Annotated in this window: 50 protein-coding genes and 1 tRNA gene (1 of these 51 running past the window's edge); 30 read left to right on the top strand and 21 right to left on the bottom strand. The window is 63.3% G+C overall.

Annotation, left to right across the window (positions count from 1 at the left end; genetic code table 11):
- The 10 genes from AC1RJW_RS20550 to AC1RJW_RS20505 form a co-directional block, all read left to right on the top strand.
- On the top strand, positions 1-922 hold the 3' portion of the coding sequence (locus tag AC1RJW_RS20550) for an MFS transporter (protein WP_493046619.1). The gene continues 272 nt to the left of window position 1, outside the view; only the last 922 of its 1,194 coding nucleotides appear in the window; its start codon lies off the left edge, out of view; the stop codon is at positions 920-922.
- 72 nt (positions 923-994) lie between these two features.
- Positions 995-1,522, top strand: a complete 528-nt coding sequence (locus tag AC1RJW_RS20545; protein WP_493046618.1) for a hypothetical protein — start codon at positions 995-997, stop codon at positions 1,520-1,522.
- Positions 1,523-1,529: 7 nt separating this feature from the next.
- Complete coding sequence (locus AC1RJW_RS20540; RefSeq protein ID WP_493046617.1) at positions 1,530-3,164, top strand: GMC family oxidoreductase N-terminal domain-containing protein; 1,635 nt, start codon at positions 1,530-1,532, stop codon at positions 3,162-3,164.
- Entirely contained in the window at positions 3,161-4,117 is a 957-nt protein-coding gene (locus tag AC1RJW_RS20535) for an esterase/lipase family protein (protein WP_493046616.1), read from the top strand. Before AC1RJW_RS20540 ends, AC1RJW_RS20535 begins: the two co-directional genes overlap by 4 nt.
- Before the next feature lie 301 nt (positions 4,118-4,418).
- Positions 4,419-8,057 (top strand): EAL domain-containing protein, encoded by a 3,639-nt coding sequence (locus AC1RJW_RS20530; protein WP_493046615.1) that lies wholly within the window; start codon positions 4,419-4,421, stop codon positions 8,055-8,057.
- A gap of 150 nt (positions 8,058-8,207) precedes the next feature.
- Positions 8,208-8,825: a phasin family protein gene (locus tag AC1RJW_RS20525; RefSeq protein WP_493046614.1), complete on the top strand. Its 618-nt coding sequence runs from the start codon at positions 8,208-8,210 to the stop codon at positions 8,823-8,825.
- Positions 8,826-8,963: 138 nt separating this feature from the next.
- On the top strand, positions 8,964-9,635 hold the full coding sequence (locus AC1RJW_RS20520) for a TetR/AcrR family transcriptional regulator (RefSeq protein WP_034758777.1): 672 nt from the start codon (positions 8,964-8,966) through the stop codon (positions 9,633-9,635).
- Positions 9,636-9,676: 41 nt separating this feature from the next.
- On the top strand, positions 9,677-10,450 hold the full coding sequence (locus AC1RJW_RS20515) for a hypothetical protein (RefSeq protein ID WP_493046613.1): 774 nt from the start codon (positions 9,677-9,679) through the stop codon (positions 10,448-10,450).
- Between the two features lie 10 nt (positions 10,451-10,460).
- Positions 10,461-11,006, top strand: a complete 546-nt coding sequence (locus AC1RJW_RS20510) for an LOG family protein (RefSeq protein WP_046682536.1) — start codon at positions 10,461-10,463, stop codon at positions 11,004-11,006.
- A 349-nt stretch (positions 11,007-11,355) separates the two neighbouring features.
- Positions 11,356-11,952 (top strand): PEP-CTERM sorting domain-containing protein, encoded by a 597-nt coding sequence (locus tag AC1RJW_RS20505; protein WP_493046612.1) that lies wholly within the window; start codon positions 11,356-11,358, stop codon positions 11,950-11,952.
- A gap of 95 nt (positions 11,953-12,047) precedes the next feature.
- Here the strand turns inward: AC1RJW_RS20505 and AC1RJW_RS20500 are convergent, their stop codons facing one another.
- The 3 genes from AC1RJW_RS20500 to AC1RJW_RS20490 form a co-directional block, all read right to left on the bottom strand.
- Positions 12,048-12,560 (bottom strand): YgjP-like metallopeptidase domain-containing protein, encoded by a 513-nt coding sequence (locus AC1RJW_RS20500; protein WP_070304061.1) that lies wholly within the window; start codon positions 12,558-12,560, stop codon positions 12,048-12,050.
- 136 nt (positions 12,561-12,696) lie between these two features.
- The gene (locus tag AC1RJW_RS20495) at positions 12,697-13,095 is read right to left on the bottom strand and encodes a KGG domain-containing protein (protein WP_493046611.1); all 399 of its coding nucleotides are present in this window, start codon (positions 13,093-13,095) and stop codon (positions 12,697-12,699) included.
- A gap of 48 nt (positions 13,096-13,143) precedes the next feature.
- Positions 13,144-13,656 (bottom strand): phasin family protein, encoded by a 513-nt coding sequence (locus AC1RJW_RS20490; RefSeq protein WP_493046610.1) that lies wholly within the window; start codon positions 13,654-13,656, stop codon positions 13,144-13,146.
- Positions 13,657-14,001: 345 nt separating this feature from the next.
- On the opposite strand from AC1RJW_RS20490, the gene purU reads away from it, so the two are divergent.
- Both purU and AC1RJW_RS20480 read left to right on the top strand, forming a co-directional pair.
- Positions 14,002-14,883, top strand: coding sequence for a formyltetrahydrofolate deformylase (gene purU / locus AC1RJW_RS20485; protein ID WP_493046609.1), 882 nt, complete (start codon positions 14,002-14,004; stop codon positions 14,881-14,883).
- A gap of 39 nt (positions 14,884-14,922) precedes the next feature.
- Positions 14,923-15,465: a YaeQ family protein gene (locus AC1RJW_RS20480; RefSeq protein ID WP_070291303.1), complete on the top strand. Its 543-nt coding sequence runs from the start codon at positions 14,923-14,925 to the stop codon at positions 15,463-15,465.
- A 184-nt stretch (positions 15,466-15,649) separates the two neighbouring features.
- On the opposite strand, the gene AC1RJW_RS20475 is transcribed toward AC1RJW_RS20480, so the two are convergent.
- Complete coding sequence (locus AC1RJW_RS20475) at positions 15,650-16,435, bottom strand: head GIN domain-containing protein (protein ID WP_493046608.1); 786 nt, start codon at positions 16,433-16,435, stop codon at positions 15,650-15,652.
- A gap of 188 nt (positions 16,436-16,623) precedes the next feature.
- Here AC1RJW_RS20475 and AC1RJW_RS20470 point away from each other — a divergent pair, with 188 nt between their 5' ends.
- Entirely contained in the window at positions 16,624-17,259 is a 636-nt protein-coding gene (locus tag AC1RJW_RS20470; RefSeq protein ID WP_436500667.1) for a class I SAM-dependent rRNA methyltransferase, read from the top strand.
- A 50-nt stretch (positions 17,260-17,309) separates the two neighbouring features.
- On the opposite strand, the gene AC1RJW_RS20465 is transcribed toward AC1RJW_RS20470, so the two are convergent.
- From AC1RJW_RS20465 to AC1RJW_RS20450, 4 genes are all read right to left on the bottom strand, one after another.
- Positions 17,310-17,735 (bottom strand): helix-turn-helix domain-containing protein, encoded by a 426-nt coding sequence (locus tag AC1RJW_RS20465; RefSeq protein ID WP_493046607.1) that lies wholly within the window; start codon positions 17,733-17,735, stop codon positions 17,310-17,312.
- Entirely contained in the window at positions 17,723-18,004 is a 282-nt protein-coding gene (locus AC1RJW_RS20460) for a type II toxin-antitoxin system HigB family toxin (protein ID WP_493046606.1), read from the bottom strand. The genes AC1RJW_RS20465 and AC1RJW_RS20460 overlap by 13 nt, the downstream gene beginning before the upstream one ends.
- Before the next feature lie 75 nt (positions 18,005-18,079).
- Positions 18,080-19,354, bottom strand: a complete 1,275-nt coding sequence (locus AC1RJW_RS20455) for a c-type cytochrome (RefSeq protein ID WP_493046605.1) — start codon at positions 19,352-19,354, stop codon at positions 18,080-18,082.
- Positions 19,351-20,076, bottom strand: a complete 726-nt coding sequence (locus AC1RJW_RS20450) for a c-type cytochrome (protein ID WP_493046604.1) — start codon at positions 20,074-20,076, stop codon at positions 19,351-19,353. The genes AC1RJW_RS20455 and AC1RJW_RS20450 overlap by 4 nt, the downstream gene beginning before the upstream one ends.
- Before the next feature lie 152 nt (positions 20,077-20,228).
- On the opposite strand from AC1RJW_RS20450, the gene AC1RJW_RS20445 reads away from it, so the two are divergent.
- Together AC1RJW_RS20445 and AC1RJW_RS20440 are read left to right on the top strand one after the other, a co-directional pair.
- Positions 20,229-21,641 carry an aminotransferase-like domain-containing protein gene (locus AC1RJW_RS20445; RefSeq protein WP_493046603.1) on the top strand — a complete coding sequence of 471 codons (1,413 nt, stop codon included), beginning with the start codon at positions 20,229-20,231 and terminating at the stop codon, positions 21,639-21,641.
- Between the two features lie 90 nt (positions 21,642-21,731).
- Positions 21,732-22,079, top strand: coding sequence for a DUF4870 domain-containing protein (locus AC1RJW_RS20440; RefSeq protein WP_326457244.1), 348 nt, complete (start codon positions 21,732-21,734; stop codon positions 22,077-22,079).
- A 21-nt stretch (positions 22,080-22,100) separates the two neighbouring features.
- Here AC1RJW_RS20440 and AC1RJW_RS20435 read toward each other — a convergent pair whose 3' ends face one another.
- The 3 genes from AC1RJW_RS20435 to AC1RJW_RS20425 are packed head-to-tail and all read right to left on the bottom strand — an operon-like array spanning position 22,101 to position 23,711.
- The gene (locus AC1RJW_RS20435; protein WP_493046602.1) at positions 22,101-22,529 is read right to left on the bottom strand and encodes an SMI1/KNR4 family protein; all 429 of its coding nucleotides are present in this window, start codon (positions 22,527-22,529) and stop codon (positions 22,101-22,103) included.
- Between the two features lie 21 nt (positions 22,530-22,550).
- The gene (locus AC1RJW_RS20430; RefSeq protein ID WP_493046601.1) at positions 22,551-23,198 is read right to left on the bottom strand and encodes a 3'-5' exonuclease; all 648 of its coding nucleotides are present in this window, start codon (positions 23,196-23,198) and stop codon (positions 22,551-22,553) included.
- Between the two features lie 9 nt (positions 23,199-23,207).
- Positions 23,208-23,711, bottom strand: coding sequence for a ProQ/FINO family protein (locus tag AC1RJW_RS20425; protein WP_475413645.1), 504 nt, complete (start codon positions 23,709-23,711; stop codon positions 23,208-23,210).
- Between the two features lie 570 nt (positions 23,712-24,281).
- Here AC1RJW_RS20425 and rpoD point away from each other — a divergent pair.
- On the top strand, positions 24,282-26,831 hold the full coding sequence (rpoD, locus tag AC1RJW_RS20420) for an RNA polymerase sigma factor RpoD (protein WP_493046600.1): 2,550 nt from the start codon (positions 24,282-24,284) through the stop codon (positions 26,829-26,831).
- A 65-nt stretch (positions 26,832-26,896) separates the two neighbouring features.
- On the opposite strand, the gene AC1RJW_RS20415 is transcribed toward rpoD, so the two are convergent.
- From AC1RJW_RS20415 to ppc, 3 genes are all read right to left on the bottom strand, one after another.
- Positions 26,897-28,036: an HAF repeat-containing protein gene (locus tag AC1RJW_RS20415; RefSeq protein ID WP_493046599.1), complete on the bottom strand. Its 1,140-nt coding sequence runs from the start codon at positions 28,034-28,036 to the stop codon at positions 26,897-26,899.
- A gap of 63 nt (positions 28,037-28,099) precedes the next feature.
- Entirely contained in the window at positions 28,100-29,887 is a 1,788-nt protein-coding gene (locus AC1RJW_RS20410; RefSeq protein ID WP_493046598.1) for a PAS domain-containing sensor histidine kinase, read from the bottom strand.
- Between the two features lie 177 nt (positions 29,888-30,064).
- On the bottom strand, positions 30,065-32,914 hold the full coding sequence (gene ppc / locus AC1RJW_RS20405; protein ID WP_493046597.1) for a phosphoenolpyruvate carboxylase: 2,850 nt from the start codon (positions 32,912-32,914) through the stop codon (positions 30,065-30,067).
- A 237-nt stretch (positions 32,915-33,151) separates the two neighbouring features.
- On the opposite strand from ppc, the gene hemC reads away from it, so the two are divergent.
- From hemC to AC1RJW_RS20385, 4 genes are read left to right on the top strand one after another with little or no spacing between them, the layout of a single operon-like run.
- On the top strand, positions 33,152-34,156 hold the full coding sequence (hemC, locus tag AC1RJW_RS20400) for a hydroxymethylbilane synthase (protein ID WP_493046596.1): 1,005 nt from the start codon (positions 33,152-33,154) through the stop codon (positions 34,154-34,156).
- Positions 34,149-34,931: a uroporphyrinogen-III synthase gene (locus tag AC1RJW_RS20395; protein ID WP_493046810.1), complete on the top strand. Its 783-nt coding sequence runs from the start codon at positions 34,149-34,151 to the stop codon at positions 34,929-34,931. The genes hemC and AC1RJW_RS20395 overlap by 8 nt, the downstream gene beginning before the upstream one ends.
- Positions 34,928-36,076 (top strand): uroporphyrinogen-III C-methyltransferase, encoded by a 1,149-nt coding sequence (locus AC1RJW_RS20390; protein WP_493046595.1) that lies wholly within the window; start codon positions 34,928-34,930, stop codon positions 36,074-36,076. Before AC1RJW_RS20395 ends, AC1RJW_RS20390 begins: the two co-directional genes overlap by 4 nt.
- Positions 36,077-36,080: 4 nt before the next feature.
- Positions 36,081-37,277: a heme biosynthesis protein HemY gene (locus AC1RJW_RS20385; protein WP_436500692.1), complete on the top strand. Its 1,197-nt coding sequence runs from the start codon at positions 36,081-36,083 to the stop codon at positions 37,275-37,277.
- Positions 37,278-37,364: 87 nt separating this feature from the next.
- On the opposite strand, the gene AC1RJW_RS20380 is transcribed toward AC1RJW_RS20385, so the two are convergent.
- Positions 37,365-39,791: a membrane-bound PQQ-dependent dehydrogenase, glucose/quinate/shikimate family gene (locus AC1RJW_RS20380; protein ID WP_493046594.1), complete on the bottom strand. Its 2,427-nt coding sequence runs from the start codon at positions 39,789-39,791 to the stop codon at positions 37,365-37,367.
- A gap of 636 nt (positions 39,792-40,427) precedes the next feature.
- Here AC1RJW_RS20380 and ppa point away from each other — a divergent pair.
- Positions 40,428-40,970, top strand: coding sequence for an inorganic diphosphatase (gene ppa, locus AC1RJW_RS20375; RefSeq protein WP_086139428.1), 543 nt, complete (start codon positions 40,428-40,430; stop codon positions 40,968-40,970).
- A 50-nt stretch (positions 40,971-41,020) separates the two neighbouring features.
- Here ppa and AC1RJW_RS20370 read toward each other — a convergent pair whose 3' ends face one another.
- Positions 41,021-42,166, bottom strand: coding sequence for a GNAT family N-acetyltransferase (locus tag AC1RJW_RS20370; protein ID WP_493046809.1), 1,146 nt, complete (start codon positions 42,164-42,166; stop codon positions 41,021-41,023).
- Positions 42,167-42,268: 102 nt separating this feature from the next.
- Between AC1RJW_RS20370 and AC1RJW_RS20365 the strand changes: the two genes are divergently transcribed.
- Positions 42,269-43,885, top strand: a complete 1,617-nt coding sequence (locus AC1RJW_RS20365) for an NAD+ synthase (protein WP_493046593.1) — start codon at positions 42,269-42,271, stop codon at positions 43,883-43,885.
- Between the two features lie 41 nt (positions 43,886-43,926).
- Positions 43,927-44,265, top strand: coding sequence for a P-II family nitrogen regulator (locus tag AC1RJW_RS20360; protein ID WP_034758685.1), 339 nt, complete (start codon positions 43,927-43,929; stop codon positions 44,263-44,265).
- Positions 44,266-44,290: 25 nt separating this feature from the next.
- Here AC1RJW_RS20360 and AC1RJW_RS20355 read toward each other — a convergent pair whose 3' ends face one another.
- The 3 genes from AC1RJW_RS20355 to trxB all read right to left on the bottom strand — a co-directional run bounded on the left by AC1RJW_RS20355 (position 44,291) and on the right by trxB (position 46,691).
- Positions 44,291-44,920 (bottom strand): trimeric intracellular cation channel family protein, encoded by a 630-nt coding sequence (locus tag AC1RJW_RS20355; RefSeq protein WP_034786156.1) that lies wholly within the window; start codon positions 44,918-44,920, stop codon positions 44,291-44,293.
- 135 nt (positions 44,921-45,055) lie between these two features.
- The gene (locus tag AC1RJW_RS20350) at positions 45,056-45,730 is read right to left on the bottom strand and encodes a Smr/MutS family protein (RefSeq protein WP_493046592.1); all 675 of its coding nucleotides are present in this window, start codon (positions 45,728-45,730) and stop codon (positions 45,056-45,058) included.
- A gap of 7 nt (positions 45,731-45,737) precedes the next feature.
- Positions 45,738-46,691 carry a thioredoxin-disulfide reductase gene (gene trxB, locus AC1RJW_RS20345; RefSeq protein WP_493046591.1) on the bottom strand — a complete coding sequence of 318 codons (954 nt, stop codon included), beginning with the start codon at positions 46,689-46,691 and terminating at the stop codon, positions 45,738-45,740.
- Positions 46,692-46,907: 216 nt separating this feature from the next.
- On the opposite strand from trxB, the gene AC1RJW_RS20340 reads away from it, so the two are divergent.
- The 3 genes from AC1RJW_RS20340 to AC1RJW_RS20330 all read left to right on the top strand — a co-directional run bounded on the left by AC1RJW_RS20340 (position 46,908) and on the right by AC1RJW_RS20330 (position 51,319).
- Positions 46,908-49,268, top strand: coding sequence for a DNA translocase FtsK (locus tag AC1RJW_RS20340; RefSeq protein WP_493046590.1), 2,361 nt, complete (start codon positions 46,908-46,910; stop codon positions 49,266-49,268).
- Positions 49,269-49,299: 31 nt separating this feature from the next.
- On the top strand, positions 49,300-49,929 hold the full coding sequence (lolA, locus tag AC1RJW_RS20335) for an outer membrane lipoprotein chaperone LolA (RefSeq protein WP_493046808.1): 630 nt from the start codon (positions 49,300-49,302) through the stop codon (positions 49,927-49,929).
- A 70-nt stretch (positions 49,930-49,999) separates the two neighbouring features.
- Positions 50,000-51,319 (top strand): replication-associated recombination protein A, encoded by a 1,320-nt coding sequence (locus AC1RJW_RS20330; RefSeq protein WP_493046589.1) that lies wholly within the window; start codon positions 50,000-50,002, stop codon positions 51,317-51,319.
- 2 nt (positions 51,320-51,321) lie between these two features.
- On the opposite strand, the gene AC1RJW_RS20325 is transcribed toward AC1RJW_RS20330, so the two are convergent.
- Both AC1RJW_RS20325 and AC1RJW_RS20320 read right to left on the bottom strand, forming a co-directional pair.
- Complete coding sequence (locus AC1RJW_RS20325; RefSeq protein WP_493046588.1) at positions 51,322-52,059, bottom strand: NAD-dependent epimerase/dehydratase family protein; 738 nt, start codon at positions 52,057-52,059, stop codon at positions 51,322-51,324.
- A complete protein-coding gene (locus tag AC1RJW_RS20320) occupies positions 52,056-52,346 on the bottom strand; it encodes a DUF2917 domain-containing protein (protein ID WP_493046587.1) in 291 nt (96 codons plus the stop codon). The genes AC1RJW_RS20325 and AC1RJW_RS20320 overlap by 4 nt, the downstream gene beginning before the upstream one ends.
- A 180-nt stretch (positions 52,347-52,526) precedes the next feature.
- Between AC1RJW_RS20320 and AC1RJW_RS20315 the strand changes: the two genes are divergently transcribed.
- The 4 genes from AC1RJW_RS20315 to AC1RJW_RS20300 all read left to right on the top strand — a co-directional run bounded on the left by AC1RJW_RS20315 (position 52,527) and on the right by AC1RJW_RS20300 (position 55,929).
- Positions 52,527-53,948 carry an aminotransferase-like domain-containing protein gene (locus tag AC1RJW_RS20315; RefSeq protein ID WP_493046586.1) on the top strand — a complete coding sequence of 474 codons (1,422 nt, stop codon included), beginning with the start codon at positions 52,527-52,529 and terminating at the stop codon, positions 53,946-53,948.
- A gap of 149 nt (positions 53,949-54,097) precedes the next feature.
- A complete protein-coding gene (locus tag AC1RJW_RS20310) occupies positions 54,098-54,301 on the top strand; it encodes a hypothetical protein (protein WP_493046585.1) in 204 nt (67 codons plus the stop codon).
- A gap of 135 nt (positions 54,302-54,436) precedes the next feature.
- Positions 54,437-55,726 (top strand): serine--tRNA ligase, encoded by a 1,290-nt coding sequence (serS, locus tag AC1RJW_RS20305; protein WP_493046584.1) that lies wholly within the window; start codon positions 54,437-54,439, stop codon positions 55,724-55,726.
- A gap of 113 nt (positions 55,727-55,839) precedes the next feature.
- A tRNA-Ser gene (locus AC1RJW_RS20300) sits at positions 55,840-55,929 on the top strand.
- Positions 55,930-56,277 lie beyond the last annotated feature (348 nt).

Genomic DNA, 56,277 nt, shown 5'->3' with positions numbered 1-56,277 from the left:
CAGCGTGGCCATGGCGGCGGCGCCGGTGCTGGGCGCGTTGCTGGGTGTGCGTTTTGCCGTGGGTCTCGCGCATGGCGTGTTCATGGCCGTCGCTTCGCATGCGGCCACCAGCCTGGTCGACCCATCCCGCGCGGGACGGGCGCTGTCCATCGTCTGGCTGGGCCTGACCCTGGCGCTGGCCGGCGGCGTGCCGCTGGGGACGTGGCTGGGCGCCGTCTCGTCGTGGCGCTGGGTATTTACGGCCATCGGCATGCTGGCCCTGTGCGGCGGCGCCGGCTTGCGCTGCGCCATGCCCGCCGCGCGCCAGCAGCTTGCGGCCACGCCGGCCCTGGTCAGCCTGCGCGCCATCCTGCAGCCCCCCCTGCTGCTGGCGGCCGGCGTGGCGGCGCTGGTCAGCGTGGCCACCTTCAGCTTTTTCACGTACGTCTCGCCGTTCCTGCTGCAGCTGGGCGGGCTCGATGCGGGCTGGCTCAGTGCCGCCATGCTGTGCTTTGGCGCGTGCGCCATCGGCGGCAACCTGCTGGGCGGCTGGTGCGCGGACCGCCCCCACGCGCTGCGCTTCACCGTGCTGGCCCTGGCCGCGCTGGCGCTCAACCTGCTGGGGTTTTATGCGCTGCGCACGCATCCTTTGGCCATGCTGGCCCTGTGCGGCACCCTGGGCTTGCTGTTCTTTGCCCTCGTGACCCTGTCGACCATGCGGCTGCTGCGCCTGGCGCAGCAGCATTGCCCGGGCAGCGATGCGGTGGCGGCGGGCCTGAATATCGCCGCCTTCAATGCGGGCACGGCTGCCGGCGGGGCGCTGGGCGGTGTGCTGATCGTCGCCTTCGGCTTGCCCGGCATTGCCATCGGCGGTGCGCTGGCGGCGCTGCTGGCCATGCTGCTGCTGTGGTTCCAGTCGCGCAAACTAGACGGCCCGCTCTAGTTTTTGCGCGCGGAAGCGCACTTCCTTTGGCGTACACTGGCCTGCAAAAGGCGGTACAAAACAAGGGGAGACATGGGAATGCGACGCAGATCGTTCTTGAAACTGGGCGTGTTTGGGGCCTGTGCGCTGGCCGCCGGCGGCGCCGCCTACCGCGCCGTGCGCGGGCCGGCGCCTCCTGGCCGTTTCGTGCTTGACGGCGAAGCGCGCGCGGCGCTGGCGGCCATCGTGCCGGCCATGCTGGGCAGCGCGCTGCCGCAGGAAGCCTCCGCGCGGGCCGCGGCGCTCGATGGCGCCATCGCCGGCGTGGACACCGCCATCCATGGCTTGCCCCTGGCGGCGCAGCAGGAAGTGCAGGATCTGTTCGGTTTGCTGGCGCTGGCGCCCGCGCGGCGCTTTGTTGCTGGCGTGAAAGATGGCTGGCCCGGGGCCGACCCGGCCCAGGTGGCCGCCTTTCTGCAGGCGTGGCGCACGCACCGCCTGGCCACCCTGCAGACGGCCTACCTGGCCCTGCATGACCTGATCCTCGGCGCCTGGTATGCCGATGCCGCCCACTGGGCCGCCATCGGCTATCCGGGACCGCTGCCCGAATTGAGCGCATAAGGCCACCATGAGCACATCCCCCATTCCTGATCCTATCGCCGCAGGCCTTGCCGCCGGCTGGAACGTCACCGACGCCAGCACCCTGGGCGCCGACCGCACCCTGGAGGCGGACGTCGTCGTCATCGGCAGCGGCGCCGGCGGCGGCGTGACGGCGGAAATCCTCGCGCTGGCCGGCCTGAAAGTGCTGATCGTCGAGGAGGGTGGCTTGAAGTCCTCGAAAGACTTCAAGATGCGCGAAGCGGACGCCTATCCCGCGCTGTACCAGGAATCGGCCGCGCGCAAGACGCGCGACAAGGCCATCAACATCCTGCAGGGGCGCACGGTAGGCGGGTCGACCACCGTCAACTGGACCTCGAGTTTTCGCACGCCGCCCGGCACCCTCGATTACTGGCGCCGGCATTTTGGCTTGTCCGGCTATTCGGTGGACGCCATGGCGCCGTGGTTCGCCATGATGGAAAAACGCCTGCACGTGAGCGACTGGGCCGCGCCGCCCAATGAAAACAACGATTTATTGCGCCGTGGCGCCATGGCGCTGGGCATCCCCACGGCCGCCATCCGGCGCAACGTGAACGGCTGCTGGAACCTCGGCTACTGCGGCATGGGCTGCCCGACCAACGCCAAGCAGTCGATGCTGGTGACGACGATCCCGTCGGCGCTGGCGCTGGGGGCGGGTCTGCTCGCGCATGCGCGCGCCGAGCGCTTTACCTTCAAGGGCGAGCGCATCGACAGCCTGCAGGTGACGGCGCTGGACGCGGCCGGGCAGGTGCCGACGGGCGTGCGCCTGACGCTGCGAGCGAAACACTTCGTGCTGGCCGGCGGCGCCATCAACTCGCCGGCGCTGCTGCTGCGCTCGCAGGCGCCCGACCCGCACGGCTTGCTGGGCCGGCGCACCTTTTTGCATCCGACCGTGGTGTCGGCGGGGCTGTTCCCGCAGCGCGTCGATGCCTACGCGGGCGCGCCGCAGACGATTTATTCCGACCATTTCCTGCACGTGGCGCCCATCGACGGCCCCATCGGCTACAAGCTCGAAGCGCCGCCTTTGCACCCGCTGCTGATGGCCACCACCATGGGCGGCTTCGGCGAGGAACATGCGCGCACCATGCGCGAATTTCCCCATGCGCATGCCTTGCTGGCGCTGCTGCGCGACGGTTTTCACCATGATTCGGCGGGCGGCAGCGTCTCCATCGACAGCTTCGGCGCGCCCGTGCTCGACTATCCGCTCACGCCGTTCATCTGGGATGGCGTGCGGCGCGCGCTGCTGTCGATGGCGGAAATCCAGTTCGCCGCCGGGGCGAAGAGCGTATATCCCGTGCACGAGCTGGCCAGCCATTACACGAGCTGGACGCAGGCGAAGCGGGCCATCGGCGACTTGCCGATGCAGGCGCTGCTGGCGCGCGTGGTGTCTGCCCACGTGATGGGCGGCTGCGCCATGTCCGACGATGCGCGCCTGGGCGTGACGGGCGCCGACGGCCGCTACCACGGCGTGCGCAACCTGTCCGTGCACGACGGCTCGCTGTTCCCCACGTCGATCGGCGCCAATCCGCAACTGACGATCTATGCGCTGGCCGCGTGCCTGGCCAGCGGCCTGGCGCAGCAATTAACGGGCAAGCCGGCGCCAGTTCCCCTTGCAGGCGCTGCATGATCGCGCGCATCCTCAAGTGGCTGATGCTGCTGCAGGTGCTGGCCGTGCTGGGCTTTGCGTACCTGGCCATGCAGGCGTGGGGCGTCGCCTCGCCCGCCATGGCCCTGCTGCTGGCGGGCGCCATGCTGCTGGCCGTGCGCGCGCTGATCGTGGCGCGCAATTTCCGGCAGAGCCGGCGCCTGGGCAGCCCCGTGCCAGCGCAATACCAGCTGGGCGCCATGGGCGCCGCGCGCCTGTTTTTCGGCGAGCTGCGCGCCACCCTGCGGTCCTCGTCGTGGGACATGCTGCGTCCGCGCCTGCCTGCGGCCGACAACATTGCTGGCCAGGGTCTGCCGGTGCTGCTGGTGCACGGCTATGTGTGCAACCGCGGCTACTGGGCGCAGCTGAGCCGGCAGCTGGCGCGGGCCGGCATCGCGCACGACGGCATCGACCTGGAACCGATAGGCGCCGACATCGACGACTTCGTGCCGCAGGTCGAGCAAGCCATCGGGGCGCTGTGCGCGCGCACGGGCAGCGCGCAAGTCATTCTGGTGGCCCACAGCATGGGCGGCCTGGTGGCGCGCGCCTGGCTGCGCCATTACGGCGCGGCCCGCGTGGCGCGCATCATCACCATCGGCACGCCGCACCACGGCACGGCGCTGGCCAACCTGGCGGCGGGCCGCAATGCGCGCCAGATGAGCCGTATCGATGGCGCGCCGGACGCCTGGCTGGCGCAGCTGGCCGCCAGCGAGACGCCGGAACTGCGCGCCCTGATCACCTCGATGTATTCGCATCACGATAATATTGTCGCGCCGCAAACTTCCGCCCACTTGCCCGGCGCGCGCAATCTCGCCTTCGGCGGCATCGGCCACGTGGCGCTGGCCAGCGACGCGCGCGTGCTGCGCCAGCTGCTGGCAGAAATCACTATCAAGAACGAAGTCACGCAGCCCCCTTCGGCCCCCCATTTCGCCTGAGTCCTGTTGTGTTTTGTCTGCATGGCAAGACTGTCTCTTTTGACTCTGCTGTTGCCCCTGTTTAACAACGCAAGGGGCAGATAATGCTGTTTTCCACTGGCGTACTGTATTAAGCTAACGTCGGAAGACAGGCGGAGAAATTTGTTCCTGAGGCCGCTTGCGCCGTTCCGCAGACACCCGGTTGCCAGCTATTTCTCTGAATGTATGGCAAGATGTTGTAGGATTGTTATGGTGGCCGCGCATGCGGAAAGTTGAACGCAGGCAGAAAATGAGTCCATGCCGTTTTTATTGGGGGCGCTAATTGTCCGCACGTATCCTGATTATCGAAGATAACGCCACCAATATGGAATTGATGGTGTACTTGCTGCGCGCCTTCGGGTACACGCCGCTGGCCGCCTATGACGGCGAAGAGGGCGTGCGCATGGCGCGCAGCGAATTGCCGGACTTGATCATTTGCGACGTGCATTTGCCCAAGCTCGACGGCTATGGCGTCGTGGCGGAACTGAAAAAAGACCCGCTGCTGCGCAAGATCCCGGCCCTGGCCGTGACGGCGCTGGCCATGGTGGGCGACCGCGAACGCCTGCTCGAAGCGGGTTTCAACGGCTACATCGGCAAGCCGATCGAGCCCGACCTGTTCGTCGCGGAGCTGGAGTCTTTTTTACCCGGGGCGCCGTCGACGCCAGTTAAAAACGACATAGCCACCATCCTGATCGTCGATGATCATGTGCTGAACCGCGAATTCCTGACCGCGCTGCTGGGCTACGGCGGCCACCGGCTGCTGGAGGCGGCCAATGGCGCCGACGCGCTGGAAATCCTGCGCACCGAGCGGCCGGACCTGATCATCTCCGACATCCTCATGCCGAACATGGACGGCTACGAATTCGTCACGCGCGTGCATGCCGATCCCGCGCTGACCGACGTGCCCATCATTTTTTATACGGCCACTTACCGCGAGCAGGAAGCGATCCTGCTGGCGCAGGCCTGCGGCGTGCGCTGGGTGCTGCCCAAGCCGTCCGACCCGGAAGTCATCGTGCGCACCGTCAACGAGGCGCTGGGACTGATGCCGCCGGCGGCCCAGGGGCCGGCCGCGCCGGGCGCGGGCAGCGCCGCGGCGCCTCCGGCCACGGGCAAGCTGGCCGGCATCGAGCACCAGGTCAGCGGCTATATCGACGAACTCGAATCGAGCAGCCAGCAGATTTCGCAGCTGGCCAGCCAGCGCGAGGGCCAGGCCGCCATCCCCGAAGACCTGGGCGTCATGACGGAGCGCCTGTCGCGCTCGCTGTCGAGCCTGCAGGCGGTGAGCCTGCGCCTGACGGCCCTGATCGAGCTGGGCATCGAGCTGGGCGCCGAACGCGATCCGCGCGCCCTGATCGAGGCGGGCTGCAAGGTGGCGCAGAATATCTGTGTCTCCAAGTACGCCTGCATCGGCGTGCTGGAAGAGGGCGCCGAAAAGCTCAGCTATTTTTCCTCGTGCGGCGCCGAGAAGAACCTCGAGCGCATCGCCAGCGCGCCGCGCACGGGCATCCTGAACCGCTTGCTGGAACAGCGCCAGCCCTACCGGGTCAATGGCTTGAAGGGCGACCCCGGCGCGCTGGGCCTGCCCGACACGCACCCGCCCGTGCATTCCTTCCTGGGCGTGGCCATCGCTTCGCGCGAGCGCAGCCACGGCTGGCTGTACCTGGTCGACAAGCTGGGGGCGAACGAGTTTTCCGAAGTCGACGAGCGCGTCGCCGCCACGGTGGCGGCGCAGATTGCCGTCGCCTACGACAACCTGCTGCTGTACGACGAAATCAAGCGCCACCACGAGCAGCTGACCCTGGACATGGCGGCGCGCATCCGCCTCGATGAAGACTTGCGCCGCTTCCGCCTGGCGATGGACGCCACGGCCGACGCGATTTTCCTCGTCGACCGCGCCGGCATGTGCTTTGTCGACGTCAACCAGACGGCTTGCCGCATGCTCGGTTTCGAGCGCGAGGATTTCCTGCGCGTGGGACCGGGCCGCGCACACGAGGGCGAAGCCCAGCTGGAAGAGCTGTACAACAAGCTGCTGGCCGGCGACCAGGGCGGCCCGATGACGGAATTGCAGCTGCAGCGCAAGGACGGTTCGCCCCTGTCGGTGGAAGTGCAGCGGCGCACCCTGCGCTCGGGGCAGAGCTGGATCCTGGTGGCCGTGGCGCGCGACATCACCGAGCGCAAGGATGCCGAACAGCGCCTGATGAAGCTGGCCCATTTCGATACCCTGACCGGGCTGCCGAACCGCAGCCAGTTCTACGCCTCGCTGAGCCATTCCCTGGCCCAGGCGGCCGAACACCAGTGGGCCGTGGCCGTGCTGTTCATGGATATCGACCGTTTCAAGAATATCAACGATACCCTGGGCCACACCATCGGCGACGACCTGCTGCGCCAGTTTTCCAGCCGCCTCGTCGATTGCCTGCGCGTGCGCGATACCATCGGCCGCTTTGGCGGCGATGAATTTGCCACCATCCTGCTGCTGCCCGAAGGCGCCCAGCATGCCGTGGGCGTGGTCGACAAGATCCGCGAGGCGATGCGCAAGCCCTTCGACCTGCAGGGCCACGAGGTGACGGTGACGGTCAGCATCGGCATTTCCGTGTTCCCCGAAGACGCGGCCGACGCGGACACCCTGATCCAATATGCCGACACGGCCATGTACCGCGCCAAGGAAGCGGGACGCGACGCCTTCCGCTTCTTCACGGCGGAAATGAACGCGCAATCGATGGCGCGGTTGGACATGGAAAATGCCCTGCGGCGTGCCATCGACAACGAGGAATTCGTGCTGTTCTTCCAGCCCAAGGTGAATATCATCTCGGGGCGCATCAGCGGCGCCGAGGCCCTGATACGCTGGCGCCGTCCCGGCCACGGCATGGTCTCGCCGGCCCTGTTCATCCCCCTGCTGGAAGAGACGGGGCTCATCGTGCGCGTGGGTAACTGGGTGCTCGACGAGGCCTGCAAGAAGATCAGCGAGTGGGGCGCCAGCAGCATCGGCCCCGTGCACCTGTCGGTCAACGTGTCGGGCATCCAGTTTTTCGTCGGCGGCCTGGAAGAAGAGGTGCTCAAGGCCATCCGCAAGCACGATATCGCGCCCGATCTGCTGGAGCTGGAGCTGACGGAAAGCTCGCTGATGTCGAACGCCGAGGAAACCATCGCCGTATTGCGCAATCTCAAGGCGCTGGGCATCCAGATATCGATCGACGATTTCGGCACCGGCTATTCCAGCCTGGCCTATCTGAAGCGCTTCCCCATCGACAAGCTGAAGATCGACATCGCCTTCGTGCGCGAAGTGACCAGCAACCCGGACGACGCGGCCATCGTGCTGGCCATCATCAGCATGGCCCACAGCATGAAGCTGGAAGTGATCGCCGAAGGCGTGGAAAACGATGCGCAGCTGGCCTACCTGCGGCGCCACGGCTGCGACGAGATGCAGGGCTATTATTTCAGCCGCCCCGTGCCGCAGGAAGAATTCGAGCAGATGCTGATGGGCGGCAAGCTGCTGCAGGCGCCGCAGGATGATGGCAGCGAAGAGCAGCAAACCTTGCTGATCGTCGACGACGATGTCTTCATGCTCGACGTGCTCAGCGACTTCCTGGCGCAGGACGGCTACCGCATCCTGACGGCGCAGACGGCCGCCGAGGGTTTCGACATCCTGGCGCGCCACAAGGTGCAGGTGATCCTGTGCGACCAGTGCATGCCGCTCATGAGCGGCACCGAATTCATGGAGCGGGTCAAGCACCTGTGCCCCGACACCTTCCGCATCATGCTGTCCGCCTTTGCCGACCTGACGCCCATCATGGCGGCCATCAACCGCGGCGCCGTCGACCGCTTCTATACCAAGCCGTGGAAAGGCGCCGTGCTGCGCGAGAATATCCGCGAAGGCTTCCGCCTGCACAAGCTGCTGCATGGCCCGGTGAAAGCGGCGGCCTAGGCGCTGGCGGCGCAGGCCGCTTGCCGCCGCGTGCGCTGGCGCACGCTGGGAAGCAGCTTTCCAGCGAATTAGACTCCCGTCTCTAGTTTTGCTCACTAGAATAAAAATATCCATGAAGTGGCATGGCCTTTCACATGACGGGAGCTGGCGATGGTGAAGAAATTGAAGGAGTTGACTGAAGACAAGGAATTGGCGGGCGCCGTGCGCTCGTCCGCGCAGCAGATCTGGCAAGCGGGCCTGGGCGCCTTCGCCAAGGCGCAGGAAGAGGGCGGACGCGTGTTTTCCAAGCTGGTCAAGGAGGGCACAGAATTCCAGAAGCGCGCCGAAGACAAGGTGGCCGATGTCAGCGACAGCGTCAGCAAGCTGGCCGATGGCGTGGGCAAGCAGGCCAGCGGTTCCTGGGACAAGCTGGAACAGGTGTTTGAAGAGCGCGTGGCGCGGGCGCTGGCCACCATCGGCGTGCCCATGCAACACGACATCGCCGCGCTGCACGCCAGGATCGATGCCTTGAGCGCGCAGGTGGCGGCGCTGCCGGGCAAGGCTGCGCCGGCGGCCAAGCCGAAGGCCGTGGCCAAGCCTGCCGCGAAGACGGCGCCGAAAGCCGCAGCGCAAGCCGCACCGAAGGCAGCTGTTGCCAAGGCCCCGGCCAAGCCGGCTGCCAGGACGAAAGCCAAGGCGGCGCCGCGCGCCGCCGCCAAGCCCGTGAGCAAGCCCGTGACCAAGCCAGCCGCCAGAGCGGCGGCGAAGAAAAAAGCGCCGCCGGCCTGAGCTGGCGCAGCATTCCTCCGGCCTGCTCGCGCAGGCTTTTTTTTGCCTGCCTTATTCGCTGCTGCCATGGGGCGGAGTGTTTCATTACGGCTATCTTAGGTGGTATGCTTGAGGCAGAACACAGAGAGATTGCCCGCCATGCTACAAAAAGCACCACGCCGTACCCGCGAACGCATCCTGGAGTTGTCGCTGCGCCTGTTCAATGAGTTTGGTGAGCCGAATATCACGACGACCGTGATTGCGGAAGAGATGAACATTTCGCCGGGAAACCTGTATTACCACTTCCGTAACAAGGACGACATCGTCAACTCGATCTTCGTCCAGTTCGAGGCGGAAATCGAACGCATCCTGACCGTGCCTGACGGGCGCCGCTCGAATATCGAGGACGTCTGGCTGTACCTGCACCTGATGTTCGAACTGATCTGGCGCTACCGCTTTTTCTACCGCGACCTCAATGATTTGTTGTCGCGCAACCGCAAGCTGGAATTGCACTTCAAGCTGATCCTGGCGCACAAGATCAAGGTGGCCACGCAGCTGTGCGAAGATTTGCGCAGCGAACAGTCGCTCGAAGCATCGGACATGGAAGTCGCTGCGATGGCGACGAATATGGTGGTCGTTGCCACCTACTGGCTGTCGTACGAGTACGTGCGCAACCCGCGCAAGTACAGCGAGCAGCAATCGATGTCCGATGCGCTGGCGCGCGGCTGCTACCAGGTGCTGTCCCTGATCGGACCCTATTTGCGCAATGAAACACATTTGCTGTTTCGCAAACTGTCGGAAGAGTATGTGACCAAACTCAAGAACGACTGACGCGGCTGCTGGCGCCACGTCGTCATTTACAGGAGAGAGAGATGGCCTGGAAACAATTCCCCTATCCGGACGCAGCATATGTCTACACGCCGCACACCCTGGAAGCGGCCTGGTCGCGCCTGCATGCGGGCGATGTGGAACCGTTTCCCACGCACCCGGCGCTGCTGCAAGCCTGGCTGGCCTTCCATGCGGGCGACTTCGAGCGGGCCGTGAAGCTGGGCCTGGCTGTCGGCGTGCCCGGCTATGCGGTGGCGCATAAGGCGACCTGCATCTATGCCACGCACCTGGAAGTGGACGACAGCCAGAAACTCGACATGTACGAGGAAGTGGCCGAGCGCTGCGAGCGCCAGCAGAGCGAGCAGCCGGACAATCCGGCCGGCTACTACTGGCATGCCTACAGCCTGGGCCGCTATGCGCTGGGCACGTCCGTCGTCAAGGCCCTGGCGCAAGGCATGGGGGCGCGCGTGCGCAATAGCCTGGACCGCACGATGACGATCGCGCCCATGCATGCGGAAGCGCATATCGCGTTTGGGATTTATCATACGGAAATTATCGACAAGGTCGGCGCCATGATCGGCGGCCTGACCTACGGCGCCAACAAGGAAGACGGCTACCAGCACTTCAAGACGGCGCTGGCCCTGACGCCCCATTCGGCGCTGGCGCACAGCGAATATGCGCGCGCGTTGAACATGCTCGACGGAAAGAAAAAGCTGGCGGAAGCGCTGGCATTGTATGAAAAGGCGGCCGAGTGCGTGGCATTGGACGCCAAGGAACGCCTCGAGGTCGAGGCGGCGATCGATGAATTGAAAGGATAGGAATACCGTGATCAAGGCTTTATGTGTGTACTGCGGCGCCAACGCGGGCGTCTCGCCGGACTATGCCGTGGCGGCGCGCGAACTGGCGCGCGTGCTGGTGGCGGAAAATATTTCTCTCGTGTATGGCGGCGGCAAGGTGGGCCTGATGGGCGTGATCGCCGATGAAGTGCTGCGCCTGGGCGGAGAGGTGACGGGCGTGATTCCCACCCAGCTGGTGGAGCGCGAAGTGGGGCACATGGGCTTGACGCGCCAGTTCATCGTGAAGGATATGCATGAGCGCAAGGCGATGATGGCCAGCCTGTCCGACGCCTTCATCGCCATGCCCGGCGGCTATGGCACGCTGGAAGAGCTGTTCGAGATGCTCACGTGGGCCCAGCTGGGCTTGCATGCCAAGCCCATCGGCTTGCTCAATGTCGACCGTTTCTATGATGGCTTGATCGCTTTTGTGCAAAACGGCAAGGAGCAGGGCTTCATCCGCCCGCAGCACGCGGCGTTCCTGAATGCCGACGCCGATCCTGCCGCGCTGGTGCAGCGCCTGAAGGAGTGTGCGCCGTAGCTCCATCTTTGCCTGGCCGTGCGGGTGCCGCCAGTCAACACTTTTCCTGTCGCTTGAAGAGAGCCATGCACTGTGCGCTGCATGGCTTTTTTATTTCCGCACGGGAAAATTGATCGGGCTTGGTGACTTAATTAATAAAAATATGGCTAGAATATTGCTTCTGTAGCATGTTTTTTTGAAAATGAAGATGCTTTTTAGGCATTGGTGTGGTCTACTGGCATGGTTCAAAAGTTAGGAATATCGGACACCGACGAGCGTTGTACAGACTCCCAAAAAAAGGTGCCGATCCGTTTCAAGTTGCCACAGCCACGCTACTTCATCATCTCGAAAGGATGCTATTTTGAAACCTATGACCCTCTTGCGAGCGACCGCTGTCGCCGCCATTCTCGCGGCCTCCGCCAGCGCCCAGGCACAAACCACCACCATCGGCTTCGATGCCCTGGAACAACCGGGCTACTTCGGTTCCGTCTTCAACTCCTATTCCGAAGGCGGCTACAATTTCGACAGCAGCTTTCTGGGCCTGTTGAGCTCGGCACATCAGAGCAACTTCGCCTATGCGGGTTCGGCCGGTCTCGGTGCGACGCCCCTGTCGACGACCACCCTGAGCCGTGCCGATGGCGCCGCTTTCTCGCTGAGCTCGATCAGCCTGGCCGACTTCGTGAGCTTGCCGGGTTCCTTTGACGTGACCTTCGTCGGCCATCAGGTGGGCGGCGGCACGGTGACCCAGACCTTCAGCCTCAATGGCAGCCATAACTTCAGCAATTACACGTTCACGGGTTTCGATAACCTGCTGTCGGCCTCGTGGAAAGAGGGCGCCTTGCATACCTTCCAGGTCGACAATATCGCCGCCAGCGTGAGCGCCGTGCCGGAACCGGCCACCTACGGCATGCTGCTGGGCGGACTGGGCCTGCTGGGCTTCATGCTGCGCCGCAAGAACGCCGCCTGAGCCTGATCATGGCGCCGGCCATGCCGGCGCATCAGTAAAAATGCCGCCCAGCGGATACCGGGCGGCATTTTTACGTGGACGTCATGAACAGGACTTCATGACCACAGGCGCTGGCCAGACAGGTCGAGCTGGGTCAGGTACAGGCGCACGTCGAATTCGTACTGGTGGTATTGCGGTTCCATATACGTGCACAGCTTGTAGAAAGCCTTGTCGTGCTGCTTTTCCTTGACGTGTGCCAGTTCGTGCACGGCGATCATGCGCAGGAATTCCAGCGGCACTTCCTTGAACATGGTGGCCACGCGGATTTCATGCTTGGCCTTGAGCTTGCCGCCCTGCACGCGCGAGATCGAGGTATGCAAGCCCAGCGCATGCTGGATCACGTGGATCTTGCTGTCGAACGCCACTTTGTTGATGGGCTCGGCATTGCGCAGGAATTCATTCTTCAAGTCCTGCACATACTGGTACAGCGATTTGTCGTTGCGCACGTCGTGCGCGTTCGGATAGCGTTTTAACAACACTTCGCCCAGCTTGTCTTGCGCGATCAGTTGCTGCACTTGCGCTTGCGTTTGTTCGGAATAGGCGCTCAGGTATTTCAGGGATGGCTGCATGCGGGGAAGGGCGGGGCGTGGCGCGGAGGTGTCGGTAAGGCGAGAATGTACCATACCGCCGCGCCACGCGCTGCGCCAGCCCTTGCACGGGGCGGCCAAGCCCCGTGCCTTGCTGCGTCAAGCCGCGCCTGCCCGGTCAGCCCTTGTCGTCCTCGTCCTTGCCGCCCTGCCGGCCGGTGCGGCCCTGCTCGCTGCCGCCGCTGCGCGCCGCCGTGCTGCTGCGGCTTTCATTGGCGCGCTGGGCCGATTGCCGGCTTTCGCCGCCTTTCCTGCCGATTTCCGCCATGTGTTCGCGATTGCGGCTGACGGCTTCACCGCCTTTCTGCCCGGCCCGGCGTGCTTCTTCCGAGTCGAATTCATGCGCCGTGCCCTTTTGATGGGCTGCCTGGCCGCCCTTGCTGGCAATTTCGCGTTGCTGCTGCTCATTCATGGCGGCGAAACCGCGCTTGCTCGTGCCTTTGGCGCTGCCCGATTCGCTGGCTTTCTGGCTGCTGCCAGCGCCTTTGCCCTGTTCATTACCTTGATTGCTAGCCATGTCGCTCTCCTTGCTGTCGAGTGGGGGTCAAGTGGTCCATGCAGGCGCTCAATGCGCCTGGTCGGATTGCCTGTTGGTATCGTGGCTGCGGCCAGCGCCGTCGCGGTGGCCCGTGGCGTGCATTTTTTCGATCATTTCACGCTGGCGCTGCGTGGCTTTTTCCGTTTCCTCGGCCGTCTTGCGCACCACTTCGTCAGCGAAGGCCACGGCCGTGCGGCTCGTTTCGGGCAGGTGGTTCTCTGCCGTGCGGTTCATCTCGACATTGGCGCTGGCGACGAGATTGCCGAGCTGCTGCTGGTATTGGTGCAGCTTGTTGCTGCTTGGCTGCAACTGGCCAGCGGCCAGCGACATGAACTCGCCCGTGTCGCGTGCCCCCAGCAGTTGCTGGCTGGCGTTGCTCCACTCCTGCAGCAAGTCTTGCGCCAGCCGCAGATGCAGCTCGCTCAATTGCTGCGCCGTATCGAACATCTTGCGCGATAGTTCCGTGGCGAAATTGCACTGGGCCTCGAGATGGGACTTCAGGGCGGGGCTGAGACTGGGGAAAATACTGTTTGTGAACATGTTCTACCTCAATGAAAAACTGATCCAGAAAACATCCGGTGCACCGGATGCGGCGTATGGTGAAACAAGCAAAGGGATAGACGCCGGATGGCGTGCCAGGTTCCACGCCAGGTACCGGTTTGGCGCGAGAATGGGGCCCTGCAGGCGGAAAAACGCGATGACTTTGCGCCAGATCAAACGAACGTCAATCAGCTTGGCGCCACCGGCAGCCATGTTGCTTGTGCGGAAAATGCAGGTTTACAGGCCCGGCCGTGCGACAATAGCCGGCTCGCGGCAGCGCAGCCGATGGCCGGCGCGCGTGGCTGAGCCGAGCATAGCCCTAAATTTTTGCCTTATTCCGCGACCATGACGCATCCCGAATACATCCTGACCCTGTCCTGCCTGGACCAGCGCGGCATCGTGCACCGCGTCTCCGGCTTCCTGGCCGAACACGGCTGCAACATCCTCGATTCCGCCCAGTTCGGCGACCAGGAATCCCAGCTGTTCTTCATGCGCGTGCATTTCGCGCTGGAAGACGGCGCCGTCAGCGACGCCCAGTTGCGCAGCGACTTTGCCGACTTGTCGCAAGTCATGCAGCTCAATGGCCAGTTCCATGGCCAATTGCACGATGCGCGCGTCAAGCCGCGCGTCATGCTGATGGTGTCGAAGATCGGCCATTGCCTCAACGATTTGCTGTTCCGCTACAAGAGCGGCTTGCTGAACGTGGAAATCCCCGCCATCGTGTCGAACCACATGGAGTTCTACCAGCTGGCGGCCAGCTACAATATTCCCTTCCACCACCTGCCGCTGGCCACCGGCGCGCCGGAAGCGGCCAAGCTGGCGCAGGAAGCGAAGATCATCGAGCTGATGGACACGCACAAGATCGACCTGGTGGTGCTGGCGCGCTACATGCAGATCCTGTCGCCCGGCCTGTGCCAGGCGCTCGACGGCCGCGCCATCAATATCCACCATTCCTTCCTGCCCAGCTTCAAGGGCGCCAAGCCGTATGCGCAGGCGCATCACCGCGGCGTCAAGCTGATCGGCGCGACGGCGCATTTCGTCACGGGCGACCTGGACGAAGGCCCGATCATCGAGCAGGACGTCGAGCGCGTCGACCATGCGATGGATGCGGAAACCCTGACGGCCATCGGCCGCGACGTCGAGTGCGTGGTGCTGGCGCGCGCCGTGAAATGGTTCGTCGAGCACCGCATCCTGAAAAATGGCGACAAGACGGTGGTTTTCCGCTGATACCGACTTCACTATTCACTTTACCGAGACAGAAACACGATGGCCCTCAAAGCAACAATTTTCAAAGCCGATCTGCAGATCGCCGACATGGACCGCAATTACTACCAGGATCACGCGCTGACCCTGGCGCGCCACCCGTCCGAGACGGACGAGCGCATGATGGTGCGCCTGCTGGCGTTCGCCATCCACGCCGACGAGGCGCTGACCTTCACCAAGGGCCTGTTCGATACGGAAGAGCCCGACCTGTGGCAGAAGGACTTGACGGGCGCCATCCAGCTGTGGATCGAAGTGGGCCAGCCGGACGAAAAACGCATCCTGAAGGCCTGCGGCCGTTCGGAGCAGGTCATCGTCTACAGCTATGGCGCAACCAGCCACATCTGGTGGAAGCAGATCGCCAATAAATTGGAACGGGCGAAGAACTTGACCGTGATCAACCTGCCATCCGAGGCGGCGCAAGACATGAGCAAGCTGGCGCAACGCACCATGCAGCTGCAATGCACGATCCAGGATGGCCAGATCTGGCTGACGGACAGCGTCAACACGGTCCTGATCGACCGCGAACCGGTGAAGCCGGCACGCTGATGTTGGCTGTCTGAAACGCAAAAAGCCCGGATCGTTCCGGGCTTTGTTTTTTTAATCATCACGACACCTGGCAAAAACCGTAGCGAGCGGATGTGAGTTGTGGCTGAGAAGCGGAGCTGTGCGAATGCACAGTGAGCATCGCAGGCCGCAAATCGCGACGCGCAGTAGGTTTTGACAGGTGTCCTCAGTTAGGCGCGCTGCCGAGGTGCTTGATGCTGCTCGAACGCTGCATGCTGCGGCTGATGCGCGGGTCGCCGTAGTAGCTGACTTCGCCCGAGCCGCCGATGCTGATGGTCAAGTCATCCTTGGCCCACACTTGCGCCTCGCCCGAGCCGCCGATGCTTACCTGGACCTCGCGCGCGGCCAGGCGGCCTGCCTGGATATTGCCCGAGCCGCCGATCGAGGCCGTCAGCTGCTCCGTCTTGCCGCTGGCCTTGAAGTTGCCGCTGCCGCCGATGGCGATGGACACCTGGCGGCTGTCGAGGTCGCGCGCGTTGATGGAGCCGGAGCCGCCCACGTCGAAGCGCAGATTGTCGGCGCGCAAGCCCGTTGCCGTGATGTTGCCCGAGCCGCCCACGCTGACGCGCTCCACTTGGCGCGCCTGGATGACGATGGTCAGGCTGCTCTGGCGGAAGTTGGCGTTGCGCTTGGCGGGGCGGATGCGCAGGGTGCCGTTTTCCACGGCCGTGTCGATCAGCGGCAGGATATTGTCGTCGGCTTCGATGGTGACGCTGTCCGTGTTGCCGATGCGCAATTCGACCGTGCCCGGCACGTTCAGCGCCACGGCATGGAAACTGCCCACTTCGCGCGTCTGCTTTTGCAGCTTGCCGCTGCCCTGGATGCTGTTGCCGGAAATCCAGTCGAGCGGCGAGGCCAGCGCCGGCGCGGCCGGGATGGCCAGCGCGCAGGCGGCCAGCAGCAGGGCGGCCGCGGTGCTGGCGTGGCGGCGGTGGAAAAGTGGCTGTGTCATTCTTGCTCCCTGTTTTGAATTGGACTGCATGCATGGTATGCCAGCTGGCCGCGCCTGCGTAGCGCGCTGCGACAGACTGCGCCGGCAGCGGCATGGAATGCAGGAGGATGCGACAGGATGGCATGAGGTATCATGCGGGTATTGGACATACGACGAGCGGCACGCGCCGCTCACACTACTGGAATTACATGCTGATCATCACCATCAAACAGGGCAAGGAAAAGAGCTTGCTGGGCCAATCGTGGATTTACGCGTCCGCGATTGAAAAAGTCGAAGGCAAGCCGCAGGAAAAAATGAAGCCCGGCTCGACGGCCATCGTGCAAAGCTCGTCGAAGCAGTTCATCGCCCGCGCCGCCTACAATTCGAAGTCGCAGATCCGCGCGCGCATCTGGAGCTTCAAGGAAGACGAACCGGTCGACCACGCGCTGATCAAGCGCAGGGTCAAGGCCGCCATCGAGAAAAAACTGCCAGCCATCAAGAAGGCGGGCGACAACCAGCTTTTGACCCTGATCAAGGGCGAGGACGAGGGCTTGCCCGGCCTGGTGGTGCAGCTGTTTGGCGGCGTGCAAGGCTATCTGATCTGCGAATTCAACGCCGGCGGCGTCGACGCGTGGAAAGTGGCCATCGTGCAATCGCTGATGGCTTCCACAGGCTGCGTCAACGTGTATGAGCGCTGCGACGACCTGATGCGCAAGGGCGAAGGCTTGCCCCTGATCGACGGCGCCCTGGCCGGCGAGGAGCCGCCCGATGAAGTCATGCTGACGGACAACGGCGTGCGCTATGCGCTGGACCTCAAGACGGGGCACAAGAGCAAGTTCCGCTGAGAACGGCTGTTTGACTTGAAAAACCGGCGCGAGCCGGTTTTTTTATTGGATTACGCAATAAAAACACTGGTGGGGACGTCGAATCGTTGTGCCAAGGCCTTGATTTGCCGCACATTCAGCTCCCGCTTGCCGTTGAGCACTTCAGAGACGACGCCTTGTGTACCGACTTCCGGTACGTCGGACTGTGTCAGTGCATGTTGTTCCATCAACTGGCGCAGCGTGGCCGCAGGCGAAACAGGGGCCGCTGGGAAATGCTCCTGATCGTAATCGGCTATCAACCGGCCGATGCTGTCAACCAGCCCCGCCAACGGGTGTTTTTCATCGGCCGCCCCCGCGTCCAATAGCTGATGCAATACGCTGACAGCTTGTTCATAAGCGGGCACATCAGGAATCGCCTGCAGGGGGACCAGCTTGGACAAGGCCTGATAGTGGACAGTGATTTCTGTAATCATCTCACGATGCATCAAGGATTCCATGCGTCGTACTCCTTATGCGTCAACACTTCCCGGATGAACAGCAATTGGCGATTGAAGTGAATCGCCGCAATGATCCGGTACTTGTTACCGCCAATATTAAAAACATAGTAATCGCCGACACGATCGGTGGCGTTAAATATCGACTTCAGCACGGCGAAATTGGCAAACGAACGCGATTCGATAATCTTGCGCCATGCCTGCATGGGGTCGCCCGCCAGGGGGTGTTTCCTGGCGAAATCCATCAAAGCCTTGTTGGCGACGATGCGCATATGCCGAAGCGATGCCGTGACGAAGTGATACCGTGATCACAGATTATCTCAATTTGAGATAATCGTCAAACGGCATTACTCCAGCGGCACGCTGCGGTATTTATTCACCTCTAAAGCGCTCACCGCCGGCGCATCATTGCCCCACGACGCGCGCAGATACGTGACCACGGCCGCCACTTCGGCATCATCCATGACGGGGCCGAACGGCGGCATGCCGTAGGGGCGCGGGTTGCCGGTGGTTCCGGGCGCGAAGCCGCCGTTCAGCACGAGGCGGATGGCGTTCACGGCCGAGACCGTCGTCAGCGCGCGGTTGCCGGCCAGCGGCGGGTAGCCGGGCGGCACGCCCTTGCCGTCGGCCTGGTGGCAGCTTGCGCATTGGGCCTCATACAGTTTTGCGCCCAGCGCCAGTTGCTGCCGGGCTTGCTCCGACGTGTCGCGCGGCGCCCGTTGTGCGGGCTGCGCCGGGCCGGGCAGGCTTTTCAGGTACACGGCCATCGCCTGCACGTCGGCGCCGCTCATGTGCTGCAGGCTTTGCCGCACCACCTCGGCCATGGGGCCGAAGACGGTGGCGCGCGGCGAGACGCCCGTTTGCAGCAATTCCACGATGTGCGCCGTGTCCCAGTCGCCCAGGCCCGCTTCCGCGTCCGACGTCAGCGACGGCGCATACCAGCCCAGCACGGGGATCAGGCCGCCCGACAGGCCGTCGTCGCTGCCGCCCAGGGTGGTGCGGCTGCTATGGCAGGCGCTGCAGTGGCCCAGGCCCTGCACCAGGTAGGCGCCCCGGTTCCATTCCATGCTTTTGCCCGTCAGCGGCTGGTACACGCCAGGCTTGAAATACAAGGCGCGCCAGGCGGCCAGCGCGATCTGCTGGTTGTAGGGAAAGCGCAGCGCGTGCGGCGCATTCGCCTGCCGGTGCGGCGGCACGCTCTGGAAATATGCATACAGGGCGTCGCTGTCTTCGCGCTGCACCTTGGTGTAATTGGTGTAGGGAAAGGCCGGATACAGCAGGCGGCCGTCCTTCGACTTGCCATTGTGGATGGCGCGCCAGAAATCGTCGGCCGTCCAGCTGCCGATACCCGTTTCCCTGTCCGCCGTGATGTTGGGCGAGAGCACCTTGCCGAACGGCGTCTGCAAGGCCCGTCCGCCCGCGTACGGCACGCCGCCGCGCGTCGTGTGGCAGGCCATGCAGTCGCCCGCCTTGGCCAGGTAGGCGCCGCGCGCGACCAGCTGTTCCTGGCTCAGGGTGCTGGCAACGGCGGGCGGGCCGATGTCGTCGTCCGGGTACAGCAGGAATTTGGCGCTGCCGCCGGCGATCAGTACCAGGCCGGCCGCGATCATCCATTTTTTCATGGCGCCACCTGCGCGCCGGAGCCTGGCACGCCGCCGCAATGCAGCGGCAAGGGCAGGGCGATGCCGCTGGCGGGGCGCGCGTCGGCGCTGGCCACCTGCGTGCCCAGCCAGGCCGAGACGGCGCCCACGTCCGCGTCGGACAGGCGCTGCGCCACTTGCGCCATGCAGTCGGGCGCGTGGGCGCGGCGGATGCCGTTCTTCCAGGCGCCCAGCTGGGCGTTGATATAGTCGCGCGGCAAGCCCAGCAAGCCGGGGATGGCGGGCGCCACGCCGGCCAGCTTCTCGCCATGGCAGGCGATGCAGGCGGGAATCTTCTTGCCGGCGTCGCCCTGCAGCACCAGCTGCTTGCCGCGTTCCAGGGCCGCCGTGCCGGCGCCGCTGGGCTGGGCCGGCGGCGGGGCAGGGTGCTGCGCCGCAAAATACTCGGCGATTTCGCGCAGGTAATCGTCCGGCAAATGCTCGACCATGTAATTCATCAGCGGATACTGGCGCCGTCCCTCGCGAAAGTTCAGCAGCTGGTTGTACAGATAGCCGGCCGGTTTGCCGGCGATGCGGGGAAAGAAGGCGTCGTGGCGTTCCTTCGGCGCATGACAGGCCGTGCACGCCTTGATGCGCTGCTCCAGGCTGTCGTGGCTGGCGGAAACGGTGGCCGGCGCGGCCAGCGCCATGCCGGGCCAGGCGATAGTCAGGGCCAGCAGCACGGGCGGGGAATGCAGTAGCATGGAAAGTTGCATGGGAAAGTAACCTGTCTCGACGGTCGATATGGCGTGCCGGTGTTGCTGCCCGGATGTTGTTACCCTAGCATATACCCGGTGCTGTCACTGTGACAGGATCAGTTGTGCAAAAAAACTACGGATCAGTTTGAGGAGCAGGGTTGAAACGATATGAGGAATTGGCGGAAGAAGTCGCCGCCATGATAGCCATGCAGCTGTTGCTGCCTGGCGATAAATTGCCGTCCGTGCGGCAGCAGCATGCGCGCAGGGGCGTGAGCCCGTCGACGGTGTTCCAGGCGTATTATTTGCTCGAAGCGCGCGGCATGATCGTCTCGCGCCCCCGCTCCGGCTATTACGTGGCGCCGCAGCGCGCCGCGCTGGCCCCCGAGCCGGACAGTTCCCACCCGCTCGACGCCAGCACCACCGTCGACGTCAGCGACCTCGTGTTCGAGGTGCTGGGCGCTGTCGGCGCGCGCGATATCGTGCCGTTCGGTTCGGCCTTTCCCAGCCCGCATCTGTTCCCGATGGAACGGCTGGCGCGGGCCGTCTCGGCCAGCATGCGCCGCCTCGACCCGTGGAGCACCGTCACGGATTTGTCCTTGGGCAATGCCGAGCTGCGCCGCCAGATCGCCCTGCGCTACCAGCTTGACGGCGTGCCCGTTTCCAGCGACGACATCGTCATCACGAATGGCGCGCTGGAAGCGCTGAACCTGTGCCTGCAAGCCGTCACGCGGCCCGGCGACACGGTGCTGATCGAGTCGCCCAGCTTCTATGCCTGCCTGCAGGCGCTGCAGCGGCTGGAACTCAAGGCGGTGGAAATCGCCACCAGCCCCCGTGACGGCGTCGACCTGGCCGCGCTGGAAGAGTTGCTGCAGCGCCACCAGCCCAAGGCGTGCTGGCTGATGACGAGTTTCCAGAACCCGCTGGGCAGCCTGATGCCGCCGGAAAAGAAGCGCGCGCTGGTGGACTTGCTGGCGCGCCATGGCGTGCCGCTGATCGAGGATGACGTGTATGGCGAGTTGTATTTCGGCAAGCAGCGCCCGGGCTTGACGAAAAGCCACGACAGCGCGGGCCTCGTCATGCATTGCAGTTCGTTTTCCAAGACCCTGGCGCCCGGTTTCCGGCTGGGCTGGGCCGTGGCGGGCCGCTACGCGCGCCAGGTCGAGCGCCTGAAGCTGACCACCAGCCTGTCGGCGCCGATCCCGTTGCAGATGGCCTTGGCCGACTACCTGGCGCAGGGCGGCTACGACCGCCATTTGCGCCAGCTGCGCTTGACCCTGGCAGCGCAGCAAAACACCATGCTGCAAGCGATTGCCGTGCATTTTCCGCCCGGCACGCGGGTGACGCGGCCGCAGGGCGGCTATTTCGTCTGGGTCGAGATGCCGGCGGGCATCGACGCGCTGGCCCTGCACCGCAGCGCGCTGGCGGCCGGCATCAGCATCGCGCCCGGCCCCATCTTTTCCGCCACGCGCGCGTTTCGCCACTGCATCCGCCTCAATTACGGCCACCCGTGGAGCCCGCAGCTGGAAGCGGCCATCGCCACCCTGGGGCGGCTGGCGCTGGCGGCGGCATGAAAAAAAGTCCCTTGCGGCAGCAAGTGTTTCATTCCAAAAAGAAATATTACTGTTATATTGATGTATCTATAACTAATGATGGGAATGATAATGGATAACACGCAGCCGGAAGTGGGTCGTACGCAAGATACGACGATCGCCATCCTGTCCCATATTGGCGGCCTGTTCACCAGCTGGGTGGCGCCGCTGATCATTTACTTGATCAAGAAGGACGATGCGGACAAGTTCTCGGCCGAGAATGCCCGCGAAGCGCTCAATTTCCAGATCACCCTGATCCTCTGGTACATCGTCTGCTTCATCCTGACTTTCGTCATCATCGGCATTTTCATGTTCTGGCTGGTGGCGCTGGGCAATCTGGTGTTTTCTATTATTGCCGCCGTCAAGGCCAGCAATGGCGTCGTCTACCGCTATCCGCTGACCTGGCGTCCCGTCAAATAAGCTGGCGCCGGCCGCCGGGTTTTATCCCGGGCGGCCGGGCAGTATCAGGAATGATGCAAAGTCGGGCGCCACCGCGGTGGCAGCCCCTGTTTCGTGCGACCACAGCACGACCACCGGCTCGCCCGTGGGTCCCGTTTGCGCATAATCAAAACAATAGTAATCGCCCGTGCCAAACTGGGCAAAGGGCAGCAGGGCGCTGGCATCGTTGCCGTTCGCGCCCGTATTCTCCAGCCATTCCTGCCAGCTCGTGCGGTAATGGCGTTCTATCGATTCCCACGTCTTGCGCGCATTGGCCGCGTCGTATACGGGAAACACGCTCAAGGCGCCCAGCGCGCGGCCATTGTTGATCAATAACCATTGCGCGTAGGACGCGGGCAGCGATCGCCCCAGCGCCTGTTCGGCGGCGGCGATCGCGGCGGGCGTGGTGCCGATGGACTTGTCCTTGCTCATGTGGCTGGAAGGTGTGCCGCCTCAGGCGGCGACCGGCGGCGGGACGGGCGGCGTGCTGGCGCGCGGGGCCTTTTGCGGCGCCACCTTGCCGCCGTCGGCGATCCAGCGGCGGTACACGCGCAGGGCCACTTGCGCATCGTCGGCCGCGTACAGGATCTGCTTTTCCGTCAGGCGCGAGGTGGCCCAGTTGGTGGTGGAGATCTTTTTCGATTTCTGCAGGTGCAGGCCGAAGAACTTGGCCACGGCCGTCTTCGCGCCCAGGTCGTTGCGCTGGCCGCCGCGCAGGGCGACGGACAGGTCGAGCACCTGGGCCGGCGCGATGCCGAGCTTGTTGCGCAGGCGCTTGACGTCGTCGGACAGGCCAAAACCCACCTTCAGGGTGGTGGTCGATTCGAGGATGGCTTTCAGTTCGGCCAGGGCCGGCGCCGGCGTGCTGCCTACCTGGAACAGGTAGGCGATGTCGTCGGTGGCCAGCTGGATCAGATGCGGTCCCGTGGAGGACTCGCCCTTGACGAACGTCGGCTTCGATTCCGTATCGAAGCCGATGGCGTCCGCTGCCAGCAGGGCAGCCATGGCTGCTTTTGCATCATCGCTGGTGCGTACCAGCCTGACGTGGTCGAGGGCAATGCCTTGATAGGGGGGCAGTGGCGGTGCGGCAGCTGTGTCCATGAAACCGGATCAGCCTTTGCGCGAGAATTTCGCGGTCAGCTGATTCAGTTTTTCCAGGCGCAAGCGGTTCGCTTCTTCGGCGGCGGCCGCGTCGCGCTCGGCTTTCTTGCGCTCGGCTTCCTTCTTGAAGCGCTGCTGCAAGACTTGCGTGGCGTGGTCGCGGTGCGTTTGCGTCACTTCCGCGCCGGCCGTGCCGTCGAGGTCGTAGCGGATCTTGGCTTTTTCCATCACGCGCAGGTAGCGCAGCGAACCCGTGTGGATGCCCAGCGCCGTGCGCATCAGCTTGCGGTCCAGGTCCGGCAGGCGTGCCAGGATCTGCTTGTCGATACCGATCGACAAGGGCAGGCAATCGCGGAATGGCGGGAATTGCTCCTGGAACTGCTTCAGCAGGGCGCGCGCGGTCAGGCCGGCAGGCGCCGGCGTAGTTGCCGCTGCGGCCGGTGCCGCCGCTGGGGCTGCATCGACTGGCGTGTCAGGAGTGGTGGCTTGCTGGTCTGGCGTGGAGCTGGTCATCGACATCATTGGTTGGGCTATAAAAGGGGAGCATAGCACGCGCCACAGGCAAGTGCATTGTCTTTTTTGGCAACTTGCGCTGTAACAAGCGGGTCCGCCCTACAGCGGACGCAGCGCGAAATGCGGGAAATGTGTATAATGTCGGCTTGCGCTGATGACTGGACCCCGTATTTGACGGTCTGGCTCAGGTGTGCAGGGGATAGGAGCAGTGCGGTGCAGGGCCATCATTATTGATATTTTTGATATCAGATATTTTGCTTATCAATTATCCAGATAACTGGCCTTCGTGCATAATCTTGCTCTCCGCTGTGTCTTCACTGAACAACAATAGATTCAAGCCCGTTCTGGTACGGGCTTTTTTTCATTCCGCAATGTACATCGCTTATTTATCTGACCCGGCTTCGGCCCCGCCGCCGCTGGATGCGCGGGCTTTGAACGTCCCGATAGACAGGCGCCGCTGCCCTTGACGGCAGCCGCAACAATACGCTCCATCGAGTCCGGTTTCGCAGGCTTAGGTGGAATCATTCACTTCGCGCCGACACCATCTGGTCTCGCATTAAGAGATATCTCATGAAGAATACGCCAAAAACTTTAACGTTGTCCGCCAAGGCGCCACGCCCAGCCGCGGCACCACTTGCCGTACCCAAAACGACTTTATCTTACTTCATCGATAATGCGCAAGCGAATCCGGAAGCCACCGTCACGACGGCGCCCACCGTCGTCACCGTGGTGAAGAAAAGCCGCTCGCGCCTGGCCGCCGTGCCGCCGGCCGAGCCGGCAGCCGAAGCGCCAGCGGCGGCTGTCGAAGCCGTTGCCGAAGTGGCCGAGGTGGCCGACGCCGCACCGGTCAAGACGCCGAGCGTGAAGATTGCCCCCGGCGCCAAGGCCCCGGCCGCGCCGCGCAAGGTCAGCGAAAGCGCCGCCACGAACAAAGTGGTGACGGCAGCCCGTTCGAAAGTCGTGCGCGCCAAGCCTGAAGCGGCGCCCGTGACCATCATCACCGGCGCGCAAGTGGTCAGCAAGACCACGGACGCCGATGCCCTGGCCGCCATCGATACCTCGAATTACTTCTTGCCGACCGTCAAGGTACCGGGCCGCCGCGGCCGCAAGCCGAGCGAATTCACGCCGGAAAACGATGAAGTGGCAGCACTCAACGCCGTCGAGCGCGCCGAACTGAAGGCCGTCTCGAAAGCGCGCGACCGCAAGGCCAAGGGCGGCCTGGCCGACGCACTGGGCGATCCGGAAGCCTCGGCAGCGGACCTGGAACGCCGCCGCAAGCAGATCACGGGCTTGATCAACATGGGCAAGGAACGCGGTTTCCTCACCTATGCCGAGATCAATGACCAATTGCCGGAAAACATCATCGATCCGGAAGCCATCGAAGGCATCATCGCCACCTTCAACGACATGGGCATCGCCGTCTACGAGCGCGCCCCTGACGCGGAAAGCCTGTTGTTGACTGACAACGTCGCCACCGTCACCAGCGACGATGAAGTGGAAGCGGCTGCCGCGACCGCCCTGTCGACCGTCGACTCCGACTTCGGCCGCACCACCGACCCCGTGCGCATGTACATGCGTGAAATGGGCGCCGTGGCGCTGCTGACGCGCGAAGGCGAGATCGAGATCGCCAAGCGCATCGAAGGCGGCCTGAAGGACATGATCCAGGCCATTTCCGCCTGCCCCACCACCATCGGCGAAATCGTCGCCCTGTCGCAAAAAATCGCGCGCGACGAAATCAAGGTCGATGAAGTGGTCGACGGCTTTGTCGATCTGAACGAAAGCAATGCCCCGGCGCCGGCCGCTGCCGCCGCCCCCGCCGCTGCCAGCGACGAGGACGAAGAGGAAGAGGAAGCCGAGGAAGAAGACGGCGACGCCAATGGCGGCGCGGCCGGTTTCTCCAGCGAGCAATTGGCCCAGCTGAAAAAGAATGCGTTGGAGAAATTCAACGTCATCTCGACGCAGTACGACAAGATGCGCAAGGCGCCCGAGGGTTACAACTCGAAAGCCTACATCAAGGCGCAGGAAGCCATTTCGCAGGAATTGCTGGGCATCCGCTTCACGGCCAAGGTCGTGGAAAAGCTGTGCGACACCCTGCGCGGCCAGATGGAAGAAGTGCGCCATATCGAGCGCGCCGTGCTGGAACTGTGCGTGAACAAATGCGGCATGCCGCGCGCCCACTTCATCAAGGTGTTCCCAGGCAATGAATGCGACCTGGAATGGGTCGACCGCGAAGTCGACTGCAAGTATCCGTACAGCGCCATCCTCAGCCGCAACGTGCCTGCCGTCAAGGAACTGCAAAAGAAGATGATCGACCTGCAAGCGCGCGTGGCCCTGCCGCTGGCGGACTTGCGCAAGATCAACAAGCAGATGGCGGCCGGCGAAAAGCGCGCGCGTCACGCGAAACGCGAAATGACGGTCGCCAACTTGCGTCTGGTCATTTCGATCGCCAAGAAATACATCAACCGCGGTCTGCAATTCCTCGACTTGATCCAGGAAGGCAACATCGGCTTGCTGAAGGCGGTCGATAAATTCGAATACCGCCGCGGCTACAAGTTCTCGACCTACGCCACCTGGTGGATCCGCCAGGCGATCACGCGTTCGATCGCCGACATGGCCCGCACCATCCGCGTGCCGGTGCACATGATCGAAACGATCAACAAGATGAACCGCATCTCGCGCCAGATCATGCAGGAAACGGGCAGCGAGCCGGACTTGGCGACCCTGGCCGTCAAGATGGAAATGCCGGAAAACAAGGTGCGCGAAATCATGAAGATCGCGAAAGAGCCGATTTCCATGGAAACGCCGATGGGCGAAGATGGCGATTCGCAACTGGGCGACTTCATCGAAGACAACACGACGTTGGCGCCGCTGGACGCCGCGCTGCACGCCTCGATGCGCAACGTTATCAAGGAAGTGCTCGATTCCCTGACGCCGCGCGAAGCGAAAGTGCTGCGCATGCGTTACGGCGTGGAAATGTCGAACGACCACACGCTGGAAGAAGTGGGCAAGCAGTTCGACGTGACGCGCGAGCGCATCCGCCAGATCGAAGCGAAAGCCATGAGCAAGCTGCGCCAGCCTTCGCGTTCGGACAAGCTGAAGACTTTCCTGACACAGAACTAAGCTGTCAGCAGGCAATAAAAAAAAGAGGCGCAAGCCTCTTTTTTTTCGTCCGTAGCTGTATTGATTTACAGCAAATGCCGGCGCTGTCCCAGCAGGCCGGCGCGCAAGTGCCGGCGCGCGCGGAACGCGGCCGCGCCGCAGGCGGCGGCGATGACGGTCAGGAAGAACCAGTCCAGCGGGTTGCGGCGCGGCGGCGCCGGCGACGCTTGCGACGGCACGGCGAAGGCCTGGAATTTATGCCCCGTGTAGATGGCGCCCACCACCAGGCCGGCGTCCGTGATCTTGTTGGTCAGGTACAGGCCGTCGTCGCGGCGGCGTACCGTCATCACGCCTTCCTTGTAGACAAAGGTCATCGGTTCAAAGCCGTTGATGTTGACGCTGCCGACGACGTGTCCGGCCGCGTTGACGGCCGTGGCGTAGCTGTCGCCCTGGCCGATCATGGCGCCCAGGTCGAGCATGCGCTTGCCGTCCCAGGCAAACGCGTGCCAGCGGCGCTTCTCCGTTTCCGAGGCGCCCACGATCAGGCCCGCGTCGTTGATGGCGGTGGCCGAGCTGATGCGCCCGCCGGGCAGGGTGCCGATTTCCTGCATGCCCGCGCCTGGCCGGTAGACGAAGGCGCGGCGGTAGCCATCGCCGCGCTGCGCCGTGCCCACCACCACGCCATGGCTGTTCAGGCCGCTGGCATAGCTGCTGGCCCCGCCCAGCGTGCCCAGGTCTTGCAGGCTGTGGTCGGCTTTCGTCACGAAGGCGTGGAAATCGCCGCCGCTGGTATCGGCATAGCCGGCCACCTGGCCGTCGCGCGTGATGGCCGTGGCATAGCTGCTGGTGCCGCCCAGGGTGCCCAGGTCGCGCATGCCGCCCGCCGCGTCGTAGCGGAAGGCGTGCCAGGCGCCGGCTGGCGTCTGCGCCGACCCCACCACCACGCCATGCATATTAATGGCCTTGGTAAAACCTTCATCGCCGCCCAGGGTGCCCAGCTCGCGGATGCGGCCATGCTGGTACGTCACGGCGCGGCGCCGTCCTTCCTCTTCCATGATGATGCCGGCCACCAGGCCTGCCGGGTTCAGGTCGGATGCGATGCTGCCATTGCCATCCTTTTCCCCAAAGCCCCGTTCGGCATAAATGGTGGCGCTGGCGATGGGGACGGCAGCCAGCAGGAACAGGCCGAGCAGTGGAGCGGAGAGGCGGGCGAACCGTAGCGGCATGATAGTTTCCTCAGGGAAAAAACTTACTATACTTTTGTTTGCTAAAAATGCATACCTAATTTGCTACTGTTTTTGGTAATTTTTGTGTTTTGGCATGACGGGCATGGCGTGCCTGCCGGCGTGAGGCAGGTAGATGACCAGCGCCGTGCCCCGGCCCGCCTGGCTGTCGATGCGCAGTTCGCCGCCCAGCGCGTGGACACGTTCGCGTATGCTTTTCAGGCCGAAGGCGGCTCGCTTGCCGTCGTCGCCCGGCTGCATGCCGATGCCGTTGTCGCTGATGCGCAGCACGATGGAATCCGCGTCTTGCTCCAGCGCAACTTCCACTTCGCTGGCCTGGGCATGGCGCACGATGTTCGACAGCGATTCCTGCAGCACGCGGAAGATGGCCGATGTCTGGCGCTGATCGAGGCCCAGGTCCGCTGCCTCGCTGTCGAGCGTGAGCCGGTAGCGGATGGTGCCGCGGCTCTCCATCTGGCGGATCAGCCATTCGGCGGCGGGGCCCAGTCCCAGCTCCAGGGTACTTGGATGCAAGTCATTGATGATGGTGCGCACGGAGCGGATGGTGGCGTCGATGGTGTCGAGCACGCGCTGCGCGTGGCGGTGTAGGCGCGGGTGGGCCTTGGCCGTGCGCGCGTGCAGCAGCGACACATCGATGCGCAGCACCATCAGGTTCTGGCCCAGGTCGTCGTGAATGTCGAGCGCGATGCGCCGGCGTTCCTCTTCCTTGATGGTTTGCTGGTGGTCGCTCAGTTCGCGCAGCTGGGCCAGGGTGCGCTCCAGGTTTTCCTCGTTGCGCTTGCTGTCGGTGATGTCGATGGCCATGGCGATGATCATCTGCGGCCGGCCCTGGGCGTCAAACACGGGTTTCTTGTGCGTCTGCACCAGGCGATTTTCCCGCAATTGCGCGTTCCATATCAGTTCTTCGCGTATCACCACCTTGCGGCTGGCAAACGCTTCCTGGTCCGCCGCGTGGAAGCCCACGTTCTGGTCGCTGGGAAAGTGATGCAAGTCGCGCCCTTCGGCGATGTCCTCCTGGCGCACTCCCCATTGCTGTTCGCAGGCCTGGTTCATCAGCACGATGCGCGAATCGGCGTCTTTCAGGAACAGCGACAGGGGCATCATGGAAATGATGTCCTGCAGCCGTTCTTCGCTGCGCGCCAGGGCCGCTTCCGTTTGCGCGCGCATGGCGATTTCCGCGGAGAGCTGGAGATTGACGTCGAGCAGCTGGGCCGTGCGCAGGGCCACGCGGCTTTCCAGTTCCGCATGGGCGACGCTCAACGCGTGTTCGGCACGCTTGTGTTCGGTGATGTCGCTGGCCAGCACGAGCGCGCCCGTCAGCGTGCCCTGCTGGTCGTACAGGCGGCGGCCGCTGATCATGGCCCAGCGTTCCGAGCCGTCGCTGTGCCGGTAACGCAGTTCTCCCATGCAGCTATCCGTGGCTGTCTGGCGCAGCGGACACAGGCGCAGCAAGGTTGCCTCGTCGTGGAATTCCTCCATGGAATGGTTCAGCAGCAGCTCGGAGGGGAGGCCCAGCATGTCGCACAGGCGCTGGTTGACGTGCAGGATGCGGCCGTGCGCGTCCGTTTGCCACATGCCGTCCTGCGCCGCTTCGCTCAGTTCGCGGTAGCGCATGGTGCTGGCGTCGAGCAGCTTGCGCGTGCTGGCCAGGTGGGCGCGCAGCGTGCGCAGCAGCCACATCGCCGTGCCAGCGACGGCCGCCAGCAGCAGCGACAGCCAGATATGCTCCCAGAAGTCGAGTTCCTGCCAGGCCACACCGGCCAGCCAGCCCAGCATGATCAGGGTGAGGGCGGCACATGCCGTACTCAGCGTTTCAATCGACCATTTGCTCATCCGCGTTCCTGGCGTCATGGTTGGCCGCTGCGGTGCGCATGGCGCCGGAGTGGGAAAAGTATCCGACGCTAGTGTAATACCAAATGTTGTTTTCTTGAGAATATTTTTCCATCAGGAAAGCAAAAGGGCCGGCCCTTGCGGTGCCGGCCCCTGCATGCCGATGGCGGCCGGGCCTGGTCAGCCCGTATTGCGCAGGCCGGCTGCCACGCCGTTGATCGACAGCTGGATGCCGCGGTGCACGCGTTCATCGATGCGGCTTTCCGCCGACAGGGCGCGGTTGCGCTTGATCAATTCCACTTGCAAGTGGTTCAGCGGGTCGAGGTAGGCGAAGCGGTTCTGGATCGAGCGGGCCAGCAGCGGATTGCCCGCCAGGCGCTCGGTGTTGCCGGTGATCAGCTCCAGGCAGCGCAGGGTGGTGCCATGCTCGTCCGTGATGCGCTTGTAGATGCGTTCGCGCAAATCCTGGTCCGCCACCAGTTCCGCATAGCGCGACGCAATCGCCAGGTCCGTCTTGGCCAGCACCATGTCCATGTTCGACAGCAGGGTGGCAAAGAAGGGCCATTCGGCGTACATGGCGCGCAGGGTGGGGATCCTGTCATCCTTCGACGCTGGCTCGCCAGCGTTGATCCAGGCCTCGATGGCGCTGCCGAAACCGAACCAGCCCGGCAGCAGCAAGCGGCACTGGCCCCAGGAAAAGCCCCAGGGAATGGCGCGCAAGTCTTCGATGCGCTGGTTGGCCTTGCGCGAGGCGGGACGGGAACCGAGGTTCAGCTCGGCGATTTCCGCAATCGGCGTAGCCGAGAAGAAATACTCCGTGAAGCCCGGCGTTTCATACACGAGGTGGCGGTAGGCGTGATAGGCGAGGTCCGACAGCTGCGCCATCACGGCTTCGAACTGTGCCAGCTCGCTTGCATGGGCCGGGTTGGCGGCCTGCGGCGCCAGGCTCGCTTCCAGGGTGGCGGCGACCAGCAATTCCAGGTTGCGCCGGCCGATTTCCGCATTGGAAAACTTCGAGGCGATGATTTCGCCTTGCTCCGTCAGGCGGATCTGGCCGTTGACGGTGCCCGGCGGCTGGGCCAGGATGGCTTCGTAGCTGGGTCCGCCGCCACGGCCCACCGTGCCGCCGCGGCCGTGGAACAGGCGCAGCTTGACGCCGGCCTTCTGGAAGTCGGACACCAGCGCCAGTTCCGCCTTGTACAGTTCCCAGTTGGAGGTCAGGAAACCGCCATCCTTGTTCGAATCGGAATAGCCGAGCATGACTTCCTGCAACTGTCCCTGCTTGGCGATCAATTGTTTGACCAAAGGCAAGGCCATGAGCTGGCTCATGATGCCGGCCGCGCGCTGCAGGTCGGGGATCGTCTCGAACAGGGGGATGACCATCAGCTCGCATGTGCTGTCGCCGTCGCCTCCCGCTTTCCAGTCGGTGCGCAGCAAGCCTGTTTCCTTTTGCAGCAGCAACACTTCCAGCAGGTCGGAGACGGTTTCCGTGTGCGAAATGATGTAGTTGCGGATGGCCCGCGCGCCGTAGCGCTGGCGGATGTCGCGCGCCGCGCGCAGGATGGCCAGCTCGGAATCCGTTTCCGTGGCGTAGCTGATGTAGGGCGAGTACAGCAAACGCGGCTGCGCCAGTTCGCTCAGCAGCAGCGCCTGCTTGTCTTCCTCGGACAGGCCCGCGTAATCGGCGGCCACGCCGCTTTTGGCGAACAGGTCGGCCAGCACGCGCTCGTGCACGTCGGACGTCTGGCGCATGTCCAGCGACGCGAGGTGGAAGCCGAAGATGTCGGCCGCGCGCGCCAGCGTGGCCAGGCGCGGGCGCACGAGGGCCGCGCCATGGTGCGCTTCGAGCGAGGCGACGATGGTGCGCAAGTCGGCGACAAAGGCCGCCGCGTCAGGGTACGCGGCGGCCGCGCCCACTTCCTTGCGCAGGATATTCGTGGCGCCCAGGGCGCGGGCCGTGGCGGCCAGGCGCGCATAGATGCCGATCAGGGCGCGGCGGTACGGTTCGTCGCTGCGGTGCGGCGAGGCGTCCGGCGACTGGTCGGCCAGCGCCTGCAGTTCCGCGCTCACGCCCACCATCAGGGTCGAGACGGACAGTTCCGCGCCCAAGGTGTGCACTTCATCCAGGTAAAAGTCGAGGATGGTGGTGGCGTGGCGCGCCAGCGCATGCTGCATGGTGCCTGCGTTGACGTTCGGGTTGCCGTCGCGGTCGCCGCCGATCCAGCTGCCCATCTGCACGTAGGCGGCGCTGATCGGTTCGATGGTGCCGTTGCCGTTCGGGTACTCGGCGGCGATATCGTCCTCGATATCGTCATACAGACCCGGCAGTTCGCGCAGGAAGGTGATGCGGTAGTAGGACAGGGCGTTTTCGATTTCGTCGGCCACCGTCAGCTTCGAGTAGCGCAGCATGCGCGTCTGCCACAGGGTGGCCACGCGCGAGCGCAGCAGCTGCATGTTGGCGTGCCGTTCTTTCGGCGTCTGCGGCAGGTCGCGCTCGGCCAGCAGGCGGGCGATGTCGTGCTCGGCGTCGAGGATGCTCTTGCGCTGCACTTCCGTCGGGTGGGCCGTCAGCACGGGGGCGATCAGCGCGTCCTGGAAGAAGGTGTCGACGGTCTTGCGGGGCACGCCGGCGGCGCGCAGTTTTTTCAGCGCGAAGCTGACGCTGCCCTTTTGCGCCGGCGAACCGGCCAGCAAATGGGCGCGGCGGCGGCGGATGTGGTGCTGATCTTCCGCAATGTTGGCCAGGTGCGAAAAGTAGGAAAACGCGCGCACGACGGAAATCGTCTGTTCGCGGCTCAGTTCCTTGAGCATGGCGTCGAGTTCCAGCGCGGCGCCCGCGTCCGCTTCGCGGCGGAAGCGCACGGACGTCTGGCGTATGGTTTCCACCACATTGAAGACGGCGTCGCCTTCCTGTTCGCGCAGCACGTCGCCCAGCAGGCGGCCCAGCAGGCGGATATCTTCTTTCAGCGGCGCGTCCTTGTCGGAACCGGCCGCCGGGACTATTTCTGGTGCTACTGCGTCATTGAGCATAATAAAGAACCAAAGTAAGTGTAAAAGCAAGGGAATGAGGATCGCACCGGGCGTTTGGCCGCAGAGGGGAGGGGGCGCATGATAAAATTTGTGGTCTTCAACATGGACGCTAGCCTGACTTGGCCTTCTAGGCTAAGGGATAACGATTATAGCGAGGCCGGGCGCCATTCCGATACAAATTGATATCGGACGGGCGAATTGGCAACGACAACGACAGCCACAGCGAAAGAACTTGTTTTGAAAGCATCCGAATTGACCCCGAACGAATTGAATATTCCTGCCCGCCTGGTGATCGCCACGCGCGAGAGCCGTCTTGCCATGTGGCAAGCTGAACACGTGCGTGCGCGCCTGGCCGCCCTGTATCCGCAGTGTAGCGTTGAAATTCTCGGCATGACCACACGCGGCGACCAGATTCTGGACCGCGCCCTGTCCAAGGTAGGCGGCAAGGGCCTGTTCGTCAAGGAACTGGAAGTGGCGATGGAAGAGGGCCGTGCCGACCTGGCCGTGCATTCGCTGAAAGACGTGCCGATGGAGTTGCCGGAAGGCTTTGCCCTGGCCGCCATCCTCGAGCGCGAAGACCCGCGCGACGCGTTCGTGTCCAACGATTACGCCAGCCTGGCCGAGCTGCCGCACGGCGCCGTCGTCGGCACCAGCAGCCTGCGCCGCCAGTCGCTGATCGCCGCGCGCTATCCGCACCTGACGATTCTGCCCCTGCGCGGCAACCTCGATACGCGTTTGGGCAAACTGGACCGTGGCGATTACGCCGCCATCATCCTGGCCGCCGCCGGCCTGAAGCGCCTGGGGCTCGCATCGCGCATCCGCGCCGTGCTGGCGCCGGAAGACAGCCTGCCGGCCGCCGGCCAGGGCGCCATGGCCATCGAAATCCGCAGCGGACGGCTTGACGGCGCCGACCTGGTGCGCCTGCTGGCGCCGCTGAACCATATTGATACGGCGCAAGCCGTCACGGCCGAGCGCAAGGTGTCGAAGATTTTCGGCGGCAGCTGCCAGATTCCGCTGGCCGCCTTCGCCACCGTCGATGGCGAACAGATGCGCCTGCGCGCCATGGTCGCCACGCCGGACGGCGCGCGCATGGCCAGCGCCGACGTCAGTGGCCCGGCCGGCGCGCCCGAACTGCTGGGCGAGCAGGTGGCCGAACTGCTGCGCGGCCAGGACGCCGCCGGCATCCTCGCCTCCTGCGCCGTCACCCCGGACAACCATGAAGGCCTGGCGCCGCATGCCTGACAGCGTGGTGATCACGCGGCCCGCGGCGCAAGCGGGGCCGCTGGCCGCCCGGATCGCGGCGCTGGGCTGGCCCGTGACCCTGCTGCCGCTGCTGGAAATCCACGCGCTCGATGGCGCAGATGAATGTGCGCAGCTGCGAGCCGTGCTGGCGCGCCTGGCCGAGTACGACCTGGTGGCCTTCGTCTCGCCCAACGCCATCGATTGCGTCTTTGCGCACCTGTCCGCCTGGCCGCCAGGCGTGCCGCTGGCCGTGGTGGGCGAGGGCAGCCGCCTGGCCTTGGCTGCACATGGCGTCACGGACGCCACCGCCAGCATCACCAGTCCGTTAGACACGGCGCGCAGCGATTCCGAACACCTGTTGCTGGCGCTGGACTTGCCGGCCCTGTGCGGCAAGCGCGTGCTGATCGTGCGCGGCGATGGCGGGCGCGATTACCTGGCCGACGGCTTGCGCGCGGCAGGCGCCGAAGTCGAGTTCGTTACGGCTTACCGGCGCCAGGTGCCAAGACTGACGCCGGCCTTGCGGGCGACCCTGGAAAAGCTGTTGCAGCATAATAATGACTGGATCATCACCAGCTCGGAAGCGCTGCGCGGTTTGCTGGCGCTGCTGGGCGAAATGGGCGATGAAAAGACGGCTGTTGCAAAAATGCAACAGCAGCATCTGATCGTGCCGCACGCCCGCATTGCACAAACGGCGGCGGCCCTGGGTTTTGCCCGTGTCACCCTGACAGGATCAGGCGACGCAGGAGTGCTCGCCGCGTTACAATCACGACCATGAACGAAATGCCTACACTCTCCGAACCGAATGCAACGCCTGGCAGCGCCGTGAAGACGGCGCCGCAGGCGGCCGACCAACCTGCCGGCCGCGCGCCGACCCTGCTGGAGCAGCTGCAAAAGCCCATGAGCATCGCCGTCATCGTGCTGGCCGTGCTGCTGGCGGCGCAAAGCTGGTCGACCAGCAAGCAGATCCGCAACCTGCGCGAAGAAGTGGCCAAGCGCCTGCAAAAGGGCGATGTCAGCAATGCCGAAACGGGCGTGCTGGCGCGCAACGTGCAAGAAGGCACGAAAGAGCTGCAGATCAAGGTGGGCGCGCTGGAAAACCGCCAGAGCGAAACCCAGAGCCAGCAGCTTGCGCTGGAACAACTGTACAACGACTTGTCGAAGAACCGCGACGAGTGGGCGCTGACGGAAATCGAGCAAGTGCTGTCGACGGCCAGCCAGCAGCTGCAACTGGCCGGCAACGTGCCGGGCGCGCTGATCGCGCTGCAAAACGCGGACCGCAGCCTGTCGCGCTCCGACAAGCCGCAATTCATCACCATCCGCCGCGCCATCGGGCGCGACATGGAAAAACTCAAGGCCCTGCCCAGCGTCGATTCGACGGGCGTGGCCCTGCGCCTCGACGCCGTGATCGCCCAGATCGACGCCCTGCCGATGCTGTCCGACGAAACGCCGGCCTTGCCGGCCGCGCCGGAAAAACCGGGCAAGGCCAAGGCCGTGCGCGATGCCAGCGGCAAGCTGGTGGGGCCGCCGGCGCCGGAACCGCTGCTGCAAAAAGTGCGCGACGGCTTCAATACCTGGAGCGGCGACATGTGGGCCGACGTGCGCCAGCTGATCCGTATCCGCAGAGTCGATACGCCGGAAGCGCTGATGCTGTCGCCGACGCAGTCGTATTTCTTGCGCGAAAACGTCAAGCTGCGCCTGCTGAATGCCCGCATGGCCTTGTTGTCGCGCAATGAAACGGCTTTCCGCAACGACTTGATCGCCGCCCAGGATGCGCTGGCCAAGTATTTCGACACCCGCGCGAAGGGCACGCAGACGGCGCAAGCCTTGCTGCGCCAGGTGCAGGGCAGCAACCTAGCCATCGAAATGCCAACCTTGTCCGACAGCCTGACGGCTGTGCGCAACTACAAAGCGAAGTCCTGAGCCCATGCGTCTATTTCTCTGGTTACTCGCCCTGATGGCCGCGGCGATCGGTATCGCCGTGACGGCCCGTTTCAATCCCGGCAACGTGGTGCTGTTCTATCCGCCGTACCGCATCGATTTGTCGCTGAACTTCTTCCTGCTGCTGCAGGTCGTGCTGTTCGTGCTGCTGTACCTGCTGGTGCGCGCCGTGCGCGCCACCGTGCGCATGCCGGCGCAAGTGGCGGCCTACCGCCAGCGTAAGCGTGAGCGCGACGGCAACAAGGGCTTGCGCGAAGCCTTGAAAGCCCTGTTCGAAGGCCGTTTCGGCCATGCGGAAAAAGCTGCCCTGCGCGCCGCCGAGCTGGACGAAAACGCGGGCCTGGCCGCGCTGATCGGCGCGCGCGCCGCGCACCGCATGCGCCAGTCCGAGCGCCGCGACAGCTGGCTGGCCCGCGTCGAAGGCGACGCCAGCCTGAAGACGGCGCGTTTGATGACGGTGACGGAATTGCTGGTCGACGACCACCAGCCGGAAGCGGCCCTGGCCGCCGTGCGCGAACTCAATGCCAGCGGCACGCGCCATATCCACGCGCTGCAATGGTCGCTGAAAGCCGAGCAGCAGGCGAAGAACTGGCCGGAAGTGCTGCGCCTCGTGCGTTCGCTCGACAAGCACCGCGCCCTGCATCCGGCCCTGTCGTCGCGCCTGCGCGAGCTGGCCTACGACCATTTGCTGTCCGACCCGTCGCACGATGCCGAATCGCTGATGCGCGTGTGGTCCACCGTGCCGAGCGCGGACCGGGTCAAGCCGTATATCGCCTGCCGCGCCGCCACGGCCCTGAATGCGCGCGGCCTGCATGACGAAGCTCGCCTCGTGTGCGAAGAGTCGCTGGCCGCCGACTGGGACGAGCGCGTCGTGCGCGCCTACCGCGAAGCGGCGGCGCCCGCCGGCACGCCGGCCCTGCTGCTGCAGATCGAGCATTGCGAGCAATGGATGAAGCAGCGTCCGCTGGACGCGGAACTGGCGCTGACCCTGGGTACCCTGTGCCTCAAGCAAAAACTGTGGGGCAAGGCCCAGCGCCACCTGGAGCAGGCTTTGTCCGACGCGAACGAGCCGCAGATGGTGCGCGACGCCCACCTGAAGCTGGCGCAGATGCACGATGCCTTGCAGCAGACGGAACAGGCTGCAGCCCATTACCGGCAGTGCGCGCTGGCCACCATCCTGTAATCTGTTTCTCCAGACGTAAAAAAGCCGTTCAGTGCAGACTGAACGGCTTTTTTTATGCGCGCACTCCAGGATGGAGTGCGTTGCTAATTACTTCTTCGGTACCGCCGTGCCTTCGGGCAAGGCATACGCGACCAGGGTATCGCTCATCTTCGTGCCCAGCGAACCGTGGCCGCCGGCCATGACGACGACGAACTGGCGTCCCGACTTGTTCGACACATAACTCATCGGCGTAGCCTGGCCGCCGGCTGGCAAACGGGCTTTCCAGATGACCTTGCCGTTGCTGACGTCGTAGCCGCGGATGTAGTAGTCGAGCGTGCTGCTGAGGAAGGTCACGCCGCCACCCGTGGTGACCATGCCGCCCAGGCTGGGCACGCCCAGTGGCAAGGGAATCGGCACGGGACCGCTGTCGCGCGTGGTGCCGTTCTTGTGCATCCACACTTTTTTCATGGTGCGCAGGTCGACGGCGGCCACATAGCCCCACGGCGGTGCCTGGCATGGGAAGCCCAGCGGCGACAGGAAGGCCTTGATTTCCACGGCGAACGGGACGCCCGTCTGTGGCTGCAAGCCCATTTCGCCGCCCGTGCCGCCCTTGGCCGTCGTTTCGGCGCGTGGCACGAGTTTTTCCAGGAAGCCCATGTAGTCAGGGTTGACAATCAGCAACTGGCGTACGGGGTCGATGGCCGCGCCGCCCCATTCGAAGATGCCGAGCGGGCCCGGCGAGATGACGGCGCCCTTGCCGGCCGTTTGCGGCGTGAACGGGCCTTCATAGCGGCGTTCCTTGAAGATGATGCGGCAGGCGAGCTGGTCGAATGGCGTCGTGCCCCACATGTCCGCTTCGCTGATATTGCGTTCAGGCAAGAAGGTCAGGGCCGAGAACGGCTGCGTGGGCGACAGGGTGTCGCCGGCGGCAGGATTGCTCGTCGGTACGGGTTTTTCCGGCGCCGGCACGACCAGGCTGCCGTCGCGGCGGTCGATCACGTAGATGTCGCCCCGTTTCGTCGTGGCGACCACGGAGGGGACCTTGCCTTTCGGCGTGTCGATGTCGACCAGGCTAGGCTGGCCGCCGATATCCATGTCCCAGATATCGTGGTGCACGGTCTGGTAGACCCAGCGCACTTTACCCGTTGCCAGGTCCAGCGCGACGATGGCGCTGTTGAATTTCTCGCCATTCTTGTTGCGGTTGCCGCCCCAGGTATCGGGGGTTTCATTGCCCATCGGAATGTAGACCATGCCCAGCTTTTCATCGATGCTGGCCACGCCCCACGAGTTGGGCGAGTTGTTGGTGTAGTTCTTGCCTTCAGGGAAGGGCTGCGTATCTTCCGGCGTGGCCGGGTCCCAGTTCCACATCAGCTTGCCGGTGACGGGATCGTAGCCGCGGATCACGCCCGACGGCTCTTCCGTCGAATGGTTGTCCGTCACGCTGGCGGCGATCACGGCCATTTTCTGCGAGACGGCCGGCGGCGAGGTGGGCATCAGGAAACCGCGCTTGATCATGGCCATGTTTTTATACAGGTTGACGACGCCGTTGTTGCCAAAGCTCTTGCACGATTCGCCCGTATCGGCATTGACGGCGATCATGGTGCCGTCCATGGTCGGCGCCAGGATGCGGCGCGGGCATTCCATGCCGGCCGCTTCAGGGGCCGGGTTGTTCTTGGCGCGGCCCGCGTTGACGTCCCAGTAGGCGACGCCGCGGCAGATCATGTGCTGGTAGCTGGCCGCGTCGCGGTTGATCTTCGGATCGTGGCGCCAGATTTCCTTGCCCGTGTCCGGATTCAGGGCGATGACGATATTGTGCGGCGTGCACAGGTACAGCATGTCATTGACCTTCAGCGGCGTGACTTCGTTGGCGATCTCGCCCGGGTCGTTCGGTCCCTTGAAGTCGCCCGTGTGGTAGGTCCAGGCTTCTTTCAGGCCGGAAATATTCGCCGGCGTGATCTGCGCGGCCGGGGCGTAGCGGTCGCCATAGCCGGAGCGGCCATACGCGGACCAGTCGTTGTGCTCGACGCCGGGCGCCAGGTCGCCTGTGGCGGTGGCGGCCATGTTTTCGGCCGGCACGTCGCCATGCAGGTCATGGTAGTCCTGGAACAGGGCGATGACGCCGGCGATAACGGTCAGCGCTACGGCGGCGCCGAGGGCCGTCTTGCCCAATTGCCCCTGTTTCGCTGCGGCAGGTGGCGCCAGGCGGCGGCTGACGAAGGGCAGCAGCAGCCAGACGGCGGCGGCAAACCAGATGTCGAGGCGCGGCAACAATTGCCACCAGTCAAATTTCACTTCGATCACGGACCAGATCAGGGTGGCGAGCAGCAACAGCGCCATGAATGGTTGCGCGCTGCGCTTGCCCTGGAACACCAGCACGCCGGCAACGAGCATGCCTATGCCGGCCAGCAAGTAGTACCAGGAGCCGCCGAGCGTGGCCAGCCAGATGCCGCCGCCCAGCAGGGCGAGGCCAAACAGAATGAAAATAACGCCGGTGACCTTTAATAAAGGCCCGGGCCGGAAGGAGGGAATCATCATATTCCTTTTTGCAAGGATTTATCGGTGGCGCGTTGAAAGCGCCATATTGAATTCAGGGAAGGCGTCGATTGCAGAATATACAAAGTTTGGAATCACCGGAATGTTATAGTTTATCAGAATTGATGATTGTCTTCTGGTCGCGCCATTTTTTGGCGAGGGCGCCATTTGAATCAAATCAATCCTTCAAATAAGAGCAAATATTATGCTGGATGAGGCAAGTGCGGGGCTGGCAGGGCGCCTGCAGGGCGGAGAACGGGGCATGTTGAGTCGGCTGCGTCATCATGCCGATATATTGCGGGATAAATGATTATCAAATTGTTGTCATAAGTGACTGCATAAAATGCAATGCCGGTTATCATCGCCATGTCGCTGGCATGGTGATATTGAAATGAAAATATGCAGATATTCAATGTATTAACTCCTGGCTCACCGTACTAATGCTTAAGTGTTTCTACTTATTATTTTCGGTGATCTGTTTATTCTCTCGGCACTAACAGTGGCGTGCCTGCTGGCCAGGCACGCCACTGTTGCTGGCAGGACGCGCAAAACGCCGGCGGGCCGCTGCTGCATCGCACAAGCTGCCTGTACTTCGCTATAATTGCGCGGTTAAAACACCATCCGCTAATGAGGAACCCCATGAGTTTGAATAACGTCTCTTCCGGCCGCGACCTGCCGAACGATTTCAACGTCGTCATCGAAATCCCGATGAATGCCGATCCGATCAAGTACGAAGTCGACAAGGAAAGCGGCGCGATCTTCGTCGATCGCTTCATGGGTACCGCCATGCATTACCCGTGCAACTACGGCTACGTGCCGAACACCCTGTCGCCGGACGGCGACCCGGTTGACGTGCTGGTCATCACCCCGTTCCCGCTGATCCCGGGCGTGGTCGTGCGCTGCCGTCCTATCGGCGTGCTGAAAATGACGGACGAGTCGGGCGAAGACGCGAAAGTGCTGGCCGTGCCAGTCGACAAGGTCCTGTCGATCTACAGCCACTGGCAAAAGCCGGAAGACTTGAACGAACTGCGTTTGCGCCAGATCCAGCATTTCTTTGAGCACTACAAGGATCTGGAAAAAGGCAAATGGGTCAAGATCGACGGCTGGTATGGCCCTGAAGTGGCCAAGGAAGAAATCCTGGGCGGCGTCGCCGCCTACAAGGCAGATGCCGCAAAAGCCTAACAGCATCAGTTAAAAAACGCTCCCCGCCAGTCATGGCCGGGAGCGTTTTTTTATGCGCGAAACGGGCTGTGCTCGTTCAATTCATCGAGGTAGGCGTCGATGCCGCCCCGTTCGCGCTCGAGGAAGCGCTGCACGGCGTCGGCAAAGGCCGGGTGGGCCAGCCAGTGGGCGGACCAGGTCTTTTGCGGCAGGAAGCCGCGCGCCATCTTGTGCTCGCCCTGGGCGCCCCCTTCGAAGGTGGCGATGCCGTTGGCGATGCAAAACTCCAGCGGCTGGTAGTAGGCCGTCTCGAAGTGCAGGCAGGGCACGTGCTCGAGCGCGCCCCAGTAGCGGCCATATAAAGTGTCGGCCGTGTGGATCACCAGCGAGGCGGCAATGGCCCGGCCTTCGCGCTCGGCGATCACCAATAAAATGTTTTGCGGCATGCTGGCACCGATGCGCCGGAAGAAGTCCAGGCTCAGATAGGGCGAGGAACGGTGTTCCGCATAGGTATTGCTGTAGCAGCGGTGGAACAGTATCCAGTCAGCATCTGTCGCCTCCACCCCGCGCACCTGGCGCATGGTCACGCCCGCTTCCCTTACCTTGCGCCGCTCGGCGCGGATATTCTTGCGCTTCTTGTGTTCCAGGGTGGCGAGGAATTGCTCGAAATCCGTGTAGCCGGGATTGAGCCAGTGAAACTGCACGCCGCTACGCATCAGGTAGCCAGCCTGCGCCAGCTGGCGCGCCTCGCTTTCCGGCGGGAACAGGATGTGGCAGGACGACACGTCGGCCGCTTGCTGCTGCGCCTGCAAAAAGGCCAGCAGGGCGGCGCGCGCCTCGCCATCGCGGGCCAGCAGGCGCGTGCCGCTGACGGGCGTAAAGGGAATGGCGGACAGCAGTTTCGGGTAATATTCGAGGCCATGCTGCTGATAGGCGTCGGCCCAGGCCCAGTCGAACACATATTCGCCGTACGAGTGCATTTTCAGGTACAGGGGCAGGGCGGCGGCCAGCACATCGCCTTGCCACAGCACCAGGTAATTCGGCTGCCAGCCCGTGTCCGCGCTGGCGCAGCCGGACTCGTGCAGCGCATGCAAAAAGGCGTAGGAGAGGAAGGGAGTGGCCTCCGCCTTGGCGTCCGCCTGGCTGGCCAGCAGTTCGGACCAGGCCGCTTCGCCAATTTCAGCCAGAGTAGAGACGATAGCCGTGCGATAATTCATTGTTCTAGTGTGCATTCATCACTCTCGGGGCGCCGCCGTCGGCCTGCGCGCCCCTGTCCTGTTCTTGTTTAATAAAATTAATAAAACGAAATTTCCACCATCATGACAGTCAAAGTCGCAATTGCTCAAATGAATAGTACGGTCGGCGATCTGGCCGGCAACCGTGCCAAGATCTTCGACCTTTCCCGCCGCGCCTTTGAAGCGGGCGCCGATATCGTGCTCACGCCGGAACTGTCGCTGGTCGGCTATCCACCCGAGGACCTGTTGCTGCGCAATGCATTCTACGCAAAAACGCAGGAAGCGTTTGCGGGGCTGGCGGCCGACCTGGCTCAGTTCAAGGATTTGCACGTGGTGGTGGGCGTGCCGCTGCAGGACGAGAAGGGCGTGCGCCACAATGCCGCCTCCGTGCTGGTCAATGGCGAAGTGCTGGGCACCTACCGCAAGCACGACTTGCCGAACACCACCGTGTTCGATGAAAAACGTTACTTCACGTCGTCGGACCAGGCTTTCGTGTTTGGCGTGAAGGGCGTGCGTTTCGGCATCAATATCTGCGAAGACACGTGGTTCGGGCACGCACCGATGCGCGCCCGCGCCGCCGGCGCGCAAGTGCTGCTGGTGCCGAACGGCTCGCCCTACCACATGAACAAGCAGCATCTGCGCTATGAAACCATGCGCCAGAACGTCAGCGCGCAAGGCATGGCCCTGGTCTACGCCAACCTGGTCGGCGGCCAGGATGAGCTGATTTTCGACGGCGACTCGTTCGTCATGGATGCGGCCGGTACCATTTGCGCCCAGCTGCGCCATTTCGAGGAAGACTTGCAACTGGTCGAGTTCGACGGCGCCACGCCCGTGCCGCAGCCGCTGGCCACGCCGCTGACGACCGAGGCGCAGGTGTACCAGGCGCTGGTGCTGGGCGTGCGCGACTATATCGGCAAGAATGGTTTCCCTGGCGTGCTGATCGGCATGTCGGGCGGCGTCGATTCCGCCCTGACCCTGGCCATCGCCGTCGATGCGCTGGGCGCCGACAAGGTCCGCGCCGTGATGATGCCGTCGCAATTTACGGCCGATATCTCGTGGATCGATTCACGCGACATGGTAAAACGCCTGAATGTGCGCTACGATGAAATTCCGATCAAGCAAACCTTCGATGCCTTCCGCGCCACCCTGGCGGACGAGTTCGCCAGGGTGGCGGAAGACGCGACGGAAGAAAACATCCAGGCGCGCATCCGCGGCACCCTGCTGATGGCCTTGTCGAACAAGCATGGCAGTATCGTCTTGACGACGGGCAACAAGAGCGAGATGGCGGTTGGTTATTGCACCCTGTACGGCGACATGGCGGGCGGCTTTGCCGTGATCAAGGATATCGCCAAGACGCTCGTGTACCGCCTGTGTGCCTGGCGCAACAGCGTGTCGGACGTGATTCCCGAGCGTATCCTGACGCGCGGACCGTCGGCCGAGCTGCGCGCCGACCAGCTGGACCAGGATTCCCTGCCGCCGTATGACGTACTCGACGGCATCATGCAGCTGTACATGGAAGAAAACCGGCCGATCGCCGAGATTATCGAGGCTGGCTACCCGCCGGCCGATGTGGCCCGGGTCACGCGCCTGATCAAGATCAATGAATACAAGCGGCGCCAGTCGCCGGTGGGCATCCGCGTCACGCACCGTGGCTTCGGCCGCGACTGGCGCTACCCGATTACGTCGAAATTTTACGAATAAGCAGCCATCTGTCCACAATCCAACAATTTTAAGGAGTAGCCATGAAACAGATTACCGCCATCATCAAACCATTCAAGCTCGACGAAGTACGCGAGGCCCTGGCCGATGTGAACGTGACGGGCTTGACCGTGACGGAAGTGAAGGGCTTTGGCCGCCAGAAGGGTCATACCGAGCTGTACCGTGGCGCCGAGTACGTGGTCGACTTCTTGCCGAAAGTCAAAGTCGAAGTGGTGGTGGACGACAGCGTGTCGGAACTGGTGGTCGACGCCATCATCAAGGCGGCCCGCACGGGCAAGATCGGCGACGGCAAGATCTTCGTGCGCGACGTGGAGCAAGTCATCCGCATCCGCACGGGTGAGACGGGCCCTGACGCGGTGTAAGTGTTTCAGCTGGGGCCGCTGACTTTCACCGCCCCAGCCGCATGTCGAATTTCCAGCAGATCAGGCGCAGGATCGTGATGCCGCTGGCGCTGGTCCACAGCGCAAAGTCGTGCTCGGCGCCGAAGTGCATCTGCAGCAGGTAGGCCCAGCAGCCGAAGAAGGCGCAGATCGCATACGGTTTGCCGTCGCGAAACACCATCGGTACTTCGTTGCAGACGATGTCGCGCATCACGCCGCCGAAAATCCCCGTAATCACCCCCATCATCGACGCGATGAAGATCGGCATGCCGGCGCGCATCGCTTCGGCCACGCCCGCGATGGCGAACATGCCCAGGCCGATGGCGTCGGCGATGACGATCAGGCGTTCCGAGACGATCTGGCGCAAATGCTGGATCAGGGGCGCGGCCGTCAGGGCCAGCACGAAGATCAGGATCGCGTATTCCTGGTGCGAGACCCAGAACAGGGGCCGCTTGTCGAGCAGGATGTCGCGCAAGGTCCCCCCGCCGAATGCCGTGATGAAGGCCACGACGAACACGCCGACCAGATCCATGCGCTTGCGGCGCGCTTCGATGAAGCCGGAAAACGCGCCCACCAGGATGGCGATGACCTCAATGATCTTGATCAGCGAGCCAGGCGGCAGTTGGGGTGGCATCATGGGTGGAGCGCGTGCACGAGACGCTAAGCAGGAAATAATTGTCACAGGTTAACATGACACGGCCCCGAATGGTGACAAACGGGGCCGTGCGCAGGGTGTAACTTGTTACTGAATTGTAATTTCTTGCTATCTATCCTAGCGAATGGGCTGCAGGGCTGCCGAGAGCAGCACGACGAGGGCGCCATCGCCCCCTTCCGAGCGGCGCGCCTGGCAAAAGGCGATGACTTCCTCCTTTTGCACGAGCCAGCTGTGCACCATCGATTTCAAGACCGGTTCCTGGCCTTTCGAGCCGAAACCCTTGCCGTGGATCACGCGCACGCAGCGCAGCTTGCGCCGCGTCGCCTGGTTCAAAAAGGCGCCGATGCCGTCGCGCGCCTCGTCGCGGCGCAAGCCGTGCAAGTCCAGCTCATCCTGAATGGGCCAGTGGCCCTTGCGCATCTTTTTCACGACGTCCGGTCCCACGCCGGGGCGGGCGTAGTTCAGGGCCGGATCGTTTTCCAGATAATGGTCGACCTCGAACAAGTCCGACAGCGATTCGCGCAGCACGGCCGCATCGTCCTCTTCCGGCGTGAGCTTGCGCGCCGGCTGCGGGGCACCTGCCGCGCCCGTCTTGGGCAGGCTGGGCACGTAGCGGTCCGACTCGGGCAGGCGCTTGACGCCGCCGATGCTGGCCTTGAACAGATTGCTTTCCACGGCCTGCACCTTGGCCTGCTGCGCGCGCTCAGCCGCGGCTTGCGCGCGCGCATCCGCCTGCTCCTTGAGCTGCTTGCTGACCGCTTTCAGGTCGGCAAAGTCTTTCATCGACGCCATGCGACGCTTACTCCTGGCCTTCCAGGTAGCGCTGGGCGTCCAGTGCTGCCATGCAACCCGTACCGGCGCTGGTGATGGCCTGGCGGTAGATATGGTCTTGCACGTCGCCGGCGGCGAACACGCCAGGCGCGCTGGTGGCGGTGGCCATGCCTTCCAGGCCCGTCTTGGTCTTGATGTAGCCGTTGTGCATTTCCAGCTGGCCTTCGAAGATGCCCGTGTTCGGCTTGTGGCCGATGGCGATGAACACGCCATGCACGCTCAATGCTTCGACCTTGCCGTCGATGGTCGATTTGATGTTCAGGCCCGTCACGCCGCCTTCGTTGCCCGTCACTTCGTCCAGAGTGTGGTTATATTTCAACACGATCTTGCCTTCGGCAACCTTGGCGTTCAGGCGGTCGATCAAGATCGCTTCCGCGCGGAACTTGTCGCGGCGGTGGATCAGCGTGACTTTATTGGCGATGTTCGACAGGTACAGCGCTTCCTCGACGGCCGTATTGCCGCCGCCGACGACGGCCACTTCCTGGTTGCGGTAGAAGAAACCATCGCAGGTGGCGCAGGCGGACACGCCCTTGCCCATGAATTCCGCTTCCGACGGCAGGCCCAGGTATTGCGCGGATGCGCCCGTGGCGATGATCAGCGTATCGCACGTGTATTCGTGGCTGTCGCCCTTCAGGCGGATCGGTTTTCCATTGAGGAAAGTGGTGTGGATGTGGTCAAACACGATTTCCGTATTGAAACGCTCGGCATGCTGCAGCAAGCGCTGCATCAGGTCCGGACCTTGCACGCCCATGGGGTCGCCTGGCCAGTTTTCCACGTCGGTGGTGGTCATCAGCTGGCCGCCTTGTTCCACGCCGGTGACCAGCATCGGGTTCAGGTTGGCGCGGGCGGCGTAGACGGCGGCACTGTAGCCGGCTGGGCCGGAGCCGAGGATCAAAACGCGGGCGTGTTTGGTAGTGGTCATAATGAGGCTTCTCTATGAGTGGGGTCTATCCGAATTGGGGGCATACGCGCGAAGAACAAGGGCGTATTGCGCTTGCGCAAGCAATCCACGATTATAGACCAAGCCGCCTGTAGCGACGAATCGTGGGGCCGTCCGGGGCATATATGGCTTAGAATACTTCCTTATTATGGGAAATTCCCTTTCAGAAACATTTTTCACCTTGCAGCGCTTCCCAGAATGACTAAACCAGCCCAGGCCAATCAAAATAGCTACACCCGAAAACCGGTCGAACGCCGGCCCTTGCCCAACCGGCTGGTACGGCTGCTGTCCGAGGCGCGCTGGTTCGCGCTGGCCGCGTTTGCCCTGTATTTCGTGCTGATACTGGCCAGCTTCAACAAGCTCGACCCTGGCTGGTCGCATGCCACCAATGTCGACAAGGTCGCCAACCTGGGCGGCAAGCTCGGTGCGACCTTTTCCGATCTGCTGCTGTATATCTTCGGCTTTTCCGCCTGGTGGTGGTGCGTCTGGCTGCTGCGCACCGTGTGGAATGGCTATCGCCGCCTGAGTAAGCGCTTCCTGCTGGAAGAAGAGGACGTGGAGCGCGAGCACCATGTCGAGATGCTGATCCGCATCGTCGGCTTCTCCATCATGCTGATCGGCAGCATGGGCCTGGAATACCTGCGCATGGCGAAGAGCCTGCACGTGCAGCTGCCGCGCGACCCGGGCGGCGTGCTGGGCCAGCTGGTGGGGCACTCGGCCCACGTGGCTTTCGGTTTCACGGGCGCCACCTTGTTGCTGTTGCTGCTGTTCGGCCTGGGCTTTTCCCTGTTCTTTCATGTTTCTTGGCTGCAAGTGGCTGAACGCATCGGCGGCGCCATCGAAGACGCGTTTAATTGGTTCGTGCTGCGCTACCAGGACCGCGAAGACCGCCGCCAGGGCGAAGTGGCTGCCGTGCGCCGCGACGAAGTGGTGGTCATCGAACGGGCCAAGCACGTGGAAAAGCACGTGGCCGCGCCGCCCGTCAAGATCGAGCCGCAGGTGGTGACCGTGGTGAAATCCGAGCGCGTGGAAAAGGAACGCCAGGCCCACCTGTTCGAGGGCCTCGGCGATGGCAAGCTGCCGCCGCTGTCGCTGCTCGACGAAGCGCCGCCCGTGGTGGAAACGGTGTCCGTGGAAACCCTGGAATTTACGAGCCGCCTGATCGAAAAGAAATTGTCGGACTTTGGCGTGGATGCCAAGGTAGTGGCCGCTTACCCCGGCCCCGTCGTGACGCGCTATGAAATCGAGCCGGCCACGGGCGTCAAGGGCAGCCAGATCGTGGGCCTGGCGCGCGACCTGGCCCGTTCGCTGTCGCTGACGTCGATTCGTGTCGTGGAAACCATTCCCGGCAAGAATTACATGGCCTTGGAATTGCCTAATAGTAAACGCCAGATCGTGCGCCTGACGGAAATCCTCGGCTCCAAGGTCTACAACGATGGCGTGTCCAGCCTGACGATTGCGCTGGGCAAGGATATCGCCGGCAAGCCCGTCGTGGCCGATCTCGCCAAGATGCCCCACTTGCTGGTGGCCGGCACCACCGGTTCCGGTAAATCTGTGGGCATCAATGCGACGATTTTGTCACTGCTGTACAAATCCGACCCGCTCGACGTGCGGCTGATCCTGATCGATCCGAAGATGCTGGAAATGTCCGTCTACGAAGGCATTCCGCACTTGCTGGCGCCCGTCGTGACCGACATGCGCCAGGCCGGCCACGCGCTGAATTGGGCCGTGAACGAGATGGAACGCCGCTACAAGCTGATGAGCAAGATGGGCGTGCGTAACCTGGCCGGCTACAACGCGAAGATTGCCGACGCGAAAAAGCGTGAAGAACACATCCCGAATCCGTTCAGCCTGACGCCGGATTCGCCGGAACCGCTGGAAAAACTGCCGACCATCGTCATCATCATCGACGAACTGGCCGACTTGATGATGGTGGTGGGCAAAAAAGTCGAGGAATTGATCGCGCGTATCGCGCAAAAGGCGCGCGCCGCCGGCTTGCACTTGATTCTGGCCACGCAGCGCCCATCTGTAGACGTGATCACGGGGCTGATCAAGGCGAATATTCCGACGCGTATCGCCTTCCAGGTCTCGTCGAAGATCGATTCGCGCACCATTCTGGACCAGATGGGCGCGGAAACCCTGCTGGGCATGGGCGACATGCTGTACATGCCGCCCGGCACCGGCTTGCCGATGCGCGTGCACGGCGCGTTTGTTTCCGATGAGGAAGTCCACCGCGTTGTCAGCCATCTGAAGCTGCAGGGCGAACCGAATTACATCGAGGGCATCCTCGAAGGCGGCACCCTGGAAGGCGACGGCGCCGAAGGCGGCGCGCCGGGCGAGGGCGGCGGCGAGGCCGATGCCCTGTACGACCAGGCGGTGGCGGTGGTGCTGAAAAACCGCCGCGCCTCGATTTCGCTGGTGCAGCGTCATTTGCGCATCGGCTACAACCGCGCCGCCCGTCTGCTCGAGCAGATGGAGCAGAGCGGGGTAGTCTCAACCATGCAATCCAATGGCAACCGGGAAATCCTGGTGCCGGCGGCGAGTAGTGAACAAGGGTAACGGAATGAAGAATACGACTTTCGCAGCAAAAATGATCATCGGCGCGGCCAGCGTCGCCTGCAGCCTGCTGTTCGCGGCCAGCGCCTCGGCCAGCGCCCTGGAGCAGTTCAAGAGCTTTGCCGCCGGCACCAAGTCGGCCAAGGGCGAGTTCGTGCAGCGCCAGGTCAAGAAGGCGGACGCCAGCGGCAAGGCGAAAGTGTCCACGCCAGCCAGCGGCACCTTCGAGTTCGCCCGCCCGGGCAAGTTCATCTGGACCTACCTGAAGCCGTACGAGCAGCTGCTGCAAGCGGACGGCGACAAGCTGTATATCTACGACAAGGACTTGAGCCAGGTGACGGTCAAGAAACTGGGCGACGCGCTCGGCTCCTCGCCGGCCGCCATCTTGTTTGGCAGCAACGACCTGGAAAAGAACTTCACCCTGGCCGAAGCGGGCACGCGCGATGGCCTGGAATGGCTGAAAGCGACGCCGAAGGCCAAGGACACGACCTTTGACGAAATCAGCATCGGCTTGCGCAACGGCGTGCCCGAAGCGATGGAGTTGCGCGATTCGTTCGGGCAGACCTCGGTGCTGGCGTTCAAGAATTTCCAGAAGAATCCCGCGCTGGCCGCGAACCATTTCAAATTCGTGATGCCAAAAGGCGCGGACGTCATTAATAACTGATTGTTGACGTCTTGCTGTTGACCGGCCTCGCAGCGATGCGGGGCCTTTGCATTCTTACCCGGTACATACTATGGCGGATCTTTTTTCCACCGCACCGCGCCAGCCGCTGGCCGAAGCCTTGCGGCCTGCTACCCTCAACGAAGTCATCGGCCAGACGCATCTGCTGGGCGCGGGCAAGCCGCTGCGCCTGGCGTTCGAGGCGGGCAAGGCCCATTCGATGATCCTGTGGGGGCCACCCGGCGTGGGCAAGACCACGCTGGCGCGTTTGATGGCGAACGCGTTCGACAGCGAATTCATCGCCCTGTCGGCCGTGTTTGCCGGCGTGAAAGATATCCGCGCGGCCATGGACCAGGCCCGCCACAGCCTGGACCAGTTCGGCAAGCACACTTTATTGTTCGTCGATGAGATCCACCGGTTTAATAAATCGCAACAGGATGCCTTGCTGCCCTTCGTCGAATCGGGCCTGGTGACGTTCATCGGCGCGACGACGGAAAATCCCAGTTTCGAAGTCAACTCGGCGCTGCTGTCGCGCGCGCAAGTGTATGTATTGAAATCGCTCAACGAAGACGAGATGAAGCAGCTGCTGGCCAAGGCGCAGTCGACGGCGCTGACGCACCTGAGCTTCGACGAAGCGGCGGCCGATACCCTGATCGGCTACGCGGATGGCGATGCGCGCCGCTTTTTGAACTTGCTGGAGCAGGCCGAAACGGCCGCCAGCTCGACGGGCACGACCAACATCGACGCGGCCTTCGTCGACAATGCGCTGACCCTCAATTCGCGCCGCTTCGACAAGGGCGGCGATAATTTCTATGACCAGATTTCGGCCCTGCACAAGTCCGTGCGCGGTTCCAATCCCGATGCAGCGCTGTACTGGTTTTGCCGCATGATCGACGGCGGCGCCGACCCGCGCTATCTGTCGCGGCGCATCGTGCGCATGGCCTGGGAAGATATCGGCCTGGCCGATCCCCGCGCCTTGACGATGGTCAATGATGCGGCGGAAACGTATGAACGCCTCGGTTCGCCAGAAGGCGAGCTGGCGCTGGGCCAGGCCGTGATTTACCTGGCGATTGCCGCGAAAAGCAATGCCGGCTACAACGCTTTTAATACCGCCATGGCGTTCGTCAAGAAAGACAAGTCGAAGGAAGTGCCGGTGCACTTGCGCAATGCGCCGACGAAACTGATGAAGGAACTCGGCTACGGCCACGCCTACCGCTATGCGCACGACGAGCCCGATGCCTACGCGGCCGGCGAAACGTATTTTCCGGACGGCATGGCGGAACCGGGCTGGTACCAGCCCGTGCCGCGCGGGCTGGAAAGCAAGATTGCCGACAAGCTGGCCTGGCTGCGCGAGCTGGACAGGAAAGCAGGAAAACCGGCCGGCAAGGGCTGAGGCTACAGGCCCAGCAAGCTGAAACCGTCGTCCTGCGGTACGTAGCCCACCAGCTGGCGCGTCGCGTCGATGGATAGCCGTTTATAACGGTTGTCCGACACCCCATGCACGACGTGGTAGCCGGCCGGCACGTCCGCCGTGATGCAGCAGGCCAGCAGCTGCACCACGTCGCGTTCGCTGATGAAGGCGGCGATGTCGCGCGCGCTGTGCTGTTGACCTGGCGCAAAGCGGGCCACGTTGGCGATGCGCACGGCGATCGCCGTCATGCCATGCTGGTGCGCGAAGGCCGACGCCACGCCTTCGCCGAAGGCCTTGCTGGCACCATACATGTTCGCCGGTCGCGCCGGCATGCTTTCCTGCACTTGCACGTCCAGCGGATAGCCTTCGATGGCTTGCGCGCTGCTGGCGAATACCACTCTTTTCACTCCCTGCGCCTGTGCCGCGCGGAAGATGTTGTGCGTGCCGATGATGTTCGGCTGCAGCAATTGCGTGTCGAAGTCGGCGCTGGCGTGCGGCACGCCGGCCAGGTGCAGAACCACGTCGGTATCCATGCAGGCGGCCAGGCAGGCGGCATGGTCGCTGACATCGAGCTGAATGGATGGGCAGGGCGCCGATGCCAGCCCGTCCGTGTGCAGGTCGGCCAGGCGCAGGGAGAATTCCCCGTGCCGGCGCTTCCAGAAAGCGGTGCCGATGATGCCGGCGGCGCCCGTGACGAGGACGCGCAAAGGTTGTTGAATCATGTATTCCTTGTATTGAGTGGGTGTGGCAATGCCTGGCTCAGCCAGCGCAGCAGGGCGGGGCGCGGTGCGGCCGTCCCATGCACGCGGATGCGTCCGCTACCCACGGCTTCGACCAGTACCAGGCCGTCATTCGGTATCGTGTAGCGTTCGCCGCTGCGCAGCACGCAATCCTCGAACTGGGCGTAGGCCGTGATCCAGGCCGTGCCGGACAGGCATTCGATGACCCTGGCGCGCGCTTTTTCCAGGCGCAAGGGCCGTTCGCTGCGTAATTCATGGTCGGTTTGCATGGCATCGCTCCTGTTGTGCTGACAGGAACAGCTTAGGCGCCTTGCGTGAACCATGACAGATGCAGGAAATCGAAATTGTCATGCATACAGTGTGCTTCGTCGTACACTGTGCTTGTCAAAAAAACGGGCAACTGTATCTGTGCGTGCCGCGCGCGCCAGCCGCATACTGAAGGGATGAACATGAGCGCGCATTTGAATCTGTACGAGCACCTGGCCAACGAGCTGGGCGCCCTGATCGACGCGCGCGTGTTCGCGCCCGGCGACCGCCTGCCGTCGATCCGCCACCTGGCGCAGCAAAAGCGCATTTCCGTCAGCACCGTGATGCAAGCCTTGCGCCTGATGGAAGACCGGGGGCAGGTCGATGCGCGGCCCCAGTCCGGCTATTTCGTGCGCCACCGCGCGCCGCGCCGGCCCTGCAGTGCCGACGCGCAGCATTTGAAGGAGCCGGCCTTTGTCGGCATCAACAACCTGTTGATGCGCGTGCTGAAGGAAAACGAGGCGCCCGCTATCGTGCAGCTGGGCACGGCCTGGCCGCCCGACGAGATATTGCCCATCAAGCGCATGCAGCGCACCATCAGCGCGGTGGCGCGGCGCGAGCCGGCTTTATTGAGCAAGGTCAGTTGCTACGACGTCAGCGAAGGCAATTTTTTGCGCCAGGTCACGCGCCGCGCGCTGGATTGGGGCAAGCTGGACCCGCACGAGATCGTCGTGACGAATTCCTGCACGGAAGCGATCAGCCTGTGCCTGCGCGCCGTCGCCAAACCGGGCGACACCATCGCCATCGAGTCGGCCACGTATTTCGTGCTGCTGCAGATGATCGAAAGCCTGGGCATGAAGGCGCTGGAGATTCCCACCGACCCGAAGACGGGGCCGTCGCTCGATGCGCTCGAGCTGGCCTTGCGCGCCGGCCTCGTGCAGGCGTGCCTGTTCGTGCCGAACGCGAATAATCCGCTCGGCTGCGTCATGCCGGAAGCGAACAAGAAGCGGCTGGCGGGGCTGCTGTCGGAATTCAATATTCCGCTGGTGGAAGACGACGTGTATGGCGACCTGTGCTTTGCGCCGCAGCGCCCGTGGCCCGTGAAAGCCTACGATACGAGCGGCAACGTTTTATTGTGTTCCTCGTTTTCCAAGGCCATCACGCCCGCCGCCCGCGTGGGTTATGTGCTGGCCGGGCGTTTCGCGCAGGAAGTGGCCCTGCTGAAAACCGTGTCGAGCGGCGCCACCAGCCATTTCTTCCAGGCCGTGCTGGCCGACTTTTTGGAGGGCAGCAGCTACGACCAGCAGCTGCGCAAGATGCGTCGCACCCTGGTGCAGCGCATCGCCCGCATGTCCGACGCCGTGGCGGCCAGCTTTCCGCTTGAGTGCATGCTGTCCGAGCCGCAGGGCGGTTTCGTGCTGTGGGTGCAGATGCCGCCGCAAGTCGATGCGCTGGCCCTGCATGGCCAGGCCATTGCGGACGGCGTGGCATATATGCCGGGCCAGCTGTTCTCGGCTTCGGGCAAGTTCGGCAATTATCTGCGCCTCAATTGCGGCAATGCGTGGACGCCGCGCATCGAGCAGGCCATCGGCCGCCTGGGCCGCCTGGTGCATGACGCCTTGTAACTATTCTTTGCGTTTCAGTCCCCGTTTTTCACCGTTCGCTCCCTGTTTTTCGCCGCTGGTCGCAAGCCGGTGGCCTTGTTTGCCGCCGTTGGCTAAAGTACCACCATACCAGCAGCAGTCAACGAAACAAATTAACCAGGAGTCACATCATGAACGTACTGAAAAACATGGAAATCACCTTTGTCGCCGCCGCCATCATCGCCATTGGCGCCAGCTTCGCCACCGCCGGCGCGAATACCCTGGAAGTGAGCGCCAGCAACACCGTGATCGCCCAGGCCGCCGACAGCAGCATGCCCGTCGTCACCGTCAGCGCCCGCCGCCTGACGGCCGCCGAAAAAGCCGCTTTCATTTAAGTCTCCGCCGTAAAGCGGGCGCGAGTGCCCGGCCATGCCGCCATGACGATGGCAGAGCGTGTGCAAAACTCATAAAGAACTGAACGGGTCTTGGTACAATGAGTGCTTTCGATACATCGGCACCGCCATCCACCCATGATAGATATCCAACTTCTCCGTAAAGACATCGCAAACGTCGCAGAACGCCTGGCGACGCGCAAATTCCAGCTCGACGTGGCAGGTTTTACCGCCCTCGAAGCCGAACGCAAGGCGATCCAGACGCGCACCGAAGAGCTGCAGGGCAAGCGCAATGCGCTGTCCAAGCAAATCGGCATGTTGAAAGGCAAGGGGGAAGACACCTCGGCCGTGATGGCGCAAGTAGCCGGCCTGGGCGATGAACTGAAAGCCGATGAAGCGGCCCTGACCCTGGTGCAAGCCAAGCTGAGCGAATTCATCATGGCCGTGCCGAACCTGCCGCACGAATCGGCGCCGGTAGGCACGGACGAGTCGGGCAACGTGGAAGTGCGCAAGGTCGGCACGCCGCGCACCTTCGATTTCGAAGTCAAGGATCACGTCGATGTGGGCGCCCCGCTGGGCCTCGATTTCGAAGTGGCTACCAAGCTGACCGGTTCGCGCTTCTCCGTCATGAAGGGCGGCATCGCCCGCCTGCACCGCGCACTGGCGCAATTCATGCTCAACACGCACGTGGACGAGCACGGCTACACGGAATGCTATACGCCATACATGGTCAACGCCGATTCGCTGCGCGGCACGGGCCAGCTGCCGAAATTCGAAGCCGATCTGTTCTCGGTGAAAAAAGGCGGCGTGGAAGGCGAGGGCGAGACCTTCTACCTGATTCCGACCTCGGAAGTGTCGCTGACCAACATCGCGCGCGATGAAATCCTTGCGCTCGATCAATTGCCCCTGAAAATGACGGCCCACACGCCATGCTTCCGTTCGGAAGCGGGCAGCTACGGCCGCGACACGCGCGGCATGATCCGCCAGCACCAGTTCGACAAGGTGGAAATGGTGCAAGTGGTGCACCCGGACACCTCGTACCAGGTGCTGGAAGAGATGGTGGGCCACGCGGAAACGATCTTGCAAAGCCTGGGCCTGCCATACCGCGTGATGTCGCTGTGCACGGGCGACATGGGCTTTACGGCCAGCAAGACCTTCGACCTGGAAGTATGGCTGCCGGCGCAAAACACCTACCGCGAAATCTCGTCCCTGTCGAACACGGAAGCCTTCCAGGCTCGCCGCATGCAGGCACGTTTCCGCAACGCCGCCGGCAAGCCGGAACTGGCGCACACCCTGAACGGCTCCGGCCTGGCAGTGGGCCGCACCTTGGTCGCGGTGCTGGAAAACTACCAGCAAGCGGACGGCAGCGTCGAAATCCCGCCAGTGCTGCGCCCGTACATGGGCGGCCTGACGCATCTGAAGGCGTAAAAAAGACCAGGCAGCTTGCTGCAATGGAAGGCTTAAAATAGTCCTTCCATTTTCTCAGGCGGCTGCTATAATCTTGCCTTCTCGCAGCAATGCGGGAAAAGACCGCAGCAAATGGAGAGGTGGCAGAGTGGTCGAATGTACTTGACTCGAAATCAAGCGTACGTTAAATCGTACCGTGGGTTCGAATCCCACCCTCTCCGCCAGAACAAATAGAGAAAGCTCCCGCAAGGGAGCTTTTTTTATTTGTGGCGGCGAAGAGGAGCAAGGCGCCTGCGCGCCTTGCGTGTGGAATTCGAAGCCCCGCGCATATTTGCGCGGGGCTCTCCGAATCGCCAAATTGTTTTTCGGGTTGGCGTCCAGCCATCAGTTGCAAATCACCAATAAACCCCTACCCAACCCAACAACACCCATGCTAAAATAGCGCCTCGTTCAAACAGGCATGCCAGTTTGAACGAATAGACCGCAGTAAACGGAGAGGTGGCAGAGTGGTCGAATGTACTTGACTCGAAATCAAGCGTACGTTAAATCGTACCGTGGGTTCGAATCCCACC

This window comes from Janthinobacterium sp. GW822-FHT07A03 (assembly GCF_058798815.1).
Note: the sequence above shows the minus strand (reverse complement) of the source record. Positions and strands in the feature narration are given on the sequence as shown.

What these genes read in the sequence shown, in the direction of transcription:
- AC1RJW_RS20410 (WP_493046598.1), bottom strand. Translation starts at nt 29,887, where the DNA reads ATGAGCAAATGGTCGATTGAAACGCTGAGTACGGCATGTGCCGCCCTC.
- AC1RJW_RS20350 (WP_493046592.1), bottom strand. Translation starts at nt 45,730, where the DNA reads ATGGCGTCGATGAAAGACTTTGCCGACCTGAAAGCGGTCAGCAAGCAG.
- AC1RJW_RS20320 (WP_493046587.1), bottom strand. Translation starts at nt 52,346, where the DNA reads ATGCAAACCGACCATGAATTACGCAGCGAACGGCCCTTGCGCCTGGAA.
- AC1RJW_RS20360 (WP_034758685.1), top strand. Translation starts at nt 43,927, where the DNA reads ATGAAACAGATTACCGCCATCATCAAACCATTCAAGCTCGACGAAGTA.
- AC1RJW_RS20525 (WP_493046614.1), top strand. Translation starts at nt 8,208, where the DNA reads ATGGTGAAGAAATTGAAGGAGTTGACTGAAGACAAGGAATTGGCGGGC.
- AC1RJW_RS20470 (WP_436500667.1), top strand. Translation starts at nt 16,624, where the DNA reads ATGCTGATCATCACCATCAAACAGGGCAAGGAAAAGAGCTTGCTGGGC.
- AC1RJW_RS20490 (WP_493046610.1), bottom strand. Translation starts at nt 13,656, where the DNA reads ATGTTCACAAACAGTATTTTCCCCAGTCTCAGCCCCGCCCTGAAGTCC.
- AC1RJW_RS20430 (WP_493046601.1), bottom strand. Translation starts at nt 23,198, where the DNA reads ATGGACACAGCTGCCGCACCGCCACTGCCCCCCTATCAAGGCATTGCC.
- ppa (WP_086139428.1), top strand. Translation starts at nt 40,428, where the DNA reads ATGAGTTTGAATAACGTCTCTTCCGGCCGCGACCTGCCGAACGATTTC.
- AC1RJW_RS20455 (WP_493046605.1), bottom strand. Translation starts at nt 19,354, where the DNA reads ATGAAAAAATGGATGATCGCGGCCGGCCTGGTACTGATCGCCGGCGGC.
- AC1RJW_RS20480 (WP_070291303.1), top strand. Translation starts at nt 14,923, where the DNA reads ATGGCCCTCAAAGCAACAATTTTCAAAGCCGATCTGCAGATCGCCGAC.
- purU (WP_493046609.1), top strand. Translation starts at nt 14,002, where the DNA reads ATGACGCATCCCGAATACATCCTGACCCTGTCCTGCCTGGACCAGCGC.
- AC1RJW_RS20390 (WP_493046595.1), top strand. Translation starts at nt 34,928, where the DNA reads ATGAACGAAATGCCTACACTCTCCGAACCGAATGCAACGCCTGGCAGC.
- lolA (WP_493046808.1), top strand. Translation starts at nt 49,300, where the DNA reads ATGATCATCGGCGCGGCCAGCGTCGCCTGCAGCCTGCTGTTCGCGGCC.
- AC1RJW_RS20495 (WP_493046611.1), bottom strand. Translation starts at nt 13,095, where the DNA reads ATGGCTAGCAATCAAGGTAATGAACAGGGCAAAGGCGCTGGCAGCAGC.
- AC1RJW_RS20540 (WP_493046617.1), top strand. Translation starts at nt 1,530, where the DNA reads ATGAGCACATCCCCCATTCCTGATCCTATCGCCGCAGGCCTTGCCGCC.
- AC1RJW_RS20425 (WP_475413645.1), bottom strand. Translation starts at nt 23,711, where the DNA reads ATGACCAGCTCCACGCCAGACCAGCAAGCCACCACTCCTGACACGCCA.
- rpoD (WP_493046600.1), top strand. Translation starts at nt 24,282, where the DNA reads ATGAAGAATACGCCAAAAACTTTAACGTTGTCCGCCAAGGCGCCACGC.
- AC1RJW_RS20505 (WP_493046612.1), top strand. Translation starts at nt 11,356, where the DNA reads ATGACCCTCTTGCGAGCGACCGCTGTCGCCGCCATTCTCGCGGCCTCC.
- AC1RJW_RS20370 (WP_493046809.1), bottom strand. Translation starts at nt 42,166, where the DNA reads ATGAATTATCGCACGGCTATCGTCTCTACTCTGGCTGAAATTGGCGAA.
- AC1RJW_RS20500 (WP_070304061.1), bottom strand. Translation starts at nt 12,560, where the DNA reads ATGCAGCCATCCCTGAAATACCTGAGCGCCTATTCCGAACAAACGCAA.
- AC1RJW_RS20545 (WP_493046618.1), top strand. Translation starts at nt 995, where the DNA reads ATGGGAATGCGACGCAGATCGTTCTTGAAACTGGGCGTGTTTGGGGCC.
- AC1RJW_RS20515 (WP_493046613.1), top strand. Translation starts at nt 9,677, where the DNA reads ATGGCCTGGAAACAATTCCCCTATCCGGACGCAGCATATGTCTACACG.
- ppc (WP_493046597.1), bottom strand. Translation starts at nt 32,914, where the DNA reads ATGCTCAATGACGCAGTAGCACCAGAAATAGTCCCGGCGGCCGGTTCC.
- AC1RJW_RS20520 (WP_034758777.1), top strand. Translation starts at nt 8,964, where the DNA reads ATGCTACAAAAAGCACCACGCCGTACCCGCGAACGCATCCTGGAGTTG.
- AC1RJW_RS20475 (WP_493046608.1), bottom strand. Translation starts at nt 16,435, where the DNA reads ATGACACAGCCACTTTTCCACCGCCGCCACGCCAGCACCGCGGCCGCC.
- trxB (WP_493046591.1), bottom strand. Translation starts at nt 46,691, where the DNA reads ATGACCACTACCAAACACGCCCGCGTTTTGATCCTCGGCTCCGGCCCA.
- AC1RJW_RS20310 (WP_493046585.1), top strand. Translation starts at nt 54,098, where the DNA reads ATGAACGTACTGAAAAACATGGAAATCACCTTTGTCGCCGCCGCCATC.
- AC1RJW_RS20325 (WP_493046588.1), bottom strand. Translation starts at nt 52,059, where the DNA reads ATGATTCAACAACCTTTGCGCGTCCTCGTCACGGGCGCCGCCGGCATC.
- serS (WP_493046584.1), top strand. Translation starts at nt 54,437, where the DNA reads ATGATAGATATCCAACTTCTCCGTAAAGACATCGCAAACGTCGCAGAA.
- AC1RJW_RS20465 (WP_493046607.1), bottom strand. Translation starts at nt 17,735, where the DNA reads ATGGAATCCTTGATGCATCGTGAGATGATTACAGAAATCACTGTCCAC.
- AC1RJW_RS20355 (WP_034786156.1), bottom strand. Translation starts at nt 44,920, where the DNA reads ATGATGCCACCCCAACTGCCGCCTGGCTCGCTGATCAAGATCATTGAG.
- AC1RJW_RS20385 (WP_436500692.1), top strand. Translation starts at nt 36,081, where the DNA reads ATGCGTCTATTTCTCTGGTTACTCGCCCTGATGGCCGCGGCGATCGGT.
- AC1RJW_RS20315 (WP_493046586.1), top strand. Translation starts at nt 52,527, where the DNA reads ATGAGCGCGCATTTGAATCTGTACGAGCACCTGGCCAACGAGCTGGGC.
- AC1RJW_RS20415 (WP_493046599.1), bottom strand. Translation starts at nt 28,036, where the DNA reads ATGCCGCTACGGTTCGCCCGCCTCTCCGCTCCACTGCTCGGCCTGTTC.
- AC1RJW_RS20380 (WP_493046594.1), bottom strand. Translation starts at nt 39,791, where the DNA reads ATGATGATTCCCTCCTTCCGGCCCGGGCCTTTATTAAAGGTCACCGGC.
- AC1RJW_RS20435 (WP_493046602.1), bottom strand. Translation starts at nt 22,529, where the DNA reads ATGAGCAAGGACAAGTCCATCGGCACCACGCCCGCCGCGATCGCCGCC.
- AC1RJW_RS20535 (WP_493046616.1), top strand. Translation starts at nt 3,161, where the DNA reads ATGATCGCGCGCATCCTCAAGTGGCTGATGCTGCTGCAGGTGCTGGCC.
- AC1RJW_RS20340 (WP_493046590.1), top strand. Translation starts at nt 46,908, where the DNA reads ATGACTAAACCAGCCCAGGCCAATCAAAATAGCTACACCCGAAAACCG.
- AC1RJW_RS20460 (WP_493046606.1), bottom strand. Translation starts at nt 18,004, where the DNA reads ATGCGCATCGTCGCCAACAAGGCTTTGATGGATTTCGCCAGGAAACAC.
- AC1RJW_RS20395 (WP_493046810.1), top strand. Translation starts at nt 34,149, where the DNA reads ATGCCTGACAGCGTGGTGATCACGCGGCCCGCGGCGCAAGCGGGGCCG.
- AC1RJW_RS20450 (WP_493046604.1), bottom strand. Translation starts at nt 20,076, where the DNA reads ATGCTACTGCATTCCCCGCCCGTGCTGCTGGCCCTGACTATCGCCTGG.
- AC1RJW_RS20365 (WP_493046593.1), top strand. Translation starts at nt 42,269, where the DNA reads ATGACAGTCAAAGTCGCAATTGCTCAAATGAATAGTACGGTCGGCGAT.
- AC1RJW_RS20330 (WP_493046589.1), top strand. Translation starts at nt 50,000, where the DNA reads ATGGCGGATCTTTTTTCCACCGCACCGCGCCAGCCGCTGGCCGAAGCC.
- AC1RJW_RS20440 (WP_326457244.1), top strand. Translation starts at nt 21,732, where the DNA reads ATGGATAACACGCAGCCGGAAGTGGGTCGTACGCAAGATACGACGATC.